Genomic DNA, 57275 nt, shown 5'->3' with positions numbered 1-57275 from the left:
CTGCCCGAAGCACAACTCGACCGCTTCCTGATGCGTACCTCCATCGGCTATCCCGACCACGCTTCGACCATCCGCATCCTCGAAGGCGCCGACCGCCGGGCGCACGAGCAGCGCGTCGACTCCCAGCTCGCTGCGGAAGAGGTCGTCGAGATGGCCGCGGTCGCACGCACCGTCTACGTCGATCCGACGATCCACGACTACGTCTCCCGCCTCGTCGAAGCCACCCGAACCGCTCGCGAGGTGCGTCTGGGCGTTAGCGTGCGCGGGGCACTCGCACTCATCCGCGCCGCCAAGACCCACGCCGCCGGCCGCGGCCGGCACTACGTCGTGCCCGACGACGTGAAGGCGCTCGCCGAGCCCGTGCTCGCACATCGGCTGATCCTCGACCCCGAGGCGGAGTTCGACGGCGTCACCGCCTCGAACCTGATCGCGCAAGTGCTGATCGAGACGCCGCCGCCCTCGACCAGGCAGGCGGTGTGACGCTCACCCAGACCCGCACCACGATCCCCGAGGAAGCCAAGAAAGATGGCCTGCTCGCGGTCGTCATCGGGCGCGTCGTCATAGCCGCCCGCACGGGAGGCGCCGCCATGAAGCGGGCAGCCCGCGCCGTGCAAGGCGTCGTGACCCCACTCGGGTGGGCCGTGATCGCCGCGGCAGTGCTCGTGCTCGGACTGGGCTACGGCTGGGGCTGGCTCGAACTCATCGCGCTCGGGTGGGGACTCGTTGTGCTCATCGCCGCGGCATCCGTCTGGCTCATCGGTCGCGGGGCGGGAACCATCCGGCTCGTCCTCCCGGCGCCGCGCGTCGTCGTCGGCGAACCGGCCGAAGCGCGACTGATCGCGGCGAATCCCGGTCGGCGGCGCTTCGGCGGGGTGCAGCTCGAACTGCCCGTCGGACACCGCGTCGTCGAGCGTGTGCTGCCCGGACTGCCCCGCGGCGGCGCCTTCGACGAGCAGTTCCGCATCCCGACCGAGCGACGCGGCGTGGTCGCCGTCGGGCCGGCACGCACCGTACGCGCCGATCCGATCGGCCTCATGCGACGCGAGTTCGTGTGGTCCGAGACCGCCGAACTGCACGTGCACCCGCGCACCGTGCCGATCGCGGCTCTCAGCACCGGATTCATCCGCGATCTCGAGGGGTCGCCGACCCGTGACCTCACGGCCAGCGACATCGCCTTCCACGCGCTGCGGGAGTACGTGCCGGGCGACGATCGGCGATTCATCCACTGGCGGAGTTCGGCCAAGACCGGCACCTTCATGGTGCGCCAGTTCGAGGAGACCCGGCGCAGCCGGCTCATGATCCTGCTCGACCTCGATCCCGGCGCGTACGCCGACGATGACGAGTTCGAGCTCGCCGTCAGCGCCGCGGCATCCGTCGGTGCTCGGGCCATCCGCGATGCCCGCACCGTCTCGTTCGTCGTCTCGGGTCGCGTTCGTGGGGTCGAGACGAGACGGAGCGCCATGCGGGAACTCCCCACCGTCTCCCGTGACCGGCTGCTCGATTCGCTCTGCCTCGTCGAGACCGACGCTGACGCCGTGATGCTGCCCGACGTCGCGCGGGCCGCGGCGGAGTCGCTCGCCGGTGTCTCGCTCGCCTTCCTCGTGACCGGGACGGCACGCGGCATCGCCCCGCTTCGGTCGGCTGCGACGCGATTGCCGCCCGAGGTCGAGACGATCGCCGTGCAGTGCTCGCCCGAAGGCGATGCGAGCGCTCGGGCCATCGCCGGCCTGACGGTGTTCGGCATCGGGTACCTCGAAGACCTGCGCGCCATGCTCGCCAGATCGGCGTCGGTCGCATGAACACGCGAACGCCGGCGGGCGCGGCCCGCATCGGTCCCACGCTGGTGACGGTCGTGCTCGTGGTGGCCATGCTCGTGGCGGCCATGGTTCCGTGGTGGCCGATCTACGAGAGCAGCGCTCTCATCATCGCGGCAGGGGTCGGCATCGTCGCCGGTGCGACCATCGGAGTGGTCGGCGCGCGGTTCCGGCTGCCAGCCTGGACGGTCGTGCTCGCCGTCTTCGGCGCGTTCGTCGTGCTGGGTGTGCCTGCCGCTGTGCCCGGGCGCGCGATCGCGGGGGTTCTGCCGACCCCGGCCGGTATCGTCGAGCTTCTGGCCGGCGCCGCCCTGTCGTGGAAACAGCTCGTGACGATCTCGGTGCCGGTCGGCTCGTATCAGGCGCTCCTGGTGCCGCCGTTCCTCCTGACTCTCACGATGGCGACGGCCGCGGTCTCGATCGCGTTACGAAGCCGGTGGCCCGCGGCAGCGGCACTGCCGCCGGCGTTGCTGCTCGTCGCGGGCATCGCGCTCGGAGTGGTGCACACGGCCTTCGCCGTCGAGGCCGGCCTCGGCTTCCTCATCACCGCGGTGGCGTGGCTCGTGCGGGTCGCGATCGCCAATCGGCGTGCACTCACGAGCGGTCGCCGCGTCGAAGCGGCGCTGACCGACGCACGCCGGGTGCTCGGTGCGTCGGCACTGGTGGCCATCGCCCTCGTGGGCGCCACCGCGGCATCCGTCGCCCTGCCGGTGCCGCCGCGCAACGTCGTGCGCGCTGAACTGCAGCCGCCGTTCGAACCTCGCGAGCACGACAGCCCGCTCGCAGGGTTCCGCGCGGCGTTCGCGGAGGATGTCGCCGAGCAGACGATGCTCGACGTCCGCGGTCTTCCCGATGGCGCCGGTGTGCGGATGGCGACCCTCGACACCTACGACGGAATCGTCTACTCGGTGGGCGGAGCCGAAGGATCCTCCGCCTCCGGCAGGTTCACCCGTGTGCCGTACCGCCTCGACCAGTCGGACGCGCCCGGCGACACCGAGCGCCTCGAGCTGGATGTGGAGGTGGTGGGCTATTCGGACGTGTGGGTGCCCGGCGCCGGTCGCCTCGAGCGCATCACCTTCGGCGGCCCGCGCGCCGAGACCCTCACCGAGTCGTTCTTCTACAATGAGGCGACGAGCACCGGCGCCGCGCAAGTGGGACTGCAGGCACGTGATCGGTACACCGCGGTCTCGGTGGTTCCCGTCGATCCGGCCGACCTCGCCGCACTGCAACCCGGCACGAGTGTGCTGCCGGGTGCACCCGAGCTGCCCGAAGAGCTGGCCCATCTGCTCGACGAGTGGGCACCGGCATCCGGCACGCAAGGCGAACGGTTGCGCGGTCTCATCGAGGGCTTCCACCGCGACGGCTACGTCAGCCACGGTCTTACCGACGAGGAGCGGCCGAGCCGGTCGGGGCATTCCCTCGATCGCCTCGCCGAATTCGTGACGGAACGACCGATGGTGGGCGACGGTGAGCAGTACGCGGTGGCGGCGGCGCTCATGGCGCGCAGCATCGGGTTCCCCGCACGGGTGGTCGTCGGCTTCCTGCCGCGACACGGTGATACGGCGGATGCATCGGGGGGCCCGGTTGCCGGTGGCGATGCAGGGGAGGAGACCGGGGCGTCGGCCGAGGCCGTGCCCGACGGCGTCACGAGATTCGCGAGCGCCGACAAGCAGGCGTGGATCGAGGTGCAGCGCGCCGACGGCGCCTGGATCACGGTCGACCCGAACCCCGTACCGAGAGAGATACCCGAACGCGAGCCGGACCAGCCGACGATCGTGTCGAGGCCGCAGCCGGCGCTGCCGCCGCCGGCGGATCGCACTCCTGTCGATGAACTCATGTCCGACCCCGAGGCGTCTCCCGACGAACCCGATGACGATGGAGCGGATTGGGTGCAGGTCCTTCTCCGCGTGCTCGGCATCTCCGGTGTGGTGCTGGGCGGACTCGCCGTGATCGCCAGCCCCTTCCTCGCCATCATCGTGGCCAAGCTCCGTCGGCGACGGTTGCGGCGGCGGGCCCCCGACCCCGTCGAACGCATCGAGGGCGGATGGCAGGAGTTCGCCGACACGGCGGCCGACTACGGATATGCGATCCGTCCGACCGCGACGCGCGCCGAGCAAGCGGCGACGGTCGGGGGGCTCGCTCCGCTCGTGCTCGCTTCGGCCGTCGACCGAGCGGTGTTCGCGCCCGACGGCCCGGCCGATGGCGACGACCTGCGAGTCTGGGAGTCGGTCGACGAGTTGCAGCAACGGCTGGGTGCGCCACGTTCACTGCGTGAGCGGCTGCGCGCTGCGGTCTCGCTGACTTCACTCGGCGGGTACGCTGTGACTCGGAGAGGAGCGCGGTCGTGACGTGTCAGATCTGCGGGGCCGAGCTTCCCGTCGGGGCGATGTTCTGCGGCGAATGCGGCAGCTCGACGAGTGCGACGCCCGAGTCGAGGCGTCGTCCCGATCCGAGGCCCGGAGACACGACGGTGATCGAGCGTCCGGCGCGGCGCCACAGCGGGGTGATCAGCATCCCGGTCGAGGGCTTCCGAGCTGCCACGGAGATCGGGTCGCCCGATGCCGCGTACGCTGCCCCTGCCGCGGCAACGCCTGTCGCCGCGCGCGCGAGGTTCGTGCTGACCTTCAGCACCGGGGAGACGTGCACCGTGTTCGGTTCCGGTCTGATCGGTCGACGGCCGATGCCGCAGCCCGGCGAGGTGTTCGATCATCTGGTGCAGATCGCCGATCGTTCGCTCTCGGTCTCGAAGACGCATCTGGAATTCGGCGAGCACGACGGCACGCTCTGGATCGCGGACCGGTTCTCGGGTAACGGCACCGTCGTCCGCCGAGTCGACGACGGCGCGGTTCGGTGCGAACCCGGCCGGCGCTACCTCGTTCCACGGGGCAGCCGGGTCGAGCTGGCCGAGCAGTTCTTCGCGGTCTCCTGAGTCGTCTCCACACCGCGACCCGTCCTCCACAGCAGCTCGTCGTGCGGCTTCGTGCCCCGATCGATGTCGCGCCGGCCGCGTCGCGCGCCTTCGGTGATCAGATCGCATGGTGCAACGATTCGACCCCGCACCGCATTCGGTGGACACTCCGCTCACCCTGCCTGCTGCGCCCGCAGAGCCGGCCCGCGCCGGCTTCCCAGTGCTGGCCACGTTCGCTCCGGTGGTCGGCGCCATCGCGCTCTGGGCGATCACGCGCTCGCCCTTCGCGCTGGTCTTCGCCGTGCTCGGCCCACTTGTGGCGATCGCGTCGATGTTGGATGCGCGGCGGCAGGCGCGTCGGCACCGCCGTCGGGCGGCGGGCGAGCGGCAGCAGCGCCTCGACGAACTCGCGGTGGAGATCGAGGAGCGCCACGTCCTCGAGCGAGCAAGTGCGTGGCGTCGCGCACCCTCGCCACGAGCGATGCTCGAGTCCGGCGAATATGCGGCTTGGCGCGACGAGGAGCCGCCTCCGATCGTGCTCGGCCGTGGTGCGGTCGCGAGTTCGCTGCGGGTCGACGGCAGCCCCGTCGACGCAGTCGATCGTGACCTGCTGCTCGGGGCCGCACGACTGGAGAATGCGCCCGTGGTCGCCGAAGTGGGTGCCGGCATCGGTTTCGTGGGCGACCCGTCTCTCGCCCGCGCCGCGGCGCGTGCTGCGGTCGTGCACTTCGCTCACAACGTGAGTCCGCGGAGCTTCGGCATCGAGGGTTCCGTCGGTTCGGTGGGCTTCGATGGTCCCGACGTGCCCGTGCGAGGCTCGTGGAGTTGGTTGCGGCTCTTGCCGCACTGGGGCAACCCGAGTCGCTCCACCCTGCTCGTCGTCGACGAAGGTGACGGTGGCGAAGAGCCCTGGCGATCCGCTGCATCCGCTGCCCGTCAGGCCTCACAGCCCGACCGACCGCCGTTCGCGGTGATCGCCGTCGCGCGCGAGGCTGCAGACCTGCCGCCGGGCCTGCAGACGGTCGTGGTGCTCGAGGCACCTGATGCAGCGACTCTGCGCAGACGCGGCGGTGTCGCCGACTCGCGGTTCGCGCCGCTCCTGATCGGTGCAGCCGAGGCGGCGGGTTGGGCCCGATCGGCGGCGCTCGCCGCGGAACGAGCCGGGCTCGGCACGCTGGCGGGCTCGCTTCCCGAGCGCGTTCGACTCGACGAGTTGCACCGCCCGGCCGTCGCATCGTCGGACCGCTCGACGCTCGTCGTGGCAGTCGGCGCCGTCGATGGCGGCACGCTCGAACTCGATCTCGTGCGCGATGGCCCGCATGCGCTCGTCGCCGGCACGACCGGCAGCGGCAAGAGCGAGTTCCTGCTCGCCTGGATGGCGGCGCTCGCGAGCGCGTATCCGCCCGCGCGTGTCTCGTTCCTCCTGGTCGATTTCAAGGGTGGGGCCGCATTCGAACCGATTCGTGTCCTCCCGCACGTGACGGGCATCGTCACCGACCTCGACGAGCCCGAGGCCGAACGCGCGGTCTCGAGCCTGCGGGCCGAACTCAGGCACCGGGAGTCGGTGCTCGGCGCGGCCGGCAAGCGCGACATCGCCGACCTCGGCGACGAAGTGGAGCTGGCACGACTGGTCATCGTCGTCGACGAGTTCCAGGCGATGATCGAACGGTTCCCCGACCTCGGTGCGATCATCGGCGACATCGCAGCCCGCGGACGGTCGCTCGGTGTGCATCTCGTGCTCGCATCGCAGCGACCGAACGGGGTCGTGCGCGAACAGGTCACGGCCAACTGCGCGATCCGGGTGTCGCTTCGAGTCATGCAGCGATCAGACAGCGAAGCGGTGGTGGGCAGTCCGTTGGCAGCAGAGATCCGGCCGGATTCGCCGGGTCGAGGAGTCGTCGATCGCGGCGACGGATGTCCCGTGCTCTTCCAGTCCGCGATCGCCGATGCCGCGACGATCACCGTGCTTGCAGCGCGGACAGCGGGGCTCCGGCGTGCGCGGCGCACTTGGCTGGATCCGCTGCCCACTCGCATCACCCCTGAGGGGCTCGCGGCCCTGGTTCCGCGCGGCTCCGCATCAGAACCATCGAGTTCCGCATCAGATCCATCGAGTTCCGCAGACGCGACGGAGCACGCCGCGGGCTCTGCGCTCGCGATCGGCGTGCTCGACGAGCCCGAGCAGCAACGACGGAGCATCGCCCGCTGGTCGCCTCGCGCCGACGGAAGCCTGCTCGTGCTGGGCGTGCCCGGGAGTGGCCGCAGCACTGCGCTCGCAACGGTCGAGCACGCCGCCGAGCGCGCGTACGGGCCGAGCGCGGTGCTGCGACTCGAGGGCACACGCGGCGCGGTATGGGAAGGGCTCGTCGGTGTCCTGGGCGCCATTCGTGCAGAGGCGACGCCACCTCGTCTCGTCGTGATCGACGATCTCGACGCACGGTTCCGAGCATGGCCCGACGACTACCGCCTCGCTGCCCTCGAAATGGTCGAGGCCCTCGTCAGGGAAGGGCGCGGTCGAGGCACCGCGGTCGCCGCCTCCGCGGTGCAGTCGCATGGGCTCGGAGGGGCCCTCCGCGACGGGTTCGGCGCACGGTTGGTACTGCGGCACGCGACTCGTTCCGACCTCGTTCAGGCGGGCGGCCGGGGTGAACTCTGGCGAGCGGGCGACGCCCCCGGTGCGGGGCAGTGGCGCGGACACCGCGTACAGCTCGTCGAGGTGGAGCGCCCCGCGCCTCGAGTGCACCGTCCGGTGCCGCAGCTCGAGTTGAGTGCCGAGCGGTTGTATGCGGTCGCCGCCGCGGCACCGCGAGCCGCGGCGACGTCGATCGCAGCCCTCGGACGAACTCCACTGCTCCTCTCAGCCGGCGGCGAATCCGCTGTTCGGGCGGCGCTGGCCACCCACCCTGCCGACGCACCGCCACCCGTCATCGTGGGCGACAGCGACGCCTGGTCGGCGAGTTGGGGCCTCACGGCTGCACTCCGGGAGGATGCCGTCCTGGTCGTCCGCGGAGGGGCGGCCGAGTATCGCTCCCTCGTGCGGGCACGCGAACTGCCCCCGCTCCTCGACGAAGGTCAGGCGCAGTGCTGGGTCGTCGAACCCGGCACATCCGTGCGGCGCGCGAGCTGGCCGGAGCGCACCGAACACTGACACCGTCTCGATACAGGCATTCACGATCGAAAACGTGCTGTGCCGCCTGTTTTCGAGACCCCGCGGCGGGTCATCCTGTTGCGGATGCCGCAAAGGGCCGTTTGGGGGATGCCGGTCAGATCGTTGCCCGGACCGCGCCCACACGGCGCTCGCCACCCATGACCCAGAGATCGAGTTCGGTCTGCACGGTGTCGATGGCGTGATCGTCGACGGCACCCGTCTGGGCGAGGAGCCGAAGCGCGATGATCGTCGACGCGCGCGACGAACCGTCGAGCACCTTGAGCGCGACCGTCGTGCCATCGGGTGCCGTCATCACCATGACGCCCTCGGCGCCGATCTTGGCGAAGACTCCGAGACGCTCGATCGCGACGGTGTCGGGCTGCCCCGGGCCGCCGACGGCCCACGCATGCTCGCGAACGGCCCCGGTGAGTGCGGCGGCCTCGCGGTACAGCGCGAACGGCGAGCCGGGTGCGGCCGTCGTGATCTTCTGGATGCCGCGGGCAAGACCGTTCAGACTGATGGCGTGCACGGGCGCGCCGCATCCGTCGACGGCGGTCGCCGCCGGCCGCTCACCCGTGAACCGCTCGATGACGTCGAGTACTCGTTTCTGCAGCGGATGCTCGGGATCGAGGTATCCCTCGAGCGGCCAGTCGTTGGCGACGCACGCGAGGAGCATCGCCGCGTGCTTGCCCGAGCAGTTCATGTACACCCGCTCGCGGGCACCGCCGGAGCGGATGAGCTGCTCGCGCGAGACCTGGTCGGAGGGTGCGGCAGGCGGGCAGCCGAGTACCGACTCGGGCAGGGACGCCCGCTCGAGGAGACCCCGCACGAGCGCCACGTGGCCGGCGGTACCCGAGTGGCTGCCCGTGGCGATCGCCGCATCTTCGCCGCGGAGTGTGACGCCCGAGGTCATCACGGCGACCGCTTGGAACGGCTTGAGGCACGAGCGAGGGAAGATCGGGGTGACCACGTCGCCGAGAGCGCGCAGCACCTCGCCCTCGGCGGAGAGCACGATGGCGGAACCCGCGTGCCGGGACTCGATGAAATCACTACGCTCGACCACGGCGAGTTCGACGGAGTCAGCGACTGAGAATGTGCCGGCCACCTGTGCTATCCGAGCGAGGCGAGGGCGTCGTCGAGCACGCGGAGCCCGTCTTCGATGAGGGCGTCGCTGACCGCGAGGCTCGGCAGGAATCGAAGCACGTTGCCGTAGGTGCCGGCGTTCAGGAAGAGCACACCGTGTTGTGCGGCAGCGGCGACGAGCGCGGTGACGGCCTCGGCGTTGGGCGCCTTCGTCGTCTCGGCGGTACCGGGCTGCACGAGTTCGATGGCGATCATCGCCCCCTTGCCACGGATCTCACCGATGATGTCGTAACGCCGGGCCAGACGTTCGAGGCCGGTCCGGAAGGTCGCCTCGATGCGTTGCGCCTCGGCGAGCAGGCCGTCCTCCTCGATCGACTCGAACACCGCGATCGCTGCGGCGCACGCGACGGGGTTGCCGCCGAAAGTGCCGCCGAGCCCGCCGGGCTGCGAAGCATCCATGATCTCGGCGCGGCCGGTGACCGCAGCGAGGGGGAGGCCGCCCGCGATGCCCTTCGCCGAGAGCACGAGGTCGGGCTCCCAGCCGAAGTGCTCGCTCGCGTAGTAGCGGCCGGTGCGGGCCATGCCCGACTGGATCTCGTCGGCGATCATGATGACGCCGTTCTCTGTGCACCAGGATTGCAGGATCGGCAGGAATCCGTCGGCGGGAACCATGAATCCGCCCTCGCCCTGGATCGGCTCGACGACGAGGCAGGCCAGGTCGCTCGCTCCGACGACCTTCTCGAGATACGCGATCGTGCGCGCCGCGGCATCCGCGCCCGACAGGCCGTCGTGATACGGGTACGAACTCGGCGCGTGGTAGACGTCGCCGGCGAGCGGGCCGTAACCCGTCGCATAGGGGTGCGCCTTGTAGTTCATGGCCATGGTGAGGTTCGTGCGACCGTGATACGCGTGGTCGAGCACAGCCACGGCGCGACGGCCGGTGTGCTTGCGGGCGATCTTCACGCCGTTCTCGACGGCCTCGGCGCCCGAGTTGACGAGTACGCTCTTCTTCTCCCAGTTGCCTGGCGTGTGCTCGGCGAGGAGCTCGGCGACCCGCACGTACTCCTCATAGGGGGTGATCGTGAAGAGCGTGTGGATGACATCCTGCAGCTGGCTCGCCGCGGCCGCGACGACGCGCTGCTCAGTGTGACCGACGGTCGTCACGCCGATGCCGGCGCCGAAGTCGACGAACTGATTGCCGTCGACATCGACGAGGATCGCGCCGTTGGCACGCTCGATGTAGACGGGCAGGGCCGACGAGACGCCGGCTGAGACGACCTTCGATCGTCGCGCCTGCAGCTCGAGAGACTTCGGACCGGGGATGGCGGTCACGACCTTGCGCTCCTGCGGCACTGTGTAGACCGGGGCGTCGGCTGTCTGGGCGGCGATGGGGGTATCAGTCATGGTGCATCCAGCTTATCGCCGCCGCGCCGGAGCGCCGGAGCGCCGTGGCAGAGCGCTTCGAGGTGGAGAATCGAATGACAGGACCATGCTCGCATCGGAGGACGAATGCTCGGCGAACACCACTACGCGATCGAGGTCGAATGGCAGGGCGACCGCGGCGAGGGCACCGCGGGCTATCGCTCCTACGACCGCCGGCACGTCGTGCGCGCCGCCGACAAGCTGCACGAGATCGCCGGGTCGAGCGACCGGGCCTTCCACGGCGACCGCGAGCGCTGGAATCCCGAGGAGTTGCTCCTCGCCGCCCTCAGCGAATGCCATATGCTCGCCTACCTGCACGTTGCCACCAACCACGGCGTGATCGTCCGCAGCTACTCGGACGCGGCGACGGGCCTCATGCGGGAAGACGGCCGCGGCGGCGGTGCATTCGTCGAGGCGGTGCTGCGTCCGCACATCGAGGTCGCGGATGCTTCGATGGTCGAGCTTGCGCGGACACTGCACGCCGAGGCATCCGAGAAATGCTTCATCGCGGCATCCGTCGCCTTCCCGGTGCGACACGAGCCGGTCGTGACGATGCTGACCTGATCAGCCCGCCACGCTCGGCCTCGGCGGTGCGGCCGGCAGGGTCGCCTCGGGAATCGGGCAGGCATGCCCGCCGACGAGCCGGCTGCACGGCGGCAGGAAGCCGGGGTAGCGCTCCGAGCTCGGATCGCCGAACCAACGGTGCCAGAGTCGCCAGAAGTTCAGGTTGCCGAACGCCGAGCACCCGTCGCCGATTTCGGGGTCGGCGATCGCCGCCGGGTTGGGCTGGTAGGGCGTGTAGTTGTAGAGGTTTGCCGTTGCCTGGTTGGCAATGGTGACGGATGCCGCTCCGCACGCGGCATCGGGATGGAACTGCACGTCGACCGCGCCGACGTGATACGCGCGGTCGGGCTCCTCGGTGTACTGCCGGAACTGCCACGCGGCGTTGTACACCTGGTTGAAGAAGCCGAAGTACTTCGTGTCGCAGTCGGCCGTGTCGGGGCATCCGTAACCTGTGGCGCGAAGGTAGCCCGATTCGCTCGGCCGGGTCAGCAGGGACTGCTCCTTCTGCAGCAGCACGAGGAGTGTCTTCGGGCTCACGCCACACGCGGCAGACACCTTCGCGATGATGCGGCTCGCGCGCTCGCGGATGCCGCCACGGTACTCCGCGCAATGCCCCGGCCCTGCGGCGGCTTGCGTGGTGGTGCTCTGCTTGTAGTCGGCGAGGCACGCGACCCGGCCGTCGGGGCGGCAGTCGAGCCCGCCGAGGAAGGCCTGGATCTGCTGTTCGCTCATCGCACCGGCGTCGTAGAACGAGTCGTCGCTCACGATGAAGCTCGGGTCGAACTGCTTCGCCGGCGGGATCGGCAGTTCGGCGACGGCGACGGCGTCCGACTGGGCCCCCGCGGCACGTGGAGTCTCGCTCGGGCCTGCGCACGCGGCGAACGAGAGCATGACGAGCACGGCCGCGGTGATGCGGGCGACAACCTTGGCGGAACTCATCGGACTGACGATACCGGGGCGAATCCGGGATCGGCTGGGAATCCGGTCACATCCGCTCGCGTGGCGCGACCCGATCGGCGAGTTTGGCGAGGGCGCCCTGCGGCGGCGTCTCGTTGTACACGCCGGCGAGCTCCTGCTCGCTCAGCGCGTGGATCGCCGCCATGATCTCGTCGGTCGCGGCCCTGCGCGCACGGCCCGATGTCGCCTGGCCGTGGCGGGCGAGATCGAGCGGCTCGCCGAAGCGCACCGTCACCGGTCGCACGCGCGGGAGCTTCGCACCGACGGGCTGGATCTGCTCGGTGCCGATGAGTCCGACGGGAACGACCGTCGCACCGGTGATGAGCGCGAGCCACGCCACGCCGGTGCGGCCGCGATAGAGGCGGCCGTCGAGCGAACGCGTGCCCTCGGGGTAGATCGCGAAGGCGTTGCCCGCCTCGAGGATGCGTCGGCCGGCGTCGAGCGCCTCCTGCGCCTGCGAGCCTGCACCGCGTTCGACGGCGACAGCGCCGATCGCACCGAAGAAAGTGCGCGAAACCCAACCCGAGAAGCCCGTGCCCGTGAAGTAGCTGGATTTCGCGAGGAACTGCACGGGCCGTGGCGACGCGAGGGGGATCACGATGCTGTCGACGAAGGAGAGGTGGTTCGAGGCGAGGATCACGGGGCCGCGCATCGGCACGTGCTCGGCGCCGATGATCTTCGGGCGATAGATGAGGCGCACGAGCGGGCGGAGGATGCCACGCACGATGCGGTAGAGGGGTCCCTGACGGACCGGTGCGGGGACGGCAGCGGCCTCGATCTCAGTCACCTTGCGACCCTACGCGCGCCGACATGCGTGGCACGGCATATCAGGATCCCGCGCGCGTCGCACAGATCGCAGGGCCCGGCGCGCCGACGACGCGGCCTTCGTGCGAGAAGATGGGGGCATGGATGTCGCGGCCGAGGGGGAGCTGATCGAGCTCGAAGCCTCGGGGGTGCGCGTCGTCGTGGTGTCGCGGGGCAGGCGCGGGCCGGGTGCCGATTCGGTGCTGCGCGGACTCGTGGCGCGTTCGACCGGAGTGCCCGCCGACGACGTTGAACTCGTGCATGCCTGCGCCGAGTGCGGTGCGCGGCACGGGCGGCCGTCGGTCGCGTACCCGCTGACGCCCTCCGGCGGGGCGTGGTACGCCGATGTCGCGGTCGCGGGCGATGCAGTGGTCGCGGCGGCGGCCACGCGGCATCCGCTCGGTGTCGGCATCGAAGCAGCCACGCTCGACCCGGGAGAAGTGATCGACGAAGCCGCGTTCCATGCGAACGAGCGCACAGCCCTCGACGGGTTCGACCCCGCGAGCCGTGCGATCGCCCGGGCGACGCTGTGGGCCCGGAAGACCGCGCTCCTGCGCGCGGTCGGACACACGGACTTCATCGAACCGTCGCGCCTCGCGCTCACCATGCCGAGCGACGACGGCGGGGTCGGTCGCATCGAACGGAGCGTGCCCGAGTTCGGGTCGGGCTGGCGCGACATCCGATTCCACGACATCGAGGTGCCGGGCAACCGGGCCGCTTCGGTCGCGGTGCTCGGCTGAGCGCCGGAGCCGGAACGCGCGCCCGACGCGCGCGCCCGGACCGACGCGCACGCTCATACAGTGGAGGCATGCGTTCCGTCATCATCCTCGGCTCATCCGGTTCGATCGGCACCCAGGCCCTCGACGTCATCAGGGCGAACCCGCGGCGGTTCGACGTCGTCGGCCTCGCCGTCGGCTCCAACCGCGCGGTACTCGATGCCCAGGCCGCCGAGTTCGGAGTCGAGCACACGGCGGTCGGCATCGATGAGGCCGCACAGCTCGTGCGTGATGTCAACGCCGATGTCGTGTTGAACGGCATCACGGGTTCCGTGGGACTCGGGCCGACGCTTGCGGCGCTCGAGCGCGGCACCACGCTCGCGCTCGCGAACAAGGAGTCGCTCATCGTCGGCGGCGACCTCGTGACCCGGCTCGCGAAGCCCGGCCAGATCGTGCCGGTCGACTCCGAGCACTCGGCGATCGCGCAGGCGCTGCGCGCCGGCACCGCCGATGAGGTGCGCCGGCTGGTGCTGACCGCCTCGGGCGGGCCGTTCCGCGGGCGACGTCGTGAAGAGCTCACCGCCGTGACGCCGGCCGAGGCGCTCGCGCACCCGACGTGGGACATGGGCCTCGTCGTCACGACGAACTCGGCGACCCTCATCAACAAGGGCCTCGAGGTCATCGAGGCGCACCTGCTCTTCGGCGTCGAGTATGACCGCATCGACGTCGTCGTGCACCCGCAGTCGATCGTGCACTCGATGGTCGAGTTCATCGACGGCTCGACCATCGCCCAGGCCTCGCCGCCGGACATGCGGCTGCCGCTCTCGCTCGGCCTCGATTGGCCGAATCGGGTAGGCGGCATCGGCAAGCCACTCGACTGGACGACCGCGCAGCAGTGGACGTTCGAGCCGCTCGACAACGAAGCGTTCCCCGCGGTCGCGCTCGCCAAGCAAGTCGGGCGCGCGGGCGGCGAGTACCCCGCGGTCTTCAATGCGGCGAACGAGGAGGCGGTGGCGGCGTTCCACGCCGGGCGCATCGGCTTCCTCGACATCGTCGACACGGTGCGCGCGGTGGTCGAGGCGCACGAGGCATCCGACGGGGCGCTGTCGATCGAGTCGCTGGGCGAAGCCGAGAGCGCCGCGCGCCGTGCCGCAGAGGCACGCATCGCCGGCGTCTCCCGTTGATCGAGTAGGCCAGCCATCCCGTTGATCGAGTAGGCCCGCCATCCCGTTGATCGAGTAGGCCCGCCAGGGCCGTATCGAGATCCTCGTGCGGGGTTTCGATACGCTCCTTCGTCGCTACTCGACCAGCGGAACCGTCGCTACTCGACCAGCGAGCAACGGTGCTGAGCTCACAGCCGACCGCCAGCGCACTCGAAGGCTCGCGCACTACGCTTGCAGCCGTGGAATCCGTGCTCGCCTTCATCCTCGGCGTCGTCATCATTGTGATCGGCCTTGCCGTGTCGATCGGCCTGCACGAGATCGGCCACCTCGTGCCCGCCAAGCTCTTCGGCGTCAAGGTCACCCAGTACATGATCGGCTTCGGTCCGACCATCTGGTCGCGCAAGAAGGGCGAGACCGAGTACGGCGTCAAAGCCATTCCGCTTGGCGGCTACATCTCGATGATCGGCATGTTCCCGCCCGCCAAGGGCGAGCAGGTGCACGCCGACAGCACCGGGTTCTTCCGCGGACTCGTGCAAGACGCCCGCGATTCGAGTGCCGAGACGATCACGGCGGGCGACGAGCATCGCGCCTTCTACCTCCTGCCCGTGTGGAAGCGCATCATCGTCATGTTCGGCGGACCGCTCATGAACCTGCTGCTTGCGGTCGTGCTCTTCGCGGTGCTGCTCATGGGCTTCGGCGTCACCCAATCCTCGACGACCGTCGGCTCCGTCTCCGCGTGCGCCCTGCCGGCGACGAGTGAACGGCAGACGTGCGAAGCGAGTGACCCTGCCGCGCCCGGCGCGGCAGCCGGCATCGAACCAGGCGACCGCATCGTATCCGTCGCCGGTGAGCCCATCGAGACCTGGGCGGAGTCGACGGCGATCATCCGCGATCATCCGAACGAGCCGGTCGCCTTCATCGTCGAACGCGACGGCGAGACCATCGAGCTCGAGGTGACCCCGATGCTGAGCGAGCGTTTCGTGCTCGACGACAAGGGCCAAGTGGCGACGGATGCCTCGGGCGAGCAGCTGACCGTGCAGGCCGGGTTCGTCGGCATCGGCGCTGCGAGCGAGACCGTGCAGCAACCGGTGACCGCCGTGCTGCCCGCCGTCGGTGAGAACGTCGCCGGCGTCGCCGGCATCATCCTGAACCTGCCGCAGCGCATCATCGACGTCGCCAATGCCGCATTCGGCCCGGAAGAGCGCGACCCCAACGGGCCGATGTCCGTCGTCGGCGTCGGCCGGCTCGCCGGCGAGATCGCGACGATCGACGAGATCCCGATCGCCTCGAAGGCGGCGACCATGGTCGGCATCCTCGGTTCACTGAACATCGCGCTCTTCGTGTTCAACATGATCCCGCTGCTGCCCCTCGACGGCGGCCACATCGCGGGTGCGCTCTGGGAAGGCATCCGTCGCGGCTTCGCCAAGCTCTTCCGCCGCCCTGACCCGGGCCCCGTCGACCTGGCAAAGCTGATGCCGGTCACCCTCGCGGTCGTCGTCGTGTTCGGCGCGATGAGCGCGCTGCTCATCTACGCCGACATCGTCAAGCCGGTGCAATTCTTCTGAGCCGGGTGCCGATCGCGTCCATCGCGTGCCAGATCAACTCGTACTCCCTGCGGAGTAGCGGGTGAGCCTCCGCGGGGCCGATTCCAGCCGTCGCCGCCGGCGATACGATCGGGGGATGCCTGTGCCGCCGTGGGTGGACCACCAGTGGGATGGTCGCCCCGAACGATTCCGGCCGCCGCCGGGCTTCGTGCTGTTCGCGCCGGTCATCATCAGCCTGCTCGTGCAGGTGCCCGCCGCGATCGGCATCGCGGTGTGGACCGGCGTGCCATGGGCGGCCGCGATCGGCCAGGTGGCGCTCGCCGCGGCAGGCCCGCTCGCCCTGCTCGGCGCCCGACGATACCCGGGCCCGACGGTCGCCGTCGTCGCGGCCGTCGCGCTCGCCGATGTCGTGCTCGCTCCCGACGTCGGGCCGCCGTACATCGCGCTCGCTTTCGCGATCGTGCTCGCCGTCGCGCGCGGTGCCGTAGTTTGGGCGGTCGCCTCAGTCGTGGTGGCCTGGGCCGCGGCGATCGTGCTCGGTTCGATGATCGGGCTCTCGTGGCATCCGTTCCGCGTCGCGTTCACGACCCTCGCACTCGCCGTCTGCTTCGGCATCGGCTGGTTCGTGCGGACCCGCCGCTCGCGCGCGTCGGCGTACCGCGCCGAGGCGATGCGCCGACGCCAGAGCGCGGAAGAGCGAGAGCGCGTGCGCATCGCCCGCGAACTGCACGACGTCATCGGCCACGCACTCTCGCAGATCAACGTGCAGGCCAGTGTCGGGCTGCACCTCATGGACCGCGACACCGAACAGGCCCGGGCGGCGCTCGGCAACATCAAGGAGACGTCGAAGTCCGCGCTCGAAGAGGTGCGCGCCGTGCTCGGCGTCATCCGAGACGGTGAGGCACCGCTCGCGCCGCAGGCCGAGCTCGCCGAGTTGCCGAGGCTCGTGCGCGGCATCCGCTCGCCCGGCCTCGACGCGCAGCTCGTCGACCGATTGGCCGAGTCGCCGCGCCGCGCGGTGCAATTCGCGGGGTATCGCATCGCGCAAGAGGCACTCACGAACGTCGTGCGGCACGCCGGTGCGTCTCACGCGACCGTCATGGTCGAGCGAGACGGCGATGAGTTCGTGCTCACCGTCGAGGACGACGGCACCGGTGTCGACGCCGGAACCGCGGGCCGCGACGGTAGCGGCGTGCTCGGCATGCGTGAGCGCGCGGCACTTCTCGGCGGCACGGTCGAGCTCGGGCCGTCGTCGCTCGGCGGCACCCGCGTCACCGCCCGGCTGCCCTGGGGAGGGGTCGCATGATCCGCGTCGCGCTCGCCGACGACCAGATCCTCGTGCGTGCGGGGTTCCGCGCGCTGCTCGAATCGGAAGACGACGTCGAGGTCGTCGGAGAGGCCTCGAACGGTGAGGAGCTGCTCGAACTCGTGCGACGCGAATCCGTCGACGTCGTGCTCATGGACATCCGCATGCCCGGCAGCGACGGCCTCTGGGCGACCGAGCAGATCGCCGCCGACCCGAAACTCGCCGGAGTACGCGTCGTCATCGTGACGACCTTCGAGCTCGACGAATACGTCGCGCGGGCCGTACGTGCGGGTGCGAGCGGATTTCTCGTGAAGGACACCGAGCCCGTCGACCTCATCCGTGCGGTGCGGGTCGTCGCGAGCGGTGAGGCGCTTCTGTCGCCGGGGGTCACGAAGCGATTGCTCGAACGCATGTCGGTCGGCCTTCGCGACGCCCCCGATGAAGAACGGCTCGCCGCGCTGACCGACCGCGAGCGCGAGGTGTTGCGCCTCGTCGGCCTCGGGCTCACGAACGACGAGATCGCGGGCCGGCTCGTGCTCAGCCCGCTCACTGCGAAGACGCACGTCTCGCGCATCATGTCGAAGCTGCACGCTCGCGATCGGGTGCAGCTCGTCGTCGTCGCCTACGAGTCGGGGCTCGTCGCGCCGGGCTGGCAGTAGCCGAGGCATCCGCTCGCTCACGGTCGTGCGGAAGCCGGGGGAGGAAGAGGGACAGGCCGTCAGGAGCAGGCCAAGCCCCCGACATGCTCCCCGGGGAGCATCCGAAGTGACTCCGCCGGGCGGATTCGCGGATGTCTCGCGCTCGCGAGACTCGAATCGACGGTCTGAACCGCAGACCGCACGATCACTGGAGTCATCATGCTCGCCACCCTCGCCACCACCGCGGTGGTCACCCACGCCGGCCCCTGGGCGGCCGGCTTCGGATGGGCCTTCTTCCTCATCCCGATCTTCTGGTTCCTCGTCATCGGCCTGATCGTCTTCCTGGTCACCCGCAGCCGGCGCCGCCACTGGGCGCACGGCGCACCCGACGGTTCGTACGGCCCGCCGTGGATGCGCGGCGCCGCCGCGGGTGCCGAGTCGACGCTCGCCGAGCGCTTCGCCAAGGGAGACATCGACGAGACCGAGTACCGCGCCCGCCTCGAGGTGCTGCGCGCCAACCGGCCGAACGCCTGACCGCTTCGGTCGAGTGGCGGATGTCGCAGCATCCGCCCCTCGACCGAACACGGCGCTACGTGTCGAGCGCCCGCTGCAGCGCGGCGGCCTGATGCCGGTAGCCGACCGTCTCGTAGCCGACGATCACGACGAGCGGCGCACACGCCGTCAGCACGATGCCCGCGCCCATACTCGCACCGGCGACGACCGCGAGGAGCGCGATGCCGAGCATCGCCATGCTGAGCACGAACAGCAGGATGTGGAACCGGTCGAGTTCGCGCAGGAGCAGCGAATAGATCGTGAAGAGCGCGACGAGGAAGATTGCGACGGGTACGATCAGCGTCGACAGTGCCGCGATTTCGCCGATGTGCGCTTCGCCCTCGATCACGTACGCGGCGACGTGCAGTCCGGCGCCGGTCGCCGCGATCGAACCGAAGATCGCGAGCTGGCTGTAGCCCCACACGAACCCGCGCTCCCGGAATCGCTGCAGCACTTTGCCCGATGGCATTGTGAAGTAGACCCACCACATCCCGAAGGCGAGCAGCGTGCCGCCGAACGCGACGAGGGCCGCTTCGAGCGACCAGCTCTGTTCCTCCACCACGGCCGAAATGGCCAGGATCGTGCCGAGCACGACCTCGCCGAGCGTGATGATGACGAGCAGGCTGTAGCGTTCGGCGATGTGGTGCCCGTGCCACGGTGTGCCGCCGACGCGGCGTTCGATCAAGTACGGCCCGAGCAGCTCGAGCGTGCCGAGCAGCGCGAAGATCCCGAGCATGACGGGCAGCGACGGGTTGATGAAGATGGTCGACACCCAGCCGACCTGGATGGCGACGATCACGATCGCGTAGGCGAGCGCCGATCGCCGGTGCGCGGGGGAGTCTCGCGCGACCCTCAGCCACACCGCGACGGCCGCGAGCCGCATGATCACGTAGCCGGTGACCACCACCCCGGTGTCGAGGTGATCGCCCTCGTCGATCGAAGTGAACACCGCCGGAAGCCCGAGTGCGAGCACGAGTACGCCGAGCATCTGCACCATCGTCGCGATGCGGAAGAAGACGTCGTCGGTGTCGTAGGCCGAGGCGAGCCACGCGTAGTTGATCCAGGCGAGGCAGATCGCGAAGACGGCGATCGCGAATCCGATGATGGCGGGAACGAAGTGCCCGATCTCGAGCAGGTGCGCGGCCTGCGTTCCAGCCTGGCTGAACGCCACCACGAAGGTGAGATCGAAGAGCAGTTCGAGTGGTGTGGCGGTGCGGTGCGGCTCATCGGGGTCGCGGCCGACCATGCGCCGCAGCCGATGGTCGAGTGGCGGATGCGTCGGGGTGGTCATGCCGATATCGTCGCACGCGGGGGCGCGACGGGGCGCCACCGTGCGCGTCAGCGCGAGAGGAGCAGTGCCTCGCCCTGTCCGCCGCCGCCGCAGAGCGCGACGGCCGCGCGGCCCGTGCCGCGACGGGAGAGCTCGAGCGCGGCGTGCAGCGCGAGCCGTGCGCCTGATGCTCCGATGGGATGCCCGACCGCGATGGCGCCGCCGTGCACGTTGACGATGTCGGCCGAGACGCCGAGCTCACGCGTCGACTCGAGTGAGACTGCCGCGAAGGCCTCGTTGATCTCGATGAGGTCGAGCTCGGCCGCCGTGCCACCGGACTTCTCGAGCGCTGCGGCGATCGCGTTGGCGGGCTGCGCGTGCAGCGAATTGTCGGGGCCGGCGACCTGGCCGGCTGCGCCGACGAGCGCGAGCCAGGGCAGCCCGCGGGCCTCGGCCCATTCGCGGCTCGCCACGACGACGGCGGCAGCACCGTCGGAGAGCGGCGATGAGTTGCCCGCGGTGATCGTGCCCTCTGCGGTGAACGCAGGTCGGAGTTTCGCGAGCACCTCGACGGTCGAGTCGGGACGCACTCCCTGGTCTTCGGCGACGATCAGGGGGGCGCCTTTGCGCTGGGGAATCTCAACCGGCACGATCTCGTCGGCGAAGACGCCGTCGGCCTGTGCAGCGCCGGCGCGCTTGTGCGATGCAGCCGCGATCTCGTCTTGCGCCGCGCGCGTGATCTCGTAACGGCCGTTGAACCGTTCGGTCGAGGCGCCCATGGATTCGTGGTCGAAGGCATCGGTGAGTCCATCGTTGGCTGCGTGGTCGAGCATCTCCCACGAGCCGTACGCTTGGCCGCGACGCGAGCCGGGTAGCAGGTGCGGCGCATTGGTCATCGATTCCTGACCACCGGCCACAACGACGGATGCCTCGCCGAGGCGGATGAGCCTCGCGGCATCCGTGATGGCGACGAGGCCCGACAGGCAGACCTTGTTGACGGTCGTGGCTGGAACCCGCCACGGGATGCCGGCGGCAACCGCCGACTGCTTCGCGGGGTTCTGGCCGGCGCCCGCCTGGAGCACCTGGCCCATGATCACGGCGTCGACGTCGTCGGGGGAGACCCCGGCCTTCTCGAGTGCGCCGCGGATGGCGACGGTGCCGAGCTCGACCGCCGTCTGGCCCGCGAGGTTGCCGTTGATGCGGGCGAACGGGGTGCGTGCGCCGGCGATGATGACGACGTCGGGGATGCTCATTACCAGGACTCCTTCGTTCGGGTTGCGAGCGTTGCGGCTCTGAGCCTATTGTACTTACCTGAGACCTGAACCAGCTGTCAGGTTGACTGAACGCAGCAAGTCGATCCACCCCACGTTCCAGCCATTCACTGTTGAGAGGCACAACCCATGCGAGCTACGAAGAAGTACCTCGCGACGGCCGTCATCGCCGCCGCGACCATTGCACTGGTCGGGTGCGCCCCGACCGCCACCGGCGGCACCGAGTCGACGGATGCCGCCGCCCCCGTGAAGGTGGCGATGCTCACGAGCCAGACCGGACCGCTCGCCGCGTACGGTGCCGCCTACACGGCGGGCTTCGAGGCCGGCCTCGACTACGCGACCGACGGCACCGGCACGGTCGACGGCCGCGAACTCGAGATCGAGTGGGCCGACGACCAGGGCAACCCCGACACCGCCGTCTCGAAGGCGAAGGACTTCATCGGTCAGGGCTACCAGATCCTCGCGGGCACCGCCGCATCGGGCATCGCCACCGCGCTCGCCGAGCAGGCCGCGCAGAACCAGATCCTCTACATCTCGGGCCCCGCGGCCGCCGACGCCATCACCGGCGTCAACGAGTACACCTTCCGCTCGGGCCGCCAGACCTACCAGGACGTCGCCACCGCGGGCACCTTCATCGGCGACCCGGCCGGCAAGAAGGTCGTCGTCTTCGCGCAGGACAACGCCTTCGGCCAGGGCAACCTCGCCGGCGTGCAGGCCGTGCTCGGCGGCCAGGGCGCGACCGTCGAGGGAGTGCTCGTCGCCGAGGATGCGACCGAGTTCACGCCCTTCGCGCAGCAGCTCGTCGACGCGGCACCCGACCTCGTGTTCGTCGCGTGGGCCGGCGCCTCCTCGGGAGCCATGTGGACCGCGCTCTCGCAGCAGGGCGTGTTCGACCAGGTGCCCGTCGTGACGGGCCTCGGCGACGTCGCGACCTACGGAGCCTACGGCGACGCCTCGAGCGACATCTCGTTCCTGAACCACTACTTCGGCGGTGCAGCGGGCACCGATGCCGAGGCCGCGATGATCGAGCACCTCGAGGCCGCGGGCGCCACCGCCGACCTCTTCTCGCCCGACGGCTTCGTGGCGGCGCAGATGATCGTGCAGGCCGTGCGCGAGGGCGGCGACACCGTCGACGGCATGATCGCCGCGCTCGAGGGCTGGACCTTCGACTCGGTGAAGGGCGAGATCACGGTTCGCGCCGAGGACCACGCCATGATCCAGCCGATGTACCAGGCGAAGCTCGTGCAGGACGGAGCGAACTGGGTGCCCGAACTCGTCGACACCGTCGACGCCGAATCGGTGGCACCGCCGGTCGCCGGCAAGTGACCTGCGCGGCGGCCGTGCCCTCGAGCACGGCCGCCGCTCTCCATCCGACTCGCAGTAAGGCGACCATGACCCACGACGCGATGCTCAGCCTCGAGCACATCGGCCTCCGTATCGGCGGCGCCCGCATCCTCCACGACGTCTCGCTCGACGTGGCGGCCGGGGAGATGCTCGGGGTGATCGGCCCCAACGGTGCCGGCAAGACCACCCTCTTCAACGTCATCTCCGGCGTCATGCGCCCCACCGACGGCCGCGTCGTGCTCGACGGCGCCGACGTCACGCGGGAGCCGATCCACCGCCGGGCGGCGGCCGGCCTCGGCCGCACCTTCCAAACGTCGAGCCTCTTCGCCGCACTCAGCGTGCGGGAGAACGTGCGGCTCGCCGCTCAGGCCCACCTCGGCGGCGCGACCTCGGTCTTCCGGCTGCCGCGGGCGACGGATGCCGCGAGCGCACGTGCGCTCGAGTGCCTCGCCGAGGTCGGGCTCGAGCACCGGGCCGATGCCCAGGCCTCCGGCCTCGCGCACGGCGAGAAGCGCAAGCTCGAGATCGCCATGCTCATCGCGACCGACCCCAAGGTGATCCTGCTCGACGAGCCCATGGCCGGGGTCGCCTCCGGCGACGTGCCGGCGCTCACCGAGGTGATCCGCGGACTCCACCGCGGCGGTCGTACCGTGCTCATGGTGGAGCACCACATGGAGGTCGTGCTCGGCCTCGTCGACCGGGTCGCGGTCATGCATCACGGCGAACTGCTCGCCGTCGACACCCCGGAGGCCGTCATGGCGAACCCGACCGTGCAGTCCGCCTACCTCGGGGAGGCGGTGTGAGCACCGCGACCTCGGCCGCACCCATCCTCACGGTCAGGGGCCTCTCCGGGCGCATCGCCGGTCAGCAGGTCGTCGAGGACGTCTCCTTCGAGGTGGCGGCCACGGGGGTCACTGCCCTGCTCGGCCGCAACGGCGTCGGCAAGACCTCGACGATCAAGTCGATCCTCGGCCTCATCGACCGGAGCGGCGAGGTGCTGCTCGACGGCGATCGCATCGACCGCCTCCCGACCCACCGCATCGTGCAGCAGGGCGTCGGCTACGTGCCGGAGGACCGCGAGGTCTTCGGTTCGCTCACCGTCGCCGAGAACCTCAGGCTCGCCGAGCGCGACGACCGGCCCCGCCGCGAGTACATCGCCGAGCTCTTCCCCGATATCCACGACCGCCGCGCGCAACGCGCGGGCACGCTCTCCGGAGGGCAGCAGCAGATGGTCTCCCTCGCCCGAGCCCTCGTCAACGAGAACCGGCTCCTGCTCGTCGACGAACCCACCAAGGGGCTCGCCCCGAAGATCGTCGACGAGGTCGCCGCGGCGCTCGGCGAAGCGGCGCGCACCGTGCCGATGCTCCTCGTCGAGCAGAACCTGCACGTCATCCGCGCGCTCGCCGACCGGGTCGTCGTGCTCTCGGGCGGCCGTGTCGTCTTCGCGGGCGAGGCCGCAGACCTCCTCGACGACGAGGACCGCATCCAGCGCTACCTCGGCGTGCACGACGCCGACGCCGACGCGACTGAGGAGGGTGCCCGATGAGCACGATCGTCCTCCTCGTCATCACAGGCCTCGGCCTCGGCGCGCTCTACTTCCTCGTCGCGAGCGGCCTCTCCCTCATCTACGGACTCATGGGCGTCCTGAACTTCGCCCACGGCTCGTTCCTCACGATCTCGGCCTTCATCGGCTGGGAGGTCGGGCGCCGCGTCTCCGACGGGACCTGGTGGGGGCTCGCGCTCTCGGCACTCGTCGGCATCGCCGTCGGCGCCATCGTCGCGGCGCTCACGGAGTACCTGTTGATCCGGCGGCTCTACGAACGCCACATCGAGCAGGCGCTCGTGACCGTCGGCCTCTCGCTCGCGAGCGTCGCCCTCTTCGAGGGCATCTGGGGCACCGACCCGATCTACACCGAGAAGCCCGCCTGGCTCGGCCAGACGACGATGATCCTCGGCGCGAAGATCCCGAACGATCGCTTCCTCCTCATCGCCTGCGCGCTGCTCGTGCTGGGCGGCATCGTGCTCTTCCTCCGGAGGACCAGGTACGGCCTCATCATCCGCGCCGGCGTCGAGAACCGCTCGATGGTCACCGCGCTCGGCATCGACGTGCGCCGCTCGTTCACGCTCGTCTTCGCGATCGGCGGCGCGGCCGCGGGACTCGGCGGAGTGCTCGCCTCGGTGTACTACGGCTACGTCTCGGCCCACCTCGGATCGACGTTGCTCATCTTCGCGTTCATCGTGACGGTGATCGGCGGGCTCGGCTCGCTCACGGGTGCCGCGATCGCCTCGGTGCTCGTCGCCGTGCTGCAGCAGTTCGCCAACTTCTACCTCGGCGGCACGGGCGACCTGGTCGTCGTGATCGCGCTCGCCGCGGTGCTGCTCATCCGCCCGCGCGGACTGATGGGGAAGGTCGCATGACAGACCGACAGGGCACGGCCCGCCAGACGACGGATGCCGCGGCATCCACTCCATCGACGGAAGCCGCGGCATCCACCACCTCCACGGCACCGGCGGGCGCCGGGGCATCCGCTCGGAAGAGCCTGTGGCTCGCACTCGGCGGGGCGGCGCTCGTGGTGCTGCTCGCGCTGCTGCCGCTCCTCGCGATCGACATCCCGGGCGTGCTGCCCGGCCCGACGTACACGCCGGGCACGCTGCAGCTGCTCGCCTACGCGATGCTCATCGCCGCCCTGGCCCTCAGCTACCGCATGATGTTCGGCCTCGCGGGACTGCTGTCGTTCGGCCACGCGCTCTTCTTCGCGGCGGGCGCCTACGGACTCGGCATGACCCTCGACGCGTTCGCACCGGTGGCCTGGCCGAGCGAGCTCATCTTCCTCGGCTCGATCGTCGTCACGCTCGTCTTCGGGCTCGTGCTCGCGGCGACCGTGGGGGCGCTCGCCCTGCGGGTCACCGGCATCTCGTTCGCGATGGTGACGCTCGCGTTCGCCCAGGCGGGTTCGGTGATCATCCGGCGCAATCCGGGCGGAGCGACGGGCGGCGACGAGGGCCTCTCGCTCGACATCGCGAACGTGCCGGGTGCGCTCGTCGGCGTGCTGAACACCCGCAACCTCTACTGGGTGGCGCTCGGCGTGCTCGTCTTCGTGTACCTCGTGGTGCTCTGGGTCGAGCAGAGCCGGGCCGGCCACGTCGCCGAGGCGACGCGCGAGAACGAGCTGCGCGTGCGCGTGATCGGCATCCGCCCCTACACCGTGAAGCTCCTGATCTTCATCGTGGCCTCCGTGCTCGCCGCCGTCGCCGGCATGGGCTACCTGCTGCTGCAGTCGGGCGCCTCGCCGCGTGTCGCGACGGCCGACTTCACGCTGACCCTGCTCGTCATCGTCGTGCTCGGCGGAGTGGGGTATCGCTGGGGTGCGATCGTGGGCGGTATCGTCTACACACTGCTCGACCAGCGCCTGACGGCGCTCGCAGGCTCGGACGCGATCGCGGCCCTGCCGGATGTGCTCCGGATCCCGCTCTCCGAGCCGTTGTTCATTCTGGGAACGCTCTTCATCCTCGTGGTGCTGTTCCTGCCCGGGGGGATCGCGGGGCTCCCGCAGCGCCTCCGCACCGGGCGGAAGCAGCACCCGGCCGAAGCGGAGGAGGCCGCAGATGCCTGACGCACTCCACACGCTCGGACGGTGGACGCGCGATCGCGCCCGCGCCACCCCCGAACGCGTCGCGATCGACGACCGCGGCGTCGTGGTCAGCTACCGCGAACTCGACGACCGGGCCGAACGGCTCGCGGCGGCGTTCCGTGCCGCGGGCTTCGCCATCGGCGATCGGGTCGCCACCCTCACCGGCAACAGCGCCGATCACGTCGTGCTGTTCTTCGCGTGCGCCAAGGCCGGCCTCGTGCTCGTGCCGCTCTCGTGGCGCCTCGCTCCGCGAGAGCTCGCGACCCAGCTCGAGATCGCCGATCCCGCGCTGCTCCTCATCGAGAGCGAGTTCGAGTCGCTCGCCCGGGCGACGCTCTCCCGTGTCATCCGCGTCATCCCCACCGCTGCGCTCGGCGCGCACGGCGTCGAGGCCGAGATGCCCGCGCCGGCGAGACACGGAGCCTCGGCGCCATCCGCTCGCACCGAGGTCGCCGACGACGACGCGCTGCTCATCATCTTCACCTCGGGCACCACGGCGACGCCGAAGGGCGCCGTGCTCACGCACGCCAACTGCTTCTGGACGAACCTCTCGTTCTCGCGCATCTCGGAGCTCCGCGCGGCCGACACCGTGCTCGCGGTCATGCCGCAGTACCACGTGGGCGGATGGAATATCCAGCCGCTCCTCGCGTGGTGGACCGGAGCGACCGTCGTGCTCGAGCGCACCTTCGATCCGGGTCGGGTGCTGCACCTCATCCAGGACCGCGGCATCACGTCGATGATGGGCGTGCCCGCGAACTACCTCTTCCTCGCCCAGCATCCCGACTTCGCCCGCACCGACCTCTCGAGTCTCGAGCACGCGATCGTCGGGGGAGCGCCCATGCCACCCGCGCTCCTGCGCGCCTGGCACTCGCGCGGGGTCGCGCTCGCCCAGGGTTATGGACTGACCGAGGCGTCGCCCAACGTGCTGTGCCTTCCCGACGAAGACGCACAGAGCCGCGCCGGATCGGCGGGCAAGCCCTACCCGCACGTCGACGTCGCGGTCGCCGACCCGGTGACCGGTGAACGCCTCGACGGCGACGCAGAGGGCGAGCTGCTCGTGCACGGGCCGTCGGTCTTCGCCGGGTACTTCCGAGATCCCGCCGGCACGGCGGCCGCGCTGCACGACGGGTGGCTGCACACCGGCGACCTCGTGCGCCGCGACGCCGACGGCTACTTCACGATCGTCGACCGCATCAAGGACGTGTACATCTCGGGCGGCGAGGGCATCGCCCCAGCCGAGGTCGAAGCCGTGCTCCAGAGCCACCCCGCCGTCGCCGACGTCGCCGTCGTGGGAGTTCCCGACGAGCGCTGGGGCGAATCCGGCGTGGCCTGGGTGGTCGTCGGTCGAGGGCGGGTGACGGATGCCGCCGAGCTCATCGAGTTCGCCCGCGCCTCGCTCGCCCGGTTCAAGGTGCCGCGCGAGGTGCACCTCGTGGACGAACTGCCGCGGTCGACGGCCGGCAAGGTGCTGCGGCGGGTGCTCGCCGAGCGCGCGACCGCGATCGCCGACGCCGGGGCCGACGCCCACAGCGGCGCCGAGCCCGCCACCACGCATCACCGAGAGGACGCACGATGAGTGCAGCACCCCGAACCGCACGTGGCGAGAAGACCCGGCGCCGTCTGCTCGAGGCGGCCGAGCACGTCTTCGCTGCACACGGCTACCACGAGGCATCCGTCTCGCGCATCACCGACCGCGCAGGCGTCGGCCAAGGCACCTTCTACCTGTACTTCGCCACGAAGCTCGACATCTTCAACGAGCTCGTCGAAGACCTGAACCATCGGGTGCGCCAGGCCATGAGCGAGGGCACACGCGGCGCGGCGAACCGCATCGAGGCCGAGCGTGCGGGGTTCGCGGCGTTCTTCCGGTTCACGGCGGAGCACCCTGCGCTCTACCGTGTCGTGCGCGAGGCCGAACTCGTCTCGCCCGACGCGCTGCGCCTGCACTACACGCGCATCGTCGACGGGTACATCGACGGGCTCCGCGAGGCGAGCGAAGACGGTGAGATCGGCGACATCGATCCGACCGTGGCGGCATGGGCGCTCATGGGCATCGGCGAGATGATCGGCATGCGCTGGGTGCTCTGGGGCGACGGCGACGCAGCGCCCGGCGACGACGCCGACCCGACCGCGAGCGGCACCCGTGCCGTGCCGCCCGAGGTGCTCGACGAGATGATGCGCTTCGTCGAGGGGGCGCTCGGCCGACCCTCGGCCGACGGGCGGGCGACCGATCGCACGGGCTCCGGCGCACAGACCGCCGATCGCGCTCCGGCGAACGACGACGACATCGAACCGCGCAGCGACGCGGCCGGCAAGGAGGAATCGTGACCGATCTCAGCGGGCGCCGAGCGCTCGTCACCGGGGGAGCGAGCGGCATCGGTGAGGCCTGCGCCCGCGCGTTCGCCGAAGCGGGCGCGCACGTCACCATCGCCGACCTCAACGGCGAGGCCGCCGAGCGCGTCGCGGCCGAGCTCGGAGGTGAGGCGTGGCAGGTCGACCTCGGCGACACCGCCGCGCTCGCCGACCTCTCGCTCGATGCCGACATCCTCGTCAACAACGCGGGCATCCAGCACGTGCGCCCGATCGAGGAGTTCGAGCCCGAGCGCTTCGCGTTCATCTTGCGGCTCATGCTCGAGTCGCCGTTCCTGCTCATCAGGGCCGCACTGCCCGGCATGTACGCACGCGGCTTCGGCCGGGTCATCAACATCTCGAGCGTGCACGGGCTGCGCGCCTCGCCGTTCAAGTCGGCCTACGTGGCGGCCAAGCACGGCCTCGAGGGTCTCTCGAAGGTCACCGCCCTCGAGGGCGGCCCGCACGGCGTCACGTCGAACTGCATCAACCCCGCCTACGTGCGCACGCCCCTCGTCGAGCGGCAGATCGCCGATCAGGCGAAGGTGCACGGCATCTCCGAAGACGAGGTGGTGCCCAAGGTCATGCTGACGGAGTCGGCCGTCAAGCGGCTCGTCGAGCCCGAGGAGGTCGCAAGCCTGGCCCTGTGGCTCGCGGGCCCGGCCGCCGGCATGGCGACGGGCGCCAGCTACACGATCGACGGCGGATGGAGCGCACGGTGACGTCGACGGCCTTCGCCGCGCCCGTCGAGGGCGGCCTGCTCGCGGGCGGCCAATGGCGAGCGGATGCCGCCGGCCTTCCCGTGCTCGCCGTGCACGGCATCTCGGCGACCCACCGCAACTGGGATCTCGTGGCCGATGGCCTCGCCGAGCGGAGGGTGATCGCCCCCGACCTGCGCGGTCGTGGCCGCAGCAACGCGCTGCCGGGACCGTACGGCCTCGAGCGCCACGCCGACGACGTGGCCGCGGCCCTCGACGCCCTCGGCGTCGACCGGGTCTACGTGCTCGGCCACTCGATGGGTGCGTTCGTCTCGGTGCGATTCGCCGAACGCCACCCCGATCGGGTCGCGGGCATCGCGCTCGTCGACGGCGGGCTGCCGGTGCCGAACCCCGAGGGCGTGCCCGACGAGGAACTGCCGGCGCTGCTGCTCGGCCCAGCGCTCGAGCGCCTCTCCATGACCTTTCCCGATCGGGCCGCGTACCTCGACTTCTGGCGGCGGCATCCGGCGCTCGGACCGTACTGGAACGCCTCGATCGAGGCATACGTCGAGTACGACCTCGACGGCGTCGAGCCGAGCCTCAGGAGCTCGGCGGTCGCTGCCGCCGTCGTGGAGAACGCCGTGCAGCTCGACGGCGCGAGCGGATACCTCGAAGCGCTCCGGGCGTTGGCCGGGCCGGTCGACTTCTTCCGCGCTCCTCGCGGACTGCAGGACGAGGCTCCGCTCTACCCCGAGGCGCTCGTCGCCGAGTGGGCCGAGCGGATGCCGCAGCTCGTCGTGCACGACGTCGCCGACGTCAACCACTACACGATCGTCATGACCGAGCCCGGCGCGGGTAGCGTGATCCCTGTGATCCGTGCCCGCATCGAGGCGGCGGAAACACAGGAAGGTGCATCGTGACACTCGACAAAGTCGTCGGGTCCGCTCAAGAGGCGGTCTCCGACATCCCTTCGGGCTCAAATCTCGCCGTCGGCGGATTCGGGCTCTGCGGCATCCCGATGGTGCTGATCCAGGCCCTGCTCGACGCAGGGGTCGACGGGCTCTCCGTCGTCTCGAACAACTGCGGCGTCGACGACTGGGGGCTCGGCGTGCTGCTCGCGAAGCAGCGCATCGCCAAGATGACCTCGTCGTACGTCGGCGAGAACAAGGAGTTCGAGCGGCAGTACCTCTCGGGTGAGCTCGAGCTCGAGCTCACGCCGCAGGGAACGCTCGCCGAGAAGCTGCGAGCCGGAGGCAGCGGCATCGCGGCCTTCTTCACCCAAACCGGCGTGGGCACGCAGGTCGCCGAGGGCGGGCTGCCCCGGCGATACCACGCCGACGGCACGATCGCTGTCGCGAGCCCGGTGAAGCCCGTGCAGACGTTCGACGTCGCGGGGGTGGCCCGCGAGTTCGTGCTCGAAGAGGCGATCACGACCGACTTCTCGCTCGTGCACGCGCTGAAGGGCGACCGGTACGGCAATCTCGTCTTCGACAAGTCGGCTCGCAACTTCTCGCCGCTCGCGGCGATGGCCGGGCGCGTCTGCATCGCACAGGTCGAGGAGATCGTCGACGCCGGCGAGATCGACCCCGATGCCGTGCACCTGCCGGGCATCTACGTCGACCGCATCGTGGTCGTCGGCCACGAGATCGAGAAGCGCATCGAACGTCGCACCGTGCGAGAGGGGAACTGAGATGGCACTGACCCGCCTCGAGATGGCCGCCAGGGCCGCCCATGAACTCGCCGACGGCTCCTACGTGAACCTCGGCATCGGCCTGCCCACGCTCGTGCCCAACTACGTGCCCAACGGGGTCACGATCCTCCTGCAGTCCGAGAACGGCATCCTCGGCGTCGGACCGTACCCGACCGACGACGCGGTCGACCCCGATCTCATCAACGCCGGCAAGGAGACGGTGACGGTGCTGCCCGGTGCCGCGTACTTCGACTCGGCGACGAGCTTCGGCATGATCCGGGGTGGCAAGATCGACGCCGCCATCCTCGGCGCCATGCAGGTGTCGGCGGCGGGCGATCTCGCCAACTGGATGATCCCCGGCAAGATGGTGAAGGGCCCCGGCGGTGCGATGGACCTCGTGCACGGCGCCCGCAAGGTGATCGTGCTCATGGAGCACGTCGCGAAAGACGGCACCGCGAAGATCGTGAACGAGTGCTCGCTGCCGCTCACCGGGCGCGCGGTCGTGCACCGCATCATCACCGACCTCGCCGTCATCGACGTGACACCCGAGGGCCTCCGGCTCGTCGAGTGCGCGCCGGGGGTGAGCGTCGACGAGGTCGTGGCCGCGACCGAGCCGCCGCTCATCACCTCCTCGCTTGTCGAGTAGGCCCGCCAGGGCCGTATCGAGACCCCCCGGATCCAGCGTCGAGAAAGCAGCATCATGGTCGAAACGATCTTCCCCGGCATCGTCGCGCGCACGGTCGAGACGTCGCGTCTCGTCGCGGGCGTGCTCGAGCGGCGAGCGGATGCCCCGTCGGCGACCGTCGTCTTCGTGCACGGCAACGTCTCGTCGTCGCTGTTCTGGCAGCCGACGATGCTCGCCCTGCCGCCCGGCATCGCGGCGTACGCGGTCGACCTGCGCGGCTTCGGCGACAGCGAGACGCTGCCGGTCGATGCCACTCGCGGCCTGCGGGACTTCTCCGACGACGTGGCATCCGTCATCGACGCCCTCGATCTCGGCGCCGTGCACCTCGTCGGCTGGAGCATGGGCGGCGGCGTGGTCATGCAGCTCCTGCTCGACCGGCCCGAACTCGTGGCGAGCCTCACCCTTCAGTCGACGGTATCGCCGTACGGCTTCGGTGGCACGGCGCTCGACGGTTCGCTGCTCACGACGGATGCCACGGGCACCGGTGGCGGGGGAGTGAACCCCGACTTCGTGGCCCGGCTCGCCGCGGGCGACCGGAGCGACGAACCGGGGTCGCCGCGCGCGGTGTATCGCTCGAGCTACGTGGCGGCGGGCTTCGTCTCGGAGCACGAAGACGTCTGGGTGGAGTCGATGCTCTCGACGGCGACCGGCCCCGACAACTACCCGGGCGATTCGAGCGCCTCCGAGAACTGGCCGGGCTTCGCACCGGGAGCGCGCGGCGTGCTGAACACGATGGCGCCCTCCGTCTTCAACACCGCGGGCATCGTGGACCTCGACCCGAAGCCGCCGATCTTTTGGATCCATGGTGCGCAGGATGCGATCGTAGGTGATGCCTCGTTCTTCGACCTCAACCAGCTCGGCAAGGCCGGCATCATCCCGGGCTGGCCGGGCGACGAGGTGGCACCGGCGCAGCCGATGATCTCGCAGACCCGGGCCGTGCTCACCCGGTACGCCGAGGCCGGCGGCCGGTTCACGGAGCTCGAGCTCGACGAGTGCGGTCACTCGCCCCACCTCGAGCACCCAGACGCGTTCCGCGACGCACTGGTCGCGCACCTCGACTGAGGGCGCGACTATAACCGCCGGTTCTCTCAGATGCGAGGGGGTACCGCAACCCGGCATGCGGCCGAAGACTTGATGCACGGACTGCTCGACGGTCCGGCGGGGTCGATCGTCGGCCGGCTTTCGCACGGCGATCACCTCGAGGCATCCGGTATCGAGGAGGACATCGTGGCCGAAGACGGAGCCAGCACGAAGCTGGCGGATGCCCCGGCACCCGACGACGAGCGCAAGCCAGACTCGTTGCGTGAGGTGACGAAGCGATCGTGGATGTACGTGCTGCGGAAGAGCTTCCGGGAGTTCGTCGACGACGAGTGCCCCGATCGGGCGGCGTCGCTGACCTACTACGGTGTGCTGGCGCTCTTCCCCGGCCTGCTCGCCTTCGCGTCGCTCCTCGCAATCGTCGGCCAGGGTGAAAAAGCGATCAACGCGCTGTTCGAGATCGTGGAGCAGGTCGCTCCAGGCGCTGCGCTCGACGTGATCCGCGAGCCGCTCGAGGACTTCAGCGCCTCGCCGGCCGCGGGATTCGGATTCGTCACCGGTCTCGTGCTCGCGATCTGGTCGACGTCGGGGTACGTGGGGGCGTTCAGCCGGGCGATGAATCGCATCTACGAGATCGACGAGGGTCGTCCGTTCTGGAAGCTGCGGCCGATGCAGCTCGTCGTGACGATCGTCTCGCTCCTGCTGGTCGTCGTCATCGCCGTCATCCTCGTGGTGTCCGGCCCGGTCGTCGACGCCATCGGCGGCGCGCTGGGAATCGGCGAGGCCGTGCAGATCGTCTGGGAGATCGCGAAGTGGCCGCTGCTCGCGCTCGCAGTGATCTTCATCATCGCGCTCCTCTACTACGCGACGCCGAACGCCAAGCAGCCGAAGTTCCGCTGGGTCAGTGTCGGAGCGGTCCTCGCGATCGTGGTGCTCGTGATCGCCTCAGCGGGTTTCGCCCTCTACGTCGCGAACTTCTCGAACTACGACCGCACCTACGGCTCGCTCGCGGGCGTCATCGTGTTCCTCCTCTGGCTCTGGCTTGCGAACATCGCCCTGCTCCTCGGCGCCGAGTTCGACGCGGAGCTCGAGCGCGGACGCCAGCTCCAGGCGGGCATCGAAGCAGAGGAGAACATCCAGCTCCCGCCCCGCGACACTCGAAAGAGCGAGAAGGCCGCGAAGCAGGAGGAGGAGGACGTGGAGCTCGGGCGACGGATCCGGCTCGAGCACTCCGACGACGACACTGCGGGTGAACCGGAACGCACACGGAGTGCGTCGGAAACCGAGCGGGAACAACGCTGAAGCGGACCATCGGCTCCGATACGCAACCCCCGACCTCGGTTCCGCAGGCGCTGGTCGCGCACATGGGCGCTGCCTGAATCGTTATCTTCCGGCATCATCCACGGGACCGGTGACGTGGCACGATCGACTCACACGTGAGGTGCACGTGCGAGAAAGGACTCCACGTGTCTCGACCGCTTCCTTGGGCCGTTGCGGCCATCGCCGTTCTCGTGACGCTCAGCGGCTGCGTCGGAGGGTCCCCAGCGCCCGCGCCGGATGCCGCACCGACGTCGACGGTAACGCCCGAGCCGGCGCTGGAGCCCGTCGACCCGTTGACGACGGTGACGGCGCTCGTCGCAACGCCCGAGGCGCTCGAGCTTCGGGACGACTCCGGGACGGTCGTCGCGTCACTCGACTACCTCGGCGACCCGGCTGAGGCCCTCTCGACGCTCGAGACTGTGTTCGACACCGCCCCGGTGAGCGAGGACTATCCGGGCAATAGTCACTTCACTCCCGGTGTGGTGCATCGCTGGGGTGGCATGGAACTCTGGCAGCCGGAGTACGAGGGTGAAGTGGCTTCGGTGCCCCGCAGCTACTATCTGCCGTCGTTCTTCGTGCGCTTCACCGCCGCGGTGTCCGGCGAGGCCGAGTTGACCACCGCCGACGGGCGTCAGGTCGGCGACCCTTGGGCCGAGCTGCTTGCTGAGCCCGAGCTTCAGACGAACCCGTCAGGGTGCTCGGGTCCGTATCTGGACTTCGTCGAGCTCCCGCGAACGGATTCAGATGGCAACGACTACGTGCAGAGGGTCGCCGTCGAGTTCCGCTCTTCGGATGATGAATCCACTGTGGTTCGGATCGCGGCCCCTGTCGAGGTGCACGAAGACGGCTGCGCCTGACCCGGCATCCGCTTCACAGCCGCCGCCCCTCCACGCGGAAGTAGACTCGACTCGTGCCTGCTGTGAATCTCGGAATGCCCAAAGTCCCTGAGGTACTGGCCCCGCGACGCAAGTCCCGCCAGATCAAGGTGGGCAAGGTGCTCGTGGGCGGCGACGCTCAAGTGAGCGTGCAGTCGATGACCACGACGCCCACGACGAACATCAACGCCACCCTGCAGCAGATCGCCGAGCTCACGGCGTCGGGCTGCGACATCGTGCGCGTCGCGGTGCCGAGCCGCGACGATGCAGAGGCGCTGCCGATCATCGCGAAGAAGAGCCAGATCCCGGTCATCGCCGACATCCACTTCCAGCCGAACTACGTGTTCCAGGCGATCGACGCCGGCTGCGCCGCGGTGCGCGTCAACCCCGGCAACATCCGCAAGTTCGACGACAAGGTCGGCGAGATCGCGGCGGCGGCGAAGGCGGCTGGCGTGAGCCTGCGCATCGGCGTGAACGCCGGGTCGCTCGACCCCCGCCTGCTCGAGAAATACGGCAAGGCGACGCCCGAAGCGCTCGTCGAGTCGGCGGTCTGGGAGGCGAGCCTCTTCGAAGAGCACGACTTCCACGACTTCAAGATCTCGGTCAAGCACAACGACCCGATCGTCATGGTGAAGGCCTACCGCCTGCTCGCCGAGCGCGGCGACTGGCCACTGCACCTCGGCGTCACCGAGGCGGGCCCGGCGTTCCAGGGCACGATCAAGTCGGCCACGGCATTCGGCATCCTGCTCGGCGAGGGCATCGGCGACACCATCCGCGTCTCGCTTTCCGCTCCGCCCGTCGAGGAGATCAAGGTCGGCCTGCAGATCCTGCAGTCGCTGAACCTCCGCGAGCGCAAGCTCGAGATCGTCTCGTGCCCGTCGTGCGGCCGCGCGCAGGTCGACGTGTACAAGCTTGCGAACGACGTGACCGACGGTCTCGAAGGAATGACCGTGCCGCTCCGCGTCGCAGTCATGGGCTGCGTCGTCAACGGTCCCGGCGAGGCTCGGGAGGCCGACCTCGGAGTGGCATCCGGCAACGGCAAGGGGCAGATCTTCGTGAAGGGCGAGGTCATCAAGACCGTGCCCGAGTCTGAGATCGTCGCGACCCTCATCGAAGAGGCCAACCGCATCGCCGACGAGATGGGCGCCGACGCGCCGCTCGGTTCTCCCGAGGTGCTCACCCCGTAGTCGTGAGCGTCGCCCGAGCGTAGGGTGGGCGAAAACGGGTGCCCTGCGGCATCCGATCGCGAGAGGAGACCGCGATGAGCGGAGACGGCACCGAGTTCGAATACCCTGACGAAGCGGGGTATCCCGATGGCATGGGCACGCTCCACGAGGGCACCGACGACGCTGCGACGGCAGCCGAAGGCGACCTCGAGGAGTTCGCGCTCGACGACGAGGAAGACGTCGAGGGCGTTTGACCGGCGGCGGCTCGAGTCGCTCCGACGTCAGGCCGCGTCGGCGACCCGGAACTGCACTGTGCCCGCGCGGATGTCGGCTGACTCCAGCACGACGTCGAGTTCCGTGCCGGCGCGTACTCCCGCCGGCGCTGGGCACGTTGCCGAGACGGCGGGCGCCGCGAGCTGGATCACAGCATTCTCACCGCGCACCTCGAGCACCGTCGCCGTGAAGCGCTCCCCGACGTGCCCGTGCAGCACGGCGGCCTCCACACGGGCCACGGATGCCGCGTCGAGCTGACTGGCCCGCTGCGACGACGCACCCATGAGCGACGGGAGGGAGGCGAGTGACGAGCGAGCCCATTCGGGCACCTCGCGGCCGGCACTGACCGCTTCGCAGACGACGAGCGCCCATCGGTCGACCAGCCGGCGCAGTGGCGCCGTGACGTGCGCGTATGGTGCGGCGATCGCCGATTGCATCGGATCGGGCGGAATCGCACCATCGATCACGACATAGCCCGCACCACGGAAGAGCCCGGACGCCACCTGCATCACCGCGAGCGAGACGGGATCATCCCGGTCGAGCCCGCGAAGGTACTCGCCGTACGAGATCGTCTCGGGCCATGGTCGCCCGAGGGCCTGCGTCTGAATGCGGAATGCGGCGATTCGATCCTCGGTCGGCTTCGGCATCGTGCGAAGTATGCCGATGCGCGCACCGATCATGAGCTCTGCTGCCGCCATGCCCGTCAAGAGGGAGAGTTGCGCGTTCCACTCCTCGACCGGCAGCGGGTGCCGGCGTTCGAGGGCGTAGCCGCCGTCGGGCGTGCGCACGATCTCCTCGTCGGGGGAGTTGAGGCTGGCGCCGCCGCGGGCGCGCTCGAGCTCGATGCGCAGGAGTCCGACTTCGCGGAGGAGGGTGAGCGATGAGCCCCCGTCGCCTGCATCGATTCGCGATTGCGCGTCGTCGTAGGTCAGCTGCTCGCGCGAGCGCACCGTCGCGCGAGCGAGCTGTGTGCCGGTGACCACGCCGTGCCGGTCGAGTTCGAACGACCACACGAACGCGCTGCGGTCGGCGTCGGGCAGGAGCGAGGAACGGTCCTCGCTGAGCACGGGCGGATGCAGCGGCACTCGCCCGTCGGCGGCGTAGATGGTCTGGCCGCGGCGTCGTGCCTCACGGTCGACGGCACCGTTGGGAAGCACCCAGCCCGGGACATCCGCGATCGCATAGTGCACGACGAAGCCGGTGGTGCTCCGGGCGATGTGCAGTGCCTGGTCGAGATCGGTCGAACCTGGCGGGTCGATCGTGACGAACTCGATCTCGCGAAGATCAACCTCGGGTGGCGGTGTAGGGGCGAGGGTCGCGGATGCCTCGGCGTCCACCTCCGGCGGAAAATCCACACGCAGCTCGAGCTCAGTGCGGAGCTCTTCGAGCGCCGTGGCGAGCTCGCTCTGCGCGGCGGAGACGGCGACATGATGGCGTCGTGCTGTCATGCGCCCAGCCTAGGGTGAGCGCCCGAACTAGAATCGTCGGGTGCCCACACGCCTGACGAACTACTTCCTCCGCACGCTCCGTGAAGACCCCGCCGACGCCGAGGTCACGAGCCATCGCCTGCTCGTGCGCGCCGGCTACATTCGCCGCCAGGCGCCGGGAATCTTCGCGTGGCTGCCGCTGGGTCTTCGTGTGAAGGCGAAGATCGAGGGGATCATCCGCGAGGAGATGACGAACGCGGGTGCACACGAGGTGCACTTCCCTGCGCTGCTGCCGCGCGAGCCCTACGAGCAGAGCGGTCGCTGGGAGAGCTATGGCGACAACATCTTCCGGATGCACGACCGGAAGGGTGGTGACTACCTCCTCGCACCGACCCACGAGGAGATGTTCACGCTGCTGGTGAAGGACCTCTATTCCTCCTACAAGGATCTGCCACTCGCCATTTACCAGATCCAGGACAAGTACCGAGACGAAACACGCCCTCGCGCGGGCCTCCTGCGCGGCCGCGAGTTCACGATGAAAGACGCGTACTCGTTCGACGTGACCGATGAAGGCCTCGACGCCAGCTACCAGAATCAGCGCGACGCCTACGAACGGATCTTCCAGCGCCTCGGCCTCGAGTACGTGATCGTGAAGGCGGACAACGGGCTCATGGGTGGCGCTCGCAGCGAGGAGTTCCTGCACCCGACCCCGGTGGGCGAAGACACCTTCGTGCGCTCGGCCGGCGGGTATGCGGCCAACGTCGAGGCGTTCGAGACGATCGTGCCGCCCGCGCTGCCGTTCGACGGTCTACCCGCCGCTGTTGTGCTCGACTCGCCGAACACGCCGACGATCGCGACGCTCGTCGACCTCGCGAACGCCGAGTACCCGCGACCCGACGGCCGCGAGTGGACCGCAGCGGACACGCTGAAGAACGTCGTGCTCGCCGTCGTGCAGGCCGACGGCGCCCGCGAGGTCGTCGTCATCGGACTGCCGGGCGACCGCGAGGTCGAGATGAAGCGTGTCGAGGTCGCGTTCGCGCCCGGCGAGGTCGAGCCCGCGACCGAGGCGGACTTCGCGAAGCACCCCGGCCTCGTGAAGGGCTACATCGGCCCGTGGTCGGTCGACGGCGCCGTGCTCGGCGAAGAGTCGGCCACCGGCATCCGCTACCTCGTCGACCCCCGCGTGGTCGACGGCACCGAGTGGATCACGGGCGCGAATGCCGACCAGAAGCACGTGTTCGGCCTCGTCGCAGGCCGTGACTTCGTCGCCGACGGCACCGTCGAGGCGGCGAACGTGCGCGCCGGCGACCCCGCACCCGACGGCTCCGGCCCGGTCGAGCTGGCCCGAGGCATGGAGATCGGCCACGTCTTCCAGCTCGGTCGCTTCTTCTCAGATGTGCTCGGCCTCAAGGTGCTCGACGAGAACGGCAAGCTCGTCACGGTCACGATGGGGTCGTACGGCATCGGGGTGACTCGCATCCTCGCGATCATCGCCGAAGACAACAATGACGACAAGGGACTCATCTGGCCGGCGTCGGTAGCGCCATTCGACGTGCACGTGCTCGCCGCAGGTAAAGACGCGGCCGTGTTCGACGCGGCCGAGACGGTCGTGGCCGCCCTCGAGGCATCCGGGTACGACGTGCTCTTCGACGACCGCCCGAAGGTCTCGCCCGGAGTGAAGTTCGGCGACGCCGAGCTCATCGGCATTCCGAAGATCGTGATCGCCGGTCGCGGGGTGGTCGATGGCCTCGTCGAGGTGTGGGATCGCGCGAGCGGTGAGCGCACGCAAGTGCCGATCGACGGCGTCGTCGCCGCGCTCGCCTGAACTCGGCGAGCGGATGCCTCGTCGTGACGTATCCGCAATAGGTGCCGAATCGATGCACAGGCACGGCGTTCATCGATACGGCACCAATCGGCTGGCGATCACCTCACGGCGTCACACATGTTCTCTTCGCGGCCGTGGTTGAGCTCCATCGAGCGGATCCCGGTGGTCGCGAACGACACGATGTGCCGGCCGGTCACGTAGTAGTAGCCATTCGGCAGGTCCGGAGCGCTCCCGACCGGCCAGCCCAGGGCGAATGGGCCATTGGCGTCGACCGTCTGCAGGGCTCCCACCTCGGAGAACGTGTAGGTCGCGTGGCCGCTGATGTTGTACCGCTTCGACGCTCCGGTCTCGACATTGACCGCTTCGACGATGTAGGGGCCGAGGTACTCCTGCTCTCGGACATTCCCGTTCTCCCATCGCGAGAGCACCCGGCCACGGACTCCCTGCTGCAACGTATGCGTCTCGAGGTCGAAGTCGCCGCAGTAGCGAGCAGCGGGTGCCCGAGTCACGTCCGGCTCGGTCACCGACTCCCATGGCTCCTGCACGTCGTGCCAGCTGTCGGCGGCCATTGCCGTTCCCGAGCTCATCAGAGTTGCTACCAGCACTGCCGCGCTTGCGAGGACGATACGTCGCAGAGTGTGATTCTTTTCATTAAGCGTTAATGTCATTGCCAAACCGAAGCGGTCATGGGTTGGTGTCGTCAACAGCGGTAACCGAATCGTGACCTGCCGGATGAGCCGAGGGCACTGCTGCACCTGGCGATCGCCACGTCGGGGTTGCCCGAGCCGGTGATCCGCCATCCGATCCGCGTCGCCGACGGCCTCGCCCTCGCGGCCGCCGTCGAATCGGTGCGCAGCGCCCTCACCCGAAGGTGAGCCGTCACCCCCCGCCAGATCGCGGAGCGACGACCTGGCGTACGTGACGGATCGCCGGCGCCGGCGAACCCAACCGAGTGGCGCCGAGTGGATGCCCGGCCCTCGCTCATCCGGTACCGTAGAGTCCTGTCCGCTCCGAGGGGAAGCGGAGTGAGAGCTGAATAGAGGAGGCCGGGTTATGGATATCGACCTCAGCGTGCTGCGGATGATGGAGCGCGAGAAAGAGATCCCATTCGACGAACTGGTGGAGATCATCGAGCAGGCCATTCTCATGGCGTACTTGAAGCACACGCATCCCGACCAGCACGGCCACGCGAACCCCGAAGGTGTGCGCGCCCACCTCGACCGCAAGACCGGTCACGTCTCGGTGTACGTTCCCGAACTCGACGAAGAAGGCAACGTCATCGGCGAGGCCGAAGACTCCCCGAGCGACTTCGGGCGCATCGCCGCGTTCGCCGCGAAGCAGGTCATCAACCAGCGTCTGCGCGACATCGCCGACGACGCGGTGCTCGGCGAGTTCCGCGGGCGTGAGGGCGACATCGTCGCCGGCATCATCCAGCAGGGCCCGAACCCGCGCATGGTGCACATCGACCTCGGCACGGTCGAGGCGATCCTGCCGCCCGAAGAACAGGTTCCCGGCGAGGAGTACCTGCACGGCCAGCGCATACGCGTCTACGTGACGAGTGTCGCCAAGGGCCTCAAAGGCCCGTCGATCACGGTGTCGCGCACGCACCCGGCGCTCGTGCGCAAGCTCTTCGCACTCGAGGTGCCCGAGATTGCCTCGGGCGTCGTCGAGATCGTCTCGCTCGCCCGCGAGGCCGGCCACCGCACCAAGATCGCGGTGCGTGCGACCCAGCCCGGCGTCAACGCCAAGGGTGCGGCGATCGGCGAACTCGGACAGCGCGTGCGCGCCGTCACGGCCGAGCTCGGCGCCGAGAAGATCGACATCGTCGACTGGAACGACGACCTCGCGACGTTCGTCGCGAGCGCACTGAGCCCCGCGAAGGTCACGAGCGCGTTCGTGATCGACGAGTCGACGCGGGCCGTACGCGCCCTCGTTCCCGATTACCAGCTCTCGCTCGCCATCGGCAAGGAGGGTCAGAACGCCCGTCTCGCCGCGAAGCTGACGGGCGCGAAGATCGACATCCAGCCCGACTCGGTCCTCGAGTCGAACTGAGCCAAACGGCCGCGCTGCGGCCGACGCCAGTATCCACCGATTGGCCGCCGTCGGCGGACGAACAGCGCAGAGTGTAAGATGGAACCCGTCAGAACGTGCATCGGATGCCGTTCGCATGCCCCGCGGTCCTCGCTTCTGAGGGTCGTCACCCAGAACTCCCACGTCATCGCAGATGATGCGGCTGTGCTTCCGGGCAGGGGTGCGTGGCTGCATCCGTCACTCGAGTGCTACCGGCTCGCCGTGCGGCGACACGCCTTCGGGCGTGCACTCCGCATTCGCGGCGAGGTGGACACCAGCAACGTAGAGAACAGGCTGAACGGCGTGATCACTAATGAGTAACGACTCATGAGCGGCTCGAAATGAGACCCGTCCGTCATTGATGGTCTGCCCCTGTCCGGGGTCGGACCCGGAACAGGAGAGAAGTGGCTGCCAAACCACGCGTACACGAGATCGCAAGCGAACTCGGTGTCGACAGCAAGATCGCCCTTGAGAAGCTCAAGGAGATGGGCGAGTACGTCAAGGGACCCTCGTCGTCCATCGAGCCCCCCGTCGCTCGTCGGCTGAAGGCCGCGCTCGAGGCCGCAGGCGCGGCCGCGTCCGCAGCGCCTGCAGCTGCCGCTCCCGCAGCGACCGGAGCCAAGCCCGGCGCGAAGCCGGGTCCCAAGCCCGCTCCGAAACGCCCGGCCGCCCCTGAGGCGCCCGCAGCGGCAGAGGCTCCCGCACCCGCGGCGGCTCCCGAAGCTGAGGCCGCTCCCATCGCCGAGGTGCCGCTCACGGTCGCCGAGCGCCAGGCCCAGGCCGAAGAGCGAGCCGCGCAGGCCGCGGCCGAGAAGTCGTCGGATGCTCCGGCGGCTGCTGCTGCTTCGACCGAAACCGATGCCGCTGCGCCGTCCGGTGCCCCGGCTCCGGCCGGCACGGCCCCGCGTCCCGGGGCCCCGCGTCCCGGTGCCGGTACCCCGCGTCCCGGCAACAACCCGTTCTCGAGCGCGCAGGGCATGGGCTCCCGCCCGGCACAGCCGCGTCCGGGCAACAACCCGTTCTCGAGCGCGCAGGGCATGGGCCAGCGCCCGAGTCCCGGCAACATCCCTCGCCCGCAGGCGCCTCGCCCCGGTTCACCGCGGCCCGGCGCTCCGCGCCCGGCCGGTGCGGGTGGTCGTCCCGGTGGCGGCTTCCAGCGTCCCGGTGGTGCAGGTGGCGGTGCAGGTGCTCGCCCAGGCGGCGCACCCGGTGGCGGCTTCCAGCGCCCAGGCGGCGCACCCGGTGGCGGCTTCGGCGGCCCGCGTCCTGCTGGCGGCGGTGGCCGTGGTCGTGGCCCCGGCGGCGGCACAGCCGGTGCGTTCGGTCGCGGTGGCGGCAAGAGCAAGTCGCGCAAGTCGAAGCGGACGAAGCGGGCAGAGTTCGAGATGCGGGAGGCTCCGTCGCTCGGCGGCGTAAGCGTGCCCCGTGGCGACGGCAACACCGTCGTCCGGCTCCGGCGCGGCTCCTCGATCTCCGACTTCGCCGACAAGATCGACGCGAACCCCGGTTCGCTCGTGACCGTGCTGTTCCACCTCGGTGAGATGGCGACCGCGACCGAGTCGCTCGACGAGGCCACCTTCCAGGTGCTCGGTGAAGAGCTCGGCTACAAGATCCAGGTCGTCTCTCCTGAAGACGAAGACCGCGAGCTCCTCGAGGGCTTCGACATCGACCTCGACCAGGAGCTCGAGGACGAGACCGACGAAGACCTCCAGCAGCGTCCTCCGGTCGTGACCGTCATGGGCCACGTCGACCACGGTAAGACCCGACTCCTCGATGCGATTCGCAACGCGAACGTCGTCGACGGCGAGGCCGGCGGCATCACCCAGCACATCGGTGCGTACCAGGTGCACGCCGAGCACGAGGGCGTCGATCGCGCGATCACCTTCATCGACACACCGGGCCACGAGGCGTTCACCGCCATGCGTGCCCGTGGTGCGCAGGTCACCGACATCGCGATCCTGGTGGTCGCGGCCGATGACGGCATCATGCCGCAGACGATCGAGGCCTTGAACCACGCGCAGTCGGCCAACGTGCCGATCGTGGTCGCGGTGAACAAGATCGACAAGCCCGACGCGAATCCCGCCAAGGTGCGTCAGCAGCTCACCGAGTTCGGCCTGGTCGCCGAGGAGTACGGCGGCGACGTCATGTTCGTCGACGTCTCGGCTCGCGAGAACATCGGCATCAAGGAACTCCTCGATGCTGTGCTGCTCACGGCCGATGCCGGGCTCGACATGCGCGCGAACCCCAACAAGGCGGCTCGTGGTGTGGCCATCGAGGCCAAGCTCGACAAGGGGCGCGGTGCAGTTGCAACGGTGCTCATCCAGTCGGGAACGCTGCGCGTCGGCGACGCGATCGTCGCGGGCACCGCGTACGGCCGCGTTCGTGCGATGGCGGATGAGAACGGCGACGCCGTGCTCGAAGCCACTCCGTCGCGACCCGTGCAGGTGCAGGGCCTCTCGAGCGTCCCGCGCGCCGGCGACACCTTCCTCGTCACCGAAGAAGACCGCACCGCGCGTCAGATCGCCGAGAAGCGTGAAGCCGCAGAGCGCAACGCGCAGCTGGCGAAGGCCCGCAAGCGCATCTCGCTCGAAGACTTCACCCGTGCACTCGAAGAGGGCAAGGTCGAGTCGCTCAACCTCATCATCAAGGGTGACGTCTCGGGTGCCGTCGAGGCGCTCGAAGAGTCGCTGCTCAAGATCGAGGTCGACGACTCGGTCCAGCTTCGCATCCTCCACCGCGGTGTGGGTGCGATCACCGAGAGCGACGTCAACCTCGCGACGATCGACAACGCGATCATCGTCGGGTTCAACGTGCGTCCCGACACGAAGGCGCGCGAGCGCGCCGCTCGTGAAGGCGTCGACATCCGCTTCTACTCGGTGATCTACAACGCGATCGACGAGATCGAGGACTCGCTGAAGGGCATGCTGAAGCCCGAGTTCGAAGAGGTGCAGTCGGGTGTCGCCGAGATCCGCGAGGTGTTCCGTTCCTCGAAGTTCGGCAACATCGCCGGTGTCATCGTGCGATCGGGAACGATCACGCGCAACGCCAAGGCTCGAGTCATCCGCGATGGCGTCGTCGTCGGCGACAACCTCGCGATCGAGTCGCTGCGTCGCTTCAAGGACGACGTCACCGAGGTCCGCACGGACTTCGAGGCGGGCATCGGCCTCGGCAAGTTCAACGACATCCAGGTCGGCGACGAGATCGAGACCATCGAAATGCGGGAGAAGCCCCGGGCGTAGCTCGTGGGATGGGGTCCCTGATTCTTTACTCCGGTGAAGAATCAGGGACCGCTACCCCGATTCACGTCGAGGCGGGCAGGGCGGCGAAGCCGTTCTGGCCTTGCCACGAAAGGAGATACATCATGGCGGATCCGGCACGGGCCAGGAAGATGGCCGATCGCATCAAGGAAATCGTTGCGAAGCGCCTCGATAAGGGATTGCGCGACCCGCGGCTCGGCTTCGTCACCATCACCGACGTTCGCGTCACGGGTGACCTGCAGCACGCCAGCATCTTCTACACCGTGTACGGCACGGAAGAAGAGCGTGACGACTCCGCCAAGGCCCTGAAGGCCGCAACGGGGATGCTCCGCAGCGAGGTCGGCCGTAACATCACGGCTCGGCTCACCCCGTCGCTGGAGTTCATCGCGGACGCGATCCCCGAGAACGCCCAGCACATCGCCGCGCTCCTGCATGAAGCGCGCACTCGCGACACTGAGACGGCCGAGCTCGCCTCGACCGCCGAATACGCGGGCGAGGCAGACCCCTACGTGAAGCCGCGGGAGTATGACGACGACCTGCTCGACGGCGACGGCGACCTCGATGCATCTGCCGGCGAGCAGCCCGAGCTCGGCGACGAGCCGGGCAGCGCGCGCTGAGTACCGCGTCAACACCGACGGCGCTTCCGCCGGCCTGTCACGCCTCGGGCAGGCGGTAGCCGTTCGCCTCTTGAACGGCGAGTCCGTCGCCGACGAGGGTCGCGACGGCGCGATCGAGTTGCGCAGCATCCGGCCAGATCGAATCGAGCTCGGCCCGTGAAACGGGACGATGCGCGACCCTGAGTTCGCGCATCACGAGCCCGCGCACCTGCCGGTCGGAGCCCGCGAATCGCGCTTGCGCGGCCTTCTTCGCGCCCATGTATTCGGGGTAGCCGGCGGCTCGCCAGGCGCATGAGTCGGCGATGGGGCAGGCCTCGCACCGCGGTGCTCTGGCGGTGCAGACGGTTGCGCCGAGTTCCATAGCGCCTGAGTTGAAGGCACGTGCACCCGCGGCATCGCGGGGGAGCAGTGCAGCCATCGCGGCGAGGTCTCGCGTCGTCGATGGCGGACCGGGCTCGCCCTGCCCCAGAACGGCGCGTGCAATCACCCGGCGGGTGTTGGTGTCGACGACCGGGACTCGCACGCCGAATGCGAACGCCGCGATCGCTCGCGCCGTGTACGGTCCGATGCCCTGCAGCGCGAGAAGGGCGTCGAGATCTGCGGGCACTTCGCCGCCGTGCCGCTCGACGATTTCGACGGCGGCACGGTGCAGCCAGAGGGCCCGGCGCGGATAGCCGAGCCGGTCCCATGCGCGAACCGCTTCGGACGGCGGCTCGGCGGCGAGAGCCGTCGCGGTCGGCCAACGCTCGATCCACGCCTGCCACCGGGGTACCACCCGGGCGACCTGTGTCTGCTGCAGCATGAACTCGCTCACGAGCACAGCCCAGGGGGAGACCTCGGCCGCTCGCCACGGCAGCGGCCGCGCGGCATCCGCGAACCAGTCGATGACCGGCCGCGTGAGAACATCGGCGGTCGGGCGGCGGGGCATTCGTCCAGCCTACGGCGGGGCGGATGCCTCGGAGCTAGGCTCGGGGCATGCGGCTTGTCACCACGCCCCGAGTCACCTTCCTCCGTTCGATCGCCGATGAGATCATGCAGCACTACGGTCGTGGGCGCATGATCGTGGCGATCGACGGCCCGCTGCAGAGCGGCAAGACCGCATTCGCCGACGATCTCGCAGCGGTGCTCGAGGAACGCGACCACGCGGTGTTCCGCGCGAGCATGGAGGGGTTCCATCGCTCGAGAGAGGCGCAGGCGGCGTTCGGCGAGGACACGCCCGCCCGCTACTTCCGGTACGGCTTCGACGAGTCGGCGTTGCGGCGCGTGCTCGTCGAGCCGTTCCGGCTCGGCGGTTCGACCGCGTTCGTGACCCGGGTCTTCGATCCCGCGCGCGACAGGTGGGTCGAGCCGAAGTGGATCACCGGGCCGGATGACGCGATCCTCGTGATCGACGGCCGGTTCCTCCTGCGGCAACGACTCGCCGGGCTCTGGGACGTACGCATCGCCCTCGACGGGGACCCCGTCGACCCCGCTGACGAGATCGCGTACGCCGAGTCGGATCCGCGTCTCGTGGCGTCCATCGTCGTCGACAACAGCGACCCCGAACACCCGCGTCGCCGGTTCTTCGACAGCTGCTGACGCCCGTCGAATGACGTCGAATGACCGGCGTCCCCCATTCGGGTGCCAATTTCGGCTCGAATCCGAAGAATTCATGGTGAAGTCCTCCGTTGAGGGGACATAATGGTGACACTGCCAACCCTCCCGGCTTCGCGAACCCGATCGCACCACCCGAATTACCCGACGCCAGTCGACGAGCACGTTCGTGCCCGTCGACTCTGCTGTGCGCCCTGAACGCGCCCTTCGTCATCCCTCGGTTTCGCTGACCCAGCCGGGCCAGACCGATGGAGAAACCCGAATGAGCAAGCCCCGCGCCGCAGAGGCGCACGCTGCCGACGGCGATGTCGGTGCGCGTCAGCGCACGACGTCCCGGAACCCGCTGCGACGTATCGCCGCGGCAATCACCGCCGTCGTGCTCGGCGCCGGCCTCGCCCTCGTCGGTGTTGCAGCGCCCGCGAGCGCCCACACCGGTGACCTCAACGCAAACGCTCAATGCAACCCCGTCACCGGCGAGTACGACGTGACCTACACATTGAAGCTGTCGAACGTGTCGAATGGGAACACGGGCACGACGAAGTGGCGCGTCGGCGGTACCAGCTTCGACGAGACGCCGAAGAACGCGAACGGCATGGATCGCGGCCCGATCACGACGACCGGCAACAAGACGATCACGCTCGGCACCGAGCACCTGCCGGGCACGACGAAGACAGGGCCGTGGGTCTACGCGTACACGAAGTGGACTGACGACTTCGACAAGGGCTCCGACGGTCGTGTCGCGAACCTCAAGGGCGATTGCGGAAAGTCGCCTACGGAACTTCTGGTGCCCGCCGCGCCCGAGAAGCAGGATCACTGCGGCACCGCGGACGACCGCATCGTGCAGCCGCCGGTAGTCGAGGGCGTGGAGTGGACGATCACCCCCGTCGTCGATGGCAAGGCGACGGCGACGGCGACGGCGAAGCCCGGCTACACCTTCGCAGACGAGACGACGTCGAAGACCTTCGACTTCACGTTCACTGACAAACTCTGCGGGGTACCACTCGAGGTGCCGGCTGAGGCGACGTTCTCCGACGAGTGCGGTGTCGGCAACTACGAGCTCGACTACGAAGAAAAGCTCGAGGGTGTCGTGTGGAACGAGGCCGTCGTTGGCGGCAAGCTGACGCTGACCGCGAGCCCGGCCGAGGGCTACTCGTTCGTGGGTGAAGCGCAGTCGAAGGTCTTCGGCCCGTGGGACCTCAATGAGAAGCCCTGCATCGAGCCGACGCTGAAGGCGGCAGTCGCGACCGGTGACTGCGTCGCGGATGTCCCGTGGATCTTCTTCGACGTCGAAGTCGCAGACCCTGACGGGCAGTCCACGAGCAACACGGCGCGGCTCGTGCTGACCGACGGCACGAACACCGAGACGATCGTGCTCGGCGAGCTTGTCGACGGCAAGCTCGACGGCAAGGTGCTGTGGCCCGGTGCCACGGTCGCCGCTGACGGCGTCACGCCGACCGGCTGGCCGGGCTGGGCCCAGGTCGGCGATCAGTGGGTCGAGGTCGATGACAACTTCGCGTGGACCCGCGCCGTGACCGAGGCGAAAATCGTCGTGAACCCCGAGGCAGCCGTGGCGATCTCGTACCCGGCAGCCACTCCCGATTGCGCCACCGGGCCGAAGGGCTCGGGTGCCGACGGCACCGGGCTTGCGAGCACCGGTTTCGCGGGCACGACGATCGCGATCGTCGCGGGCATCATCGTGGTCGCCGGACTCGCGTTCCTCGTGATCGCGCGAATCCGACGCAAGCGCGCCTGATCGACTGACGCACGCTGAGGGGGTCCGGTTCGCCGGGCCCCCTTCGTCGTGCCACGTGCTCGCATCGCGCAGGTCGCCGGCCCGCGGCATCCGTCTCGGAGCCGACTCGCCGCGTCAAGCGGGAACGTCGGCGAGCACGCGCTCGGCCGACAACGGTTCGCCGCGTTGCTCGACCTCGTGCACGAGCGCGGTGAGCGCCCGGTTGACCGGAGCGTCGAGGCCGGCGACGGATGCCTCGCGCACGACGGCTCCGTTCAGGAAGTCGACTTCAGTCGGCTGCCCGCGGCGCACGCTCTGCTGGGTGGAACCGAGATTCGGCACCCCGCCCATGCGCACGCGCATGAGCCACGGCAGCACCTGGCCGACCGCGAGCGGCATACGGGCGAAGAGCCGCAACCGCCCGTTGCCGAGCCCCTGCAGGGCGCCGAAGCGTACGCCGCGCGCGATGCCGATGCGCACGCTCTCGCGCATCGAGGCCGTGACGACGCGCCGCAGTCGATGGTCATCGACGACGTCCTGCACGCTGTGCCCGACGATCGCGGGCACGGCGTTCAGCATGTTGACGACGAGTTTCGTCCATTGCGCGCCCCGGAACCCGCCGATCGCGACGACCGGCACCGCTTCGGAGAGCACGGCCGCGATGCGCGTGCACTCGGCGTCGGCCGGGCCGTCACCGCGCCCGAGGTAGCTCGTCGCCGGCGTGGTGATGCGCACGACCCCGGGCTCGGTGTAGTTGGCGGCGATGATCGACAGCAGCCCCATGCAGGAGGAATGGGGGAGCAGGCGCTCGGCAGTCGCGACCCCGTCGAGGCCGTTCTGCACGACGACGACGGGTACTCCGTCGACGAGGTCGGCGTTGGACTCGATGGCGTCCGCCGCGTCGTGTGCTTTCGTGCATACGAGCACGAGTTCGGGCGCGACCGAGAGCCGCTCACCGGCGGCCACCCGTGCGTGCACGTCGCCGTACCCGCCGCTCAGGGTGATGCCGGAGGCGCGAATCGCCTCGAGGCCCGCGCCCCGCGCGGTGACCTCCACGTCGTGCCCTGCGCGCGCGAGGAGGGCGGCGAACGTGCCGCCGAGCGCGCCGGCGCCGATGATGCCGATTCTCACCGTCCCAGCGTAGATGGGTGGCACAGGCCGCGGCACAGGGTCGCGGCACGGGTGCGCGCGGCATGGGCCGGCACGGGTGCGCGGCGCCGCGGGGTGTCGCACGGCTGTTAAGCTGAACGGCGTGAACAGCGGCATCCTCCTCGTCGACAAGCCGCAGGGAATCACGAGCCACGACGTCGTCTCGCGTATGCGTCGCCTCGCCGGCACCCGCAAGATCGGGCACGCGGGCACACTCGACCCGATGGCCACGGGACTGCTCGTGCTCGGAGTGAACGGGGCGACGCGCCTCTTGCACTACCTCGTAGGGCTCGACAAGGAGTACCTGGCCACCATCCGCCTCGGTTGGAACACCACGACCGACGACGCAGAGGGCGACCCCCTTGCCGCGGCCACGCCCGAGGTTCTCGGCACCGTCTCGGAAGAGGCCGTTCACGCAGCCATCGCCCCGCTCACGGGCGACATCGAGCAGGTGCCGAGCGCGGTCAGCGCCGTGAAGGTCGCCGGCAAGCGTGCCTACCAACGGGTGCGCGACGGCGAGACGGTCGAACTCGCGGCGCGCCGGGTCACCGTCTCGGCCTTCGAAGTGCTCGAGTTCCGTTCGGGTGACGCAACCCTCGATGTCGATGTTCGGGTCGAGTGCTCCTCGGGCACGTACGTGCGCGCGCTCGCACGCGACCTCGGCGCGGCGCTCGGCACCGGCGGGCACCTGACGGCGCTGCGTCGCACGCGCATCGGCCGGTTCGGTGTCGACGAGGCCGGCGAGCTCGACGGCTTCGACGTGGCGAAGGCGATGATGAGCCCAGCGGATGCCGCGCGGCGGGCGCTGTCCGTCGTGGCACTGACCGAACAGCAGGCCATCGACCTCGGGCACGGCAAACGCATCGACGTCGCGGACGTCGACGGGCTCGCGGCATCCGACCCCGCTGCTGCACTGCCCCCGGCGCTCGCGGCCATCGATCCAGAAGACCACCTCGTCGCGATCGTCGAGCCTCGCGGCCGGCAGTTGAAGGTCGTCACGGGCTTCCCGCCCGCCGAGTCGCCGGAGGCCGGCGCATGATCGAGTGGTTCACCTGGGTGCAGCTCGCCGTCGCCGTCGCAGCCGGGCTGCTCGGCATCGCGCTGGGTCTGGCCGGGCGGGTGCCGAGCGATTTCACGCTCGGAGCGCTCGCTCTCATCGAGCTCCTGCTCGTCGCCCAGCTCGTGATCGCGATCGCCGCGCCCGCGTTCGGCAACGATCCGACCGGGAGTCTGCTCGAGTTCTACGTCTACCTCGTCGGAGCCCTGCTCCTGCCGCCTGCTGCAGCGTTCTGGGCACTGCTGGAGCGCAATCGCTGGTCGACCGTGATCCTCGGCGTCGCGGCGCTCTCGGTCGCGGTCATGCTCTACCGCATGCTGCAGATCTGGACCGTGCAGCAGGCGTGAACCCCGGTCTGAGAGAATCGAACGACATGAGTGACGTGCGAAGTGCCCGGCCCGAGATACGACAGGGCCGGCGGATGAGTGGCATCGGGCGCGTGCTCGTGGCCGTCTACGGCGTGCTCGCGCTCGCGGCGATCGGGCGTTCGTTCGTGCAGATCGCGTCGAAGTTCGACGAGGCGCCGCTCGCGTACGCGCTCTCGGCGCTCGCCGCGGTCGTCTACGTCGTGGCGACGATCGCTCTGATCATGCCGAGCGTTACGTGGTACCGCATCGCGTGGGCCACGATCGCGTTCGAGTTCACGGGCGTCATCGTCGTCGGAGCGTTGAGCATCGTCTTGCCCGAGCTGTTCCCGCACGACACGGTGTGGTCGTGGTTCGGGCGCGGGTACCTGTTCATCCCGCTCGTGCTTCCCGTGCTCGGCATGTGGTGGCTCGCCCGGCATCGGCCGGCGCGTGGGGCGGATGCCTCGTGAAGACGTTCAAGGGCCTGGTCGGGGTGCCCGCAGGCACCGGCCCGTCGGTCGTCACGATCGGCAAGTTCGACGGCGTGCACCAGGGGCATCGTGCCGTGATCGAGCGGGCCCGGCGCATCGCCGTCGATCGTGACCTCTCGACGATCGTCGTCACCTTCGATCGCAACCCGCTCGCCCTGCTCGCACCCGAGAAGTGCCCCGAGTCGCTCGTCAGCGTGCGCCAGAAGCTCGAGCTGCTCGCCACGACGGGCGTCGACGCGACGCTGCTGCTGCCGTTCGATCGGGCACTCGCGTCGGTGCCGGCGACGGAGTTCGTCGAGCGCGTGCTCGTCGACGCGCTCGACGCGAAGGCGGTACTCGTCGGCAGGGACTTCCGTTACGGCGCTCGCGGCGCCGGCGATGTGCCGCTGCTCCAAGAACTCGGTGCGACCTTCGGCTTCACGGTCGACGTCATCGACGATGTTCGCCCCGAGGGGGAGCGGCGGGTCTCGTCGACGTGGATCCGTGAGCTGCTCGCCGAGGGCGACGTGCGGCGGGCCACCGAACTGCTCGGTCACACGCCGACGGTCTCGGGCATCGTCGTGCACGGCGCCGCTCGCGGCCGCGAGCTCGGCTTTCCGACGGCGAACCTCACGCCCGAGTCCGAGGGGCTGATCCCGGCCGACGGCGTCTATGCCGGATGGCTGACGGACGCCGGCACTCGGTACCCGGCGGCGATCTCGGTCGGCGACAACCCGACCTTCGAGGGCGTGGCGAAGAAACAGGTCGAGGCATACGTGCTCGATCGCGAGCTCGATCTCTACGACCACGTCGTCGACGTGGAGTTCGTCGATCGCATTCGCGGCATGGTGGCGTTCACGAGCATCGAGTCGTTGATCGACACGATTCGCGACGATGTGGAGCGCACTCGCGACATCCTCGGCGCCTGAGGCCTGAGGCCTGAGGCCTGAGGCCTGAGGGCTGAGGGCTGAGGCTCGCGCGCCTAGACTCAGAGGTGATGACTTCGCTCCCGCCCCGACCGCTCTGGGCGGGTCGGGCCCTCGCCCTCATCGGCATCGTGCTCGTCGCCTTCAACCTCCGCACGGCGGTGGCGTCGCTTTCGCCGATCCTGGCGCAACTCGAGGCCGAGGTGTCGCTCTCGCCCGCGATCGTCGGGTTCCTCGGCATGCTGCCGCCGCTCTGCTATGCCGTGTTCGGCATCCTGACCCCGATGGTGGCGAAGCGCTTCGGTCTCGAGCTGACGCTCATCGCCGCACTCGTCGCACTGTCGGTCGGCCTCGCCGGGCGTGGGCTCGCCGGGTCGGCGCTCTGGCTCGTCGCGGCGAGCACGCTGACGTTCGCCGCGATCGGGGTCGGCAACGTGCTGCTGCCGCCCCTCGTGAAGCGCTACTTCCCCGATCGCATCGGCCTCGTCACGACGATCTACGTGACAGCGATGTCGGTCAGCACCTTCACCCCGCCGCTCATCGCCGTGCCGGTGGCGGATGCCGCGGGGTGGCGGGTCTCGCTCGGCGAGTGGGCGCTCATCGCGGCGATCTCGCTCGTGCCGTGGATCGCGATGCTGCTGCATCCGAAGCGTCAGGCGCCTGAGGCGATGCCCGAGGAGGCGGACCCCGGTCAGCTGCGCCATGCCCTGCGCTCGCCGCTCGCGTGGTCGCTCGCCGTCGTGTTCGCCGTGTCGGGGTTCAACGCCTACGCGGCCTTCGCTTGGCTTCCGTCGATCCTGCACGACATCGCAGGCGTCTCACCGGCCGAGGCGGGGGCGCTGCTCTCGCTGTATGCGGCGATGGGCCTGCCCGCCGGTCTGCTCGTGCCGCTGGTCGCGGCCCGGTACGGCAAGGTGCGCCTTCTCACTGGGATCGCCGTCGCAGCGCTCGTCGTCGGATATCTCGGGTTGCTCCTCGTGCCGAGCTGGGCGACGTGGCTCTGGGTGGCGTTGGCCGGCATCGGTCCGCTCCTGTTCCCGCTCGCCCTCGTGCTGATCAACCTCCGCACCAGGACGCACTCGGGAGCGGTCGCACTCTCGGGGTTCGTGCAGTCCGCCGGGTATCTCATCGTGGCCGTCGGGCCGCTCCTCGTCGGTCTCCTGCATCAGTGGACGGGCGGGTGGACGTGGCCCCTGCTGTTCCTCCTCGCCTCGGCCGTGCCCGCGGCGATCGCGGGGGCGGTCGTCGCCCGTCCGCGCTACTTCGAGGACGAACGCGAGCGCTGACGAGGGCGGGACGCGCGCGGCATCCGTCGCCCCTCTGCTCATCTGAGCAGCGTCGCCTGCGAGTGTTGCCGATGCGCATCCGGCTGCCTACGCTGGAACGTGAACGTGGCGGGAACGTGACCGGACGGAGGCGCATGGACGAGATCGACGAACTGCTCTCGATCAGGGCCGCTGAGCTCTACTACGAGGAGAACAAGACCCAAGACGAGATCGGGCAGGCGCTGCGCCTCACGCGGTGGAAGGTCGGGCGACTCCTCGCGCAGGCGAAGCAGCGCGGGTTCATCCGCATCGAGATCCTGCATCCACGGGCGAGGCGGCTGCCGATCGAGCGTCGGCTGCGCGAGGAACGCGGCCTCGCCGACGCGATCGTCGTTTCGACCGCCGGGGTGACCTCAACCGAAGAATTGCAGGCGCGCACCGCGCAGGCGGCGGCCGACTACCTCACCGCGCTTCGGCCGGTGCCCCGCACGCTCGGCGTGAGCTGGGGGCGCACGCTCTTCGAGATCTCGCAGCACTTGCGGAGCGGCTGGGCGACCGGCGTCAACGTCGTGCAGATCAACGGCGGCGTGAGTCTCAATCGTCGGCCAGGCACGGCCGCCGCGACCGCCGTCGGCATCGCGCAGAAGGGCGGCGGCAGCGCCACCCTGCTGCCGAGCCCGGCGATCCTCGAGCGGCTCGAGACGAAAGAGGCCATCGAATCCGACCGCGTCGTCGCCGGCGTCATCGAGCTCGCACGATCGGCCGACGCCTACCTCTTCAGCGCCGGCGCCGCAGACCACTCATCGGTGCACGTCGAGAGCGGGTACCTCTCGGTTCCCGACGTCGACCTGCTCGTGCAGAAGGGCGCCGTCGGCGACGTTGTCGGCCGCTACATCGACTCCGACGGCAACATCGTCGATCCGGCGCTCGATGCCCGCACGGTCGGGCTCACCCTCGACGAACTGCGCCGGGCCCAGCTCGCGATCGCCGTGATCTCGGGGCCCGCCAAGCATGCCGTGGCCGACGCCGTCGTGCGCAGTCGGCTGTGCTCGGTGCTCGTCACCGACGAGGCCACCGCACTCCACCTCCTCGACGGCTGACGCCACTCGGTCGGCCGAACATCAAACGAAAGCCAGGTCATTCCTCATGTCAGGCACCTCCCTCGTCACCGCCCGCGAGCGGGCACTTGCCGTGCTCGGCGGCGAGCCCGACGACGCGACCCTGCGGCGCTACCTGCACGGCATCCCGGGTGTCGACGCCGTCGGACTCGAACAGCGCGCGGCAGGCCTCGGCACTCGCTCGATCAAGACGAGTTCCAAGCAGTGGGCGCTCGACCGCATCATCTCGCTCATCGACCTCACGACCCTCGAGGGCGCCGACACCCCGGGCAAGGTGCGCTCGCTCGTCGCCAAGGCCGTCAACCCCGACCCTGCTGATGCCTCGACCCCGCGTGTCGCGGCGGTCTGCGTGTACGGCGACATGGTTCCGCACGCGATCGACGCCCTCGGCGGCGCGCACGGCGACCCCGACGACGGCCTCATCTCGGTGGCAGCGGTCGCGACCGCGTTCCCGAGCGGTCGTGCTTCGCTCGAGATCAAGCTCGCCGACACGGCCGAAGCGGTCGCGGCGGGCGCCGACGAGATCGACATGGTCATCGACCGCGGTGCGTTCCTCGCCGGGCGCTACGGGCTCGTCTTCGACCAGATCGCCGCGGTCAAAGAGGCGTGCCGTCGTGCCGACGGCTCGAGCGCGAGCCTCAAGGTGATCCTCGAGACCGGGGAACTCGTCACGTACGACAACGTGCGCCGCGCCTCGTGGCTCTCGATCCTCGCGGGCGGCGACTTCATCAAGACCTCCACCGGCAAGGTGGCACCGGCGGCGACACTGCCGGTCACCCTGCTCATGCTCGAGGTCGTGCGCGACTGGCACCTGGCCACCGGCCAGCGCATCGGAGTGAAGCCGGCCGGCGGCATCCGCTCGTCGAAAGACGCCATCAAGTACCTCGTGACGGTCGCCGAGACCGTCGGTGAAGAGTGGCTCGAGCCGCATCTCTTCCGTTTCGGGGCTTCGAGCCTCCTGAACGACGTGCTGCTGCAGCGGCAGAAGATCGCGACCGGGCACTACTCCGGCGCTGACTACGTGACGATCGACTGAGAGAGACACCATGAGCTTCCTCGAATACGCACCGGCACCCGAGTCGCGGGCGATCCTCTCGCTTCGCGACACCTATGGCCTCTTCATCGACGGCGAGTTCGTCGACGGACGCGGCGAGCCGTTCCAGACCATCTCCCCGGCGAGCGAAGAGCGCATCGCGATGATCGCCAATGCCAACGCGGCCGATGTCGACACGGCCGTCGCTGCGGCGCGCCGCGCGTACGACCGCAGCTGGTCGAAGATGAGCGGCCGTGACCGCGGAAAGTACCTCTTCCGCATCGCCCGCCTCGTGCAGGAGCGTGCCCGTGAGCTCGCCGTCGCCGAGTCGCTCGACAACGGCAAGCCCATCAAGGAGTCGCGCGACGTCGACGTACCCCTCGTCGCCGCCTGGTTCTTCTACTACGCGGGTTGGGCAGACAAGCTCGATCACGCGGGGCTCGGCGCGAACCCTCGGTCGCTCGGCGTGGCCGCCCAGGTGATTCCGTGGAACTTCCCGCTGCTCATGCTCGCGTGGAAGATCGCCCCGGCGCTCGCCGCAGGCAACACCGTCGTGCTGAAGCCCGCCGAGACGACGCCGCTGTCGGCGCTCATCTTCGCGGAGATCCTGCAGCAGGCCGAGTTGCCCGCCGGCGTCGTGAACATCATCACGGGCGCCGGTGACACGGGTGCCGCGCTCGTCGCGCATGAGGGTGTCGACAAGGTCGCGTTCACCGGATCGACCGGCGTCGGCCGTGCCATCGCGAAGCAGATTGCCGGCACCGACAAGAAGGTCACGCTCGAGCTCGGCGGTAAGGCCGCGAACATCGTCTTCGACGACGCACCCATCGATCAGGCGATCGAGGGCATCGTCAACGGCATCTTCTTCAACCAGGGGCATGTCTGCTGTGCCGGCTCACGCCTGCTCGTTCAGGAGAACATCCACGACGAGGTCGTCGAGCGACTGAAGTTGCGCCTCTCGACGCTGCGCCTCGGCGACCCGCTCGACAAGAACACCGACATCGGCGCCATCAACTCGAAAGAGCAGCTCGAACGCATCCGCACGCTCTCCGACATCGGAGTCGCCGAGGGTGCCGAGCGCTGGACCGCGCCGTGCGACATCCCCGAGAACGGCTTCTGGTTCGCGCCGACGATCTTCACGAACGTGCAGACCTCGAGTCGCATC

The 57275-nt window shown here is 69.6% G+C and carries 53 protein-coding genes (2 of these 53 only partly in view); 43 read left to right on the top strand and 10 right to left on the bottom strand.

The window, feature by feature from the left end; genetic code table 11:
• The 5 genes from AC1C2S_RS01065 to AC1C2S_RS01045 form a co-directional block, all read left to right on the top strand.
• Positions 1-480, top strand: partial view of an AAA family ATPase gene (locus AC1C2S_RS01065; protein ID WP_495350689.1) — the 3' end only. It extends 492 nt beyond the left edge of the window; 480 of the gene's 972 nt are visible here — the last part of the coding sequence; its start codon lies off the left edge, out of view; its stop codon occupies positions 478-480.
• The gene (locus AC1C2S_RS01060; RefSeq protein ID WP_495350688.1) at positions 477-1799 is read left to right on the top strand and encodes a DUF58 domain-containing protein; all 1323 of its coding nucleotides are present in this window, start codon (positions 477-479) and stop codon (positions 1797-1799) included. The genes AC1C2S_RS01065 and AC1C2S_RS01060 overlap by 4 nt, the downstream gene beginning before the upstream one ends.
• Positions 1796-4162 carry a transglutaminase domain-containing protein gene (locus tag AC1C2S_RS01055; RefSeq protein ID WP_495350687.1) on the top strand — a complete coding sequence of 789 codons (2367 nt, stop codon included), beginning with the start codon at positions 1796-1798 and terminating at the stop codon, positions 4160-4162. Before AC1C2S_RS01060 ends, AC1C2S_RS01055 begins: the two co-directional genes overlap by 4 nt.
• Positions 4159-4743 (top strand): hypothetical protein, encoded by a 585-nt coding sequence (locus AC1C2S_RS01050; RefSeq protein WP_495350686.1) that lies wholly within the window; start codon positions 4159-4161, stop codon positions 4741-4743. Before AC1C2S_RS01055 ends, AC1C2S_RS01050 begins: the two co-directional genes overlap by 4 nt.
• 106 nt (positions 4744-4849) lie before the next feature.
• A complete protein-coding gene (locus AC1C2S_RS01045) occupies positions 4850-7867 on the top strand; it encodes an FtsK/SpoIIIE domain-containing protein (protein ID WP_495350685.1) in 3018 nt (1005 codons plus the stop codon).
• A 115-nt stretch (positions 7868-7982) separates the two neighbouring features.
• On the opposite strand, the gene AC1C2S_RS01040 is transcribed toward AC1C2S_RS01045, so the two are convergent.
• On the bottom strand, positions 7983-8972 hold the full coding sequence (locus tag AC1C2S_RS01040) for an asparaginase (protein ID WP_495350684.1): 990 nt from the start codon (positions 8970-8972) through the stop codon (positions 7983-7985).
• 5 nt (positions 8973-8977) lie between these two features.
• The gene (gabT, locus tag AC1C2S_RS01035; protein ID WP_495350683.1) at positions 8978-10354 is read right to left on the bottom strand and encodes a 4-aminobutyrate--2-oxoglutarate transaminase; all 1377 of its coding nucleotides are present in this window, start codon (positions 10352-10354) and stop codon (positions 8978-8980) included.
• Between the two features lie 105 nt (positions 10355-10459).
• Here gabT and AC1C2S_RS01030 point away from each other — a divergent pair, with 105 nt between their 5' ends.
• Positions 10460-10936 carry an OsmC family protein gene (locus AC1C2S_RS01030; protein WP_495350682.1) on the top strand — a complete coding sequence of 159 codons (477 nt, stop codon included), beginning with the start codon at positions 10460-10462 and terminating at the stop codon, positions 10934-10936.
• Here AC1C2S_RS01030 and AC1C2S_RS01025 read toward each other — a convergent pair whose 3' ends face one another.
• The gene (locus AC1C2S_RS01025) at positions 10937-11875 is read right to left on the bottom strand and encodes a hypothetical protein (protein ID WP_495350681.1); all 939 of its coding nucleotides are present in this window, start codon (positions 11873-11875) and stop codon (positions 10937-10939) included.
• Between the two features lie 46 nt (positions 11876-11921).
• Positions 11922-12680: a lysophospholipid acyltransferase family protein gene (locus AC1C2S_RS01020; RefSeq protein WP_495350680.1), complete on the bottom strand. Its 759-nt coding sequence runs from the start codon at positions 12678-12680 to the stop codon at positions 11922-11924.
• Between the two features lie 118 nt (positions 12681-12798).
• Between AC1C2S_RS01020 and AC1C2S_RS01015 the strand changes: the two genes are divergently transcribed.
• From AC1C2S_RS01015 to AC1C2S_RS00990, 6 genes are all read left to right on the top strand, one after another.
• Entirely contained in the window at positions 12799-13437 is a 639-nt protein-coding gene (locus AC1C2S_RS01015; protein WP_495350679.1) for a hypothetical protein, read from the top strand.
• A gap of 68 nt (positions 13438-13505) precedes the next feature.
• Positions 13506-14597, top strand: coding sequence for a 1-deoxy-D-xylulose-5-phosphate reductoisomerase (gene dxr / locus AC1C2S_RS01010; protein ID WP_495350678.1), 1092 nt, complete (start codon positions 13506-13508; stop codon positions 14595-14597).
• 218 nt (positions 14598-14815) lie between these two features.
• The gene (locus tag AC1C2S_RS01005) at positions 14816-16141 is read left to right on the top strand and encodes a M50 family metallopeptidase (protein ID WP_495350677.1); all 1326 of its coding nucleotides are present in this window, start codon (positions 14816-14818) and stop codon (positions 16139-16141) included.
• Between the two features lie 115 nt (positions 16142-16256).
• Positions 16257-17426: a sensor histidine kinase gene (locus tag AC1C2S_RS01000; protein ID WP_495350676.1), complete on the top strand. Its 1170-nt coding sequence runs from the start codon at positions 16257-16259 to the stop codon at positions 17424-17426.
• Positions 17423-18085: a response regulator transcription factor gene (locus tag AC1C2S_RS00995; protein WP_495350675.1), complete on the top strand. Its 663-nt coding sequence runs from the start codon at positions 17423-17425 to the stop codon at positions 18083-18085. The genes AC1C2S_RS01000 and AC1C2S_RS00995 overlap by 4 nt, the downstream gene beginning before the upstream one ends.
• A gap of 198 nt (positions 18086-18283) precedes the next feature.
• A complete protein-coding gene (locus AC1C2S_RS00990) occupies positions 18284-18598 on the top strand; it encodes an SHOCT domain-containing protein (protein ID WP_495350674.1) in 315 nt (104 codons plus the stop codon).
• A gap of 55 nt (positions 18599-18653) precedes the next feature.
• On the opposite strand, the gene AC1C2S_RS00985 is transcribed toward AC1C2S_RS00990, so the two are convergent.
• Together AC1C2S_RS00985 and AC1C2S_RS00980 are read right to left on the bottom strand one after the other, a co-directional pair.
• A complete protein-coding gene (locus AC1C2S_RS00985; RefSeq protein ID WP_495350673.1) occupies positions 18654-19907 on the bottom strand; it encodes a low temperature requirement protein A in 1254 nt (417 codons plus the stop codon).
• Between the two features lie 47 nt (positions 19908-19954).
• Positions 19955-21139, bottom strand: coding sequence for an acetyl-CoA C-acetyltransferase (locus AC1C2S_RS00980; RefSeq protein ID WP_495350672.1), 1185 nt, complete (start codon positions 21137-21139; stop codon positions 19955-19957).
• 147 nt (positions 21140-21286) lie between these two features.
• Between AC1C2S_RS00980 and AC1C2S_RS00975 the strand changes: the two genes are divergently transcribed.
• The 16 genes from AC1C2S_RS00975 (at position 21287) to AC1C2S_RS00900 (ending at position 36205) form a co-directional block, all read left to right on the top strand.
• Complete coding sequence (locus tag AC1C2S_RS00975) at positions 21287-22483, top strand: substrate-binding domain-containing protein (RefSeq protein WP_495350671.1); 1197 nt, start codon at positions 21287-21289, stop codon at positions 22481-22483.
• A 65-nt stretch (positions 22484-22548) separates the two neighbouring features.
• The gene (locus tag AC1C2S_RS00970; protein ID WP_495350670.1) at positions 22549-23304 is read left to right on the top strand and encodes an ABC transporter ATP-binding protein; all 756 of its coding nucleotides are present in this window, start codon (positions 22549-22551) and stop codon (positions 23302-23304) included.
• On the top strand, positions 23301-24047 hold the full coding sequence (locus AC1C2S_RS00965) for an ABC transporter ATP-binding protein (RefSeq protein ID WP_495350669.1): 747 nt from the start codon (positions 23301-23303) through the stop codon (positions 24045-24047). Before AC1C2S_RS00970 ends, AC1C2S_RS00965 begins: the two co-directional genes overlap by 4 nt.
• Positions 24044-24919 (top strand): branched-chain amino acid ABC transporter permease, encoded by an 876-nt coding sequence (locus AC1C2S_RS00960; protein WP_495350668.1) that lies wholly within the window; start codon positions 24044-24046, stop codon positions 24917-24919. Before AC1C2S_RS00965 ends, AC1C2S_RS00960 begins: the two co-directional genes overlap by 4 nt.
• Positions 24916-26115, top strand: coding sequence for a branched-chain amino acid ABC transporter permease (locus tag AC1C2S_RS00955; protein WP_495350667.1), 1200 nt, complete (start codon positions 24916-24918; stop codon positions 26113-26115). The genes AC1C2S_RS00960 and AC1C2S_RS00955 overlap by 4 nt, the downstream gene beginning before the upstream one ends.
• Positions 26108-27709 (top strand): class I adenylate-forming enzyme family protein, encoded by a 1602-nt coding sequence (locus AC1C2S_RS00950; protein ID WP_495350666.1) that lies wholly within the window; start codon positions 26108-26110, stop codon positions 27707-27709. Before AC1C2S_RS00955 ends, AC1C2S_RS00950 begins: the two co-directional genes overlap by 8 nt.
• Complete coding sequence (locus AC1C2S_RS00945) at positions 27706-28458, top strand: TetR/AcrR family transcriptional regulator (protein WP_495350665.1); 753 nt, start codon at positions 27706-27708, stop codon at positions 28456-28458. Before AC1C2S_RS00950 ends, AC1C2S_RS00945 begins: the two co-directional genes overlap by 4 nt.
• Complete coding sequence (locus tag AC1C2S_RS00940; RefSeq protein ID WP_375837056.1) at positions 28455-29201, top strand: 3-hydroxybutyrate dehydrogenase; 747 nt, start codon at positions 28455-28457, stop codon at positions 29199-29201. The genes AC1C2S_RS00945 and AC1C2S_RS00940 overlap by 4 nt, the downstream gene beginning before the upstream one ends.
• Positions 29186-30097 (top strand): alpha/beta fold hydrolase, encoded by a 912-nt coding sequence (locus tag AC1C2S_RS00935; protein WP_375837055.1) that lies wholly within the window; start codon positions 29186-29188, stop codon positions 30095-30097. The genes AC1C2S_RS00940 and AC1C2S_RS00935 overlap by 16 nt, the downstream gene beginning before the upstream one ends.
• Positions 30094-30867, top strand: coding sequence for a CoA transferase subunit A (locus tag AC1C2S_RS00930; protein ID WP_495350664.1), 774 nt, complete (start codon positions 30094-30096; stop codon positions 30865-30867). Before AC1C2S_RS00935 ends, AC1C2S_RS00930 begins: the two co-directional genes overlap by 4 nt.
• Position 30868: 1 nt before the next feature.
• A complete protein-coding gene (locus tag AC1C2S_RS00925; RefSeq protein WP_495350663.1) occupies positions 30869-31513 on the top strand; it encodes a CoA transferase subunit B in 645 nt (214 codons plus the stop codon).
• A gap of 54 nt (positions 31514-31567) precedes the next feature.
• On the top strand, positions 31568-32614 hold the full coding sequence (locus tag AC1C2S_RS00920) for an alpha/beta hydrolase (protein ID WP_495350662.1): 1047 nt from the start codon (positions 31568-31570) through the stop codon (positions 32612-32614).
• A 165-nt stretch (positions 32615-32779) separates the two neighbouring features.
• Entirely contained in the window at positions 32780-33892 is a 1113-nt protein-coding gene (locus tag AC1C2S_RS00915; RefSeq protein ID WP_495353169.1) for a YihY/virulence factor BrkB family protein, read from the top strand.
• A gap of 164 nt (positions 33893-34056) precedes the next feature.
• Positions 34057-34767 carry a hypothetical protein gene (locus AC1C2S_RS00910; protein ID WP_495350661.1) on the top strand — a complete coding sequence of 237 codons (711 nt, stop codon included), beginning with the start codon at positions 34057-34059 and terminating at the stop codon, positions 34765-34767.
• A gap of 74 nt (positions 34768-34841) precedes the next feature.
• On the top strand, positions 34842-35972 hold the full coding sequence (gene ispG / locus AC1C2S_RS00905; RefSeq protein ID WP_495350660.1) for a flavodoxin-dependent (E)-4-hydroxy-3-methylbut-2-enyl-diphosphate synthase: 1131 nt from the start codon (positions 34842-34844) through the stop codon (positions 35970-35972).
• Positions 35973-36046: 74 nt separating this feature from the next.
• Positions 36047-36205: a hypothetical protein gene (locus AC1C2S_RS00900; protein ID WP_495350659.1), complete on the top strand. Its 159-nt coding sequence runs from the start codon at positions 36047-36049 to the stop codon at positions 36203-36205.
• A gap of 27 nt (positions 36206-36232) precedes the next feature.
• Here the strand turns inward: AC1C2S_RS00900 and AC1C2S_RS00895 are convergent, their stop codons facing one another.
• Positions 36233-37672, bottom strand: a complete 1440-nt coding sequence (locus AC1C2S_RS00895; protein WP_495350658.1) for an RNB domain-containing ribonuclease — start codon at positions 37670-37672, stop codon at positions 36233-36235.
• A gap of 40 nt (positions 37673-37712) precedes the next feature.
• Here AC1C2S_RS00895 and AC1C2S_RS00890 point away from each other — a divergent pair, with 40 nt between their 5' ends.
• Positions 37713-39476: a proline--tRNA ligase gene (locus AC1C2S_RS00890; RefSeq protein ID WP_495350657.1), complete on the top strand. Its 1764-nt coding sequence runs from the start codon at positions 37713-37715 to the stop codon at positions 39474-39476.
• A gap of 98 nt (positions 39477-39574) precedes the next feature.
• Here AC1C2S_RS00890 and AC1C2S_RS00885 read toward each other — a convergent pair whose 3' ends face one another.
• Positions 39575-40180, bottom strand: a complete 606-nt coding sequence (locus AC1C2S_RS00885; protein ID WP_495350656.1) for a hypothetical protein — start codon at positions 40178-40180, stop codon at positions 39575-39577.
• A gap of 349 nt (positions 40181-40529) precedes the next feature.
• On the opposite strand from AC1C2S_RS00885, the gene nusA reads away from it, so the two are divergent.
• The 4 genes from nusA (at position 40530) to rbfA (ending at position 45420) form a co-directional block, all read left to right on the top strand.
• Positions 40530-41528, top strand: coding sequence for a transcription termination factor NusA (gene nusA, locus AC1C2S_RS00880; protein ID WP_495350655.1), 999 nt, complete (start codon positions 40530-40532; stop codon positions 41526-41528).
• 78 nt (positions 41529-41606) lie between these two features.
• Positions 41607-41867 carry a YlxR family protein gene (locus tag AC1C2S_RS00875; RefSeq protein ID WP_495350654.1) on the top strand — a complete coding sequence of 87 codons (261 nt, stop codon included), beginning with the start codon at positions 41607-41609 and terminating at the stop codon, positions 41865-41867.
• Between the two features lie 83 nt (positions 41868-41950).
• Positions 41951-44785 carry a translation initiation factor IF-2 gene (gene infB / locus AC1C2S_RS00870; protein WP_495350653.1) on the top strand — a complete coding sequence of 945 codons (2835 nt, stop codon included), beginning with the start codon at positions 41951-41953 and terminating at the stop codon, positions 44783-44785.
• A gap of 122 nt (positions 44786-44907) precedes the next feature.
• Complete coding sequence (rbfA, locus tag AC1C2S_RS00865) at positions 44908-45420, top strand: 30S ribosome-binding factor RbfA (protein WP_495350652.1); 513 nt, start codon at positions 44908-44910, stop codon at positions 45418-45420.
• 37 nt (positions 45421-45457) lie between these two features.
• On the opposite strand, the gene AC1C2S_RS00860 is transcribed toward rbfA, so the two are convergent.
• The gene (locus tag AC1C2S_RS00860; RefSeq protein ID WP_495350651.1) at positions 45458-46348 is read right to left on the bottom strand and encodes an HhH-GPD family protein; all 891 of its coding nucleotides are present in this window, start codon (positions 46346-46348) and stop codon (positions 45458-45460) included.
• 47 nt (positions 46349-46395) lie between these two features.
• Between AC1C2S_RS00860 and AC1C2S_RS00855 the strand changes: the two genes are divergently transcribed.
• A complete protein-coding gene (locus tag AC1C2S_RS00855) occupies positions 46396-46998 on the top strand; it encodes a nucleoside/nucleotide kinase family protein (RefSeq protein WP_495350650.1) in 603 nt (200 codons plus the stop codon).
• A 277-nt stretch (positions 46999-47275) separates the two neighbouring features.
• Positions 47276-48766 (top strand): hypothetical protein, encoded by a 1491-nt coding sequence (locus AC1C2S_RS00850; RefSeq protein WP_495350649.1) that lies wholly within the window; start codon positions 47276-47278, stop codon positions 48764-48766.
• A 114-nt stretch (positions 48767-48880) separates the two neighbouring features.
• Here the strand turns inward: AC1C2S_RS00850 and AC1C2S_RS00845 are convergent, their stop codons facing one another.
• On the bottom strand, positions 48881-49876 hold the full coding sequence (locus AC1C2S_RS00845; RefSeq protein WP_495350648.1) for a ketopantoate reductase family protein: 996 nt from the start codon (positions 49874-49876) through the stop codon (positions 48881-48883).
• A gap of 121 nt (positions 49877-49997) precedes the next feature.
• On the opposite strand from AC1C2S_RS00845, the gene truB reads away from it, so the two are divergent.
• From truB to AC1C2S_RS00805, 8 genes are all read left to right on the top strand, one after another.
• Positions 49998-50933, top strand: coding sequence for a tRNA pseudouridine(55) synthase TruB (truB, locus tag AC1C2S_RS00840; protein ID WP_495350647.1), 936 nt, complete (start codon positions 49998-50000; stop codon positions 50931-50933).
• The gene (locus AC1C2S_RS00835; protein WP_495350646.1) at positions 50930-51298 is read left to right on the top strand and encodes a hypothetical protein; all 369 of its coding nucleotides are present in this window, start codon (positions 50930-50932) and stop codon (positions 51296-51298) included. Before truB ends, AC1C2S_RS00835 begins: the two co-directional genes overlap by 4 nt.
• A gap of 26 nt (positions 51299-51324) precedes the next feature.
• Positions 51325-51768 (top strand): hypothetical protein, encoded by a 444-nt coding sequence (locus tag AC1C2S_RS00830; RefSeq protein WP_495350645.1) that lies wholly within the window; start codon positions 51325-51327, stop codon positions 51766-51768.
• Entirely contained in the window at positions 51765-52697 is a 933-nt protein-coding gene (locus tag AC1C2S_RS00825) for a bifunctional riboflavin kinase/FAD synthetase (protein WP_495350644.1), read from the top strand. Before AC1C2S_RS00830 ends, AC1C2S_RS00825 begins: the two co-directional genes overlap by 4 nt.
• A gap of 68 nt (positions 52698-52765) precedes the next feature.
• The gene (locus AC1C2S_RS00820; RefSeq protein WP_495350643.1) at positions 52766-53980 is read left to right on the top strand and encodes an MFS transporter; all 1215 of its coding nucleotides are present in this window, start codon (positions 52766-52768) and stop codon (positions 53978-53980) included.
• Positions 53981-54114: 134 nt separating this feature from the next.
• Positions 54115-55059, top strand: coding sequence for a sugar-binding transcriptional regulator (locus AC1C2S_RS00815; protein WP_495350642.1), 945 nt, complete (start codon positions 54115-54117; stop codon positions 55057-55059).
• A gap of 46 nt (positions 55060-55105) precedes the next feature.
• Positions 55106-56113 carry a deoxyribose-phosphate aldolase gene (gene deoC, locus AC1C2S_RS00810; protein ID WP_495350641.1) on the top strand — a complete coding sequence of 336 codons (1008 nt, stop codon included), beginning with the start codon at positions 55106-55108 and terminating at the stop codon, positions 56111-56113.
• A 10-nt stretch (positions 56114-56123) separates the two neighbouring features.
• Positions 56124-57275, top strand: the 5' portion of a protein-coding gene (locus tag AC1C2S_RS00805; protein ID WP_495350640.1) for an aldehyde dehydrogenase family protein. Its footprint extends 489 nt past the window's final position; 1152 of the gene's 1641 nt are visible here — the first part of the coding sequence; it begins with the start codon at positions 56124-56126; its stop codon lies off the right edge, out of view.

This window comes from Agromyces sp. Y782 (assembly GCF_059445405.1).
This window is presented reverse-complemented; position numbering and strand designations above follow the sequence as displayed.

Excerpts from the sequence above, each read along its gene's own strand:
- AC1C2S_RS01055 (WP_495350687.1), top strand. The coding sequence starts at position 1,796 with ATGAACACGCGAACGCCGGCGGGCGCGGCCCGCATCGGTCCCACGCTG.
- AC1C2S_RS01045 (WP_495350685.1), top strand. The coding sequence starts at position 4,850 with ATGGTGCAACGATTCGACCCCGCACCGCATTCGGTGGACACTCCGCTC.
- gabT (WP_495350683.1), bottom strand. The coding sequence starts at position 10,354 with ATGACTGATACCCCCATCGCCGCCCAGACAGCCGACGCCCCGGTCTAC.
- AC1C2S_RS01030 (WP_495350682.1), top strand. The coding sequence starts at position 10,460 with ATGCTCGGCGAACACCACTACGCGATCGAGGTCGAATGGCAGGGCGAC.
- AC1C2S_RS01025 (WP_495350681.1), bottom strand. The coding sequence starts at position 11,875 with ATGAGTTCCGCCAAGGTTGTCGCCCGCATCACCGCGGCCGTGCTCGTC.
- AC1C2S_RS01015 (WP_495350679.1), top strand. The coding sequence starts at position 12,799 with ATGGATGTCGCGGCCGAGGGGGAGCTGATCGAGCTCGAAGCCTCGGGG.
- dxr (WP_495350678.1), top strand. The coding sequence starts at position 13,506 with ATGCGTTCCGTCATCATCCTCGGCTCATCCGGTTCGATCGGCACCCAG.
- AC1C2S_RS01000 (WP_495350676.1), top strand. The coding sequence starts at position 16,257 with ATGCCTGTGCCGCCGTGGGTGGACCACCAGTGGGATGGTCGCCCCGAA.
- AC1C2S_RS00995 (WP_495350675.1), top strand. The coding sequence starts at position 17,423 with ATGATCCGCGTCGCGCTCGCCGACGACCAGATCCTCGTGCGTGCGGGG.
- AC1C2S_RS00990 (WP_495350674.1), top strand. The coding sequence starts at position 18,284 with ATGCTCGCCACCCTCGCCACCACCGCGGTGGTCACCCACGCCGGCCCC.
- AC1C2S_RS00985 (WP_495350673.1), bottom strand. The coding sequence starts at position 19,907 with ATGACCACCCCGACGCATCCGCCACTCGACCATCGGCTGCGGCGCATG.
- AC1C2S_RS00980 (WP_495350672.1), bottom strand. The coding sequence starts at position 21,139 with ATGAGCATCCCCGACGTCGTCATCATCGCCGGCGCACGCACCCCGTTC.
- AC1C2S_RS00975 (WP_495350671.1), top strand. The coding sequence starts at position 21,287 with ATGCGAGCTACGAAGAAGTACCTCGCGACGGCCGTCATCGCCGCCGCG.
- AC1C2S_RS00970 (WP_495350670.1), top strand. The coding sequence starts at position 22,549 with ATGACCCACGACGCGATGCTCAGCCTCGAGCACATCGGCCTCCGTATC.
- AC1C2S_RS00960 (WP_495350668.1), top strand. The coding sequence starts at position 24,044 with ATGAGCACGATCGTCCTCCTCGTCATCACAGGCCTCGGCCTCGGCGCG.
- AC1C2S_RS00955 (WP_495350667.1), top strand. The coding sequence starts at position 24,916 with ATGACAGACCGACAGGGCACGGCCCGCCAGACGACGGATGCCGCGGCA.
- AC1C2S_RS00950 (WP_495350666.1), top strand. The coding sequence starts at position 26,108 with ATGCCTGACGCACTCCACACGCTCGGACGGTGGACGCGCGATCGCGCC.
- AC1C2S_RS00945 (WP_495350665.1), top strand. The coding sequence starts at position 27,706 with ATGAGTGCAGCACCCCGAACCGCACGTGGCGAGAAGACCCGGCGCCGT.
- AC1C2S_RS00935 (WP_375837055.1), top strand. The coding sequence starts at position 29,186 with ATGGAGCGCACGGTGACGTCGACGGCCTTCGCCGCGCCCGTCGAGGGC.
- AC1C2S_RS00925 (WP_495350663.1), top strand. The coding sequence starts at position 30,869 with ATGGCACTGACCCGCCTCGAGATGGCCGCCAGGGCCGCCCATGAACTC.
- AC1C2S_RS00920 (WP_495350662.1), top strand. The coding sequence starts at position 31,568 with ATGGTCGAAACGATCTTCCCCGGCATCGTCGCGCGCACGGTCGAGACG.
- ispG (WP_495350660.1), top strand. The coding sequence starts at position 34,842 with ATGCCCAAAGTCCCTGAGGTACTGGCCCCGCGACGCAAGTCCCGCCAG.
- AC1C2S_RS00900 (WP_495350659.1), top strand. The coding sequence starts at position 36,047 with ATGAGCGGAGACGGCACCGAGTTCGAATACCCTGACGAAGCGGGGTAT.
- AC1C2S_RS00895 (WP_495350658.1), bottom strand. The coding sequence starts at position 37,672 with ATGACAGCACGACGCCATCATGTCGCCGTCTCCGCCGCGCAGAGCGAG.
- nusA (WP_495350655.1), top strand. The coding sequence starts at position 40,530 with ATGGATATCGACCTCAGCGTGCTGCGGATGATGGAGCGCGAGAAAGAG.
- AC1C2S_RS00875 (WP_495350654.1), top strand. The coding sequence starts at position 41,607 with ATGGAACCCGTCAGAACGTGCATCGGATGCCGTTCGCATGCCCCGCGG.
- rbfA (WP_495350652.1), top strand. The coding sequence starts at position 44,908 with ATGGCGGATCCGGCACGGGCCAGGAAGATGGCCGATCGCATCAAGGAA.
- AC1C2S_RS00860 (WP_495350651.1), bottom strand. The coding sequence starts at position 46,348 with ATGCCCCGCCGCCCGACCGCCGATGTTCTCACGCGGCCGGTCATCGAC.
- AC1C2S_RS00855 (WP_495350650.1), top strand. The coding sequence starts at position 46,396 with ATGCGGCTTGTCACCACGCCCCGAGTCACCTTCCTCCGTTCGATCGCC.
- AC1C2S_RS00850 (WP_495350649.1), top strand. The coding sequence starts at position 47,276 with ATGAGCAAGCCCCGCGCCGCAGAGGCGCACGCTGCCGACGGCGATGTC.
- AC1C2S_RS00835 (WP_495350646.1), top strand. The coding sequence starts at position 50,930 with ATGATCGAGTGGTTCACCTGGGTGCAGCTCGCCGTCGCCGTCGCAGCC.
- AC1C2S_RS00830 (WP_495350645.1), top strand. The coding sequence starts at position 51,325 with ATGAGTGACGTGCGAAGTGCCCGGCCCGAGATACGACAGGGCCGGCGG.
- AC1C2S_RS00820 (WP_495350643.1), top strand. The coding sequence starts at position 52,766 with ATGACTTCGCTCCCGCCCCGACCGCTCTGGGCGGGTCGGGCCCTCGCC.
- AC1C2S_RS00815 (WP_495350642.1), top strand. The coding sequence starts at position 54,115 with ATGGACGAGATCGACGAACTGCTCTCGATCAGGGCCGCTGAGCTCTAC.
- deoC (WP_495350641.1), top strand. The coding sequence starts at position 55,106 with ATGTCAGGCACCTCCCTCGTCACCGCCCGCGAGCGGGCACTTGCCGTG.